This window comes from Nostoc sp. DedQUE02, from assembly GCF_034531035.1.
Lineage (GTDB): Bacteria > Cyanobacteriota > Cyanobacteriia > Cyanobacteriales > Nostocaceae > Nostoc.
Genome location: NZ_JAVRBY020000008.1, coordinates 1 through 57,671, shown reverse-complemented (window position 1 = coordinate 57,671; position 57,671 = coordinate 1). Strand labels below are relative to the sequence as shown.

45 protein-coding genes and 4 pseudogenes (1 of these 49 running past the window's edge) are annotated in these 57,671 nt (G+C 42.6%); 17 read left to right on the top strand and 32 right to left on the bottom strand.

Annotated features, from left to right (window positions below; genetic code table 11):
* The 7 genes and pseudogenes from RMX98_RS10140 to RMX98_RS10110 form a co-directional block, all read right to left on the bottom strand.
* Nucleotides 1-435: the 5' portion of a BMC domain-containing protein gene (locus RMX98_RS10140; RefSeq protein WP_322680899.1), read on the bottom strand. Its footprint begins 354 nt before the window's first position; only the first 435 of its 789 coding nucleotides appear in the window; its start codon is at nt 433-435; the stop codon falls past the left edge of the window.
* A gap of 57 nt (nt 436-492) precedes the next feature.
* The gene (locus tag RMX98_RS10135) at nt 493-1,263 is read right to left on the bottom strand and encodes a transferase (protein ID WP_322680898.1); all 771 of its coding nucleotides are present in this window, start codon (nt 1,261-1,263) and stop codon (nt 493-495) included.
* A gap of 136 nt (nt 1,264-1,399) precedes the next feature.
* Nucleotides 1,400-1,645: pseudogene (locus tag RMX98_RS10130) on the bottom strand (ribulose bisphosphate carboxylase small subunit); the annotation flags it as partial.
* A 105-nt stretch (nt 1,646-1,750) separates the two neighbouring features.
* Nucleotides 1,751-3,400 (bottom strand): annotated as a pseudogene (locus RMX98_RS10125) (ribulose bisphosphate carboxylase small subunit); the annotation flags it as partial.
* Between the two features lie 94 nt (nt 3,401-3,494).
* A complete protein-coding gene (locus tag RMX98_RS10120; protein WP_322673550.1) occupies nt 3,495-3,794 on the bottom strand; it encodes a EutN/CcmL family microcompartment protein in 300 nt (99 codons plus the stop codon).
* 6 nt (nt 3,795-3,800) lie between these two features.
* Complete coding sequence (locus RMX98_RS10115) at nt 3,801-4,145, bottom strand: carbon dioxide-concentrating mechanism protein CcmK (protein WP_010995041.1); 345 nt, start codon at nt 4,143-4,145, stop codon at nt 3,801-3,803.
* Nucleotides 4,146-4,236: 91 nt separating this feature from the next.
* Nucleotides 4,237-4,545: a carbon dioxide-concentrating mechanism protein CcmK gene (locus RMX98_RS10110; protein ID WP_012410633.1), complete on the bottom strand. Its 309-nt coding sequence runs from the start codon at nt 4,543-4,545 to the stop codon at nt 4,237-4,239.
* Between the two features lie 660 nt (nt 4,546-5,205).
* On the opposite strand from RMX98_RS10110, the gene RMX98_RS10105 reads away from it, so the two are divergent.
* From RMX98_RS10105 to RMX98_RS10090, 4 genes are all read left to right on the top strand, one after another.
* A complete protein-coding gene (locus RMX98_RS10105; RefSeq protein WP_322680896.1) occupies nt 5,206-7,062 on the top strand; it encodes an NAD(P)H-quinone oxidoreductase subunit F in 1,857 nt (618 codons plus the stop codon).
* A gap of 74 nt (nt 7,063-7,136) precedes the next feature.
* Nucleotides 7,137-8,642, top strand: coding sequence for an NADH-quinone oxidoreductase subunit M (locus RMX98_RS10100; protein WP_322680895.1), 1,506 nt, complete (start codon nt 7,137-7,139; stop codon nt 8,640-8,642).
* Between the two features lie 252 nt (nt 8,643-8,894).
* Nucleotides 8,895-10,025 (top strand): CO2 hydration protein, encoded by a 1,131-nt coding sequence (locus RMX98_RS10095; RefSeq protein ID WP_322680894.1) that lies wholly within the window; start codon nt 8,895-8,897, stop codon nt 10,023-10,025.
* A 5-nt stretch (nt 10,026-10,030) separates the two neighbouring features.
* Complete coding sequence (locus RMX98_RS10090) at nt 10,031-10,207, top strand: hypothetical protein (RefSeq protein WP_322680893.1); 177 nt, start codon at nt 10,031-10,033, stop codon at nt 10,205-10,207.
* 107 nt (nt 10,208-10,314) lie between these two features.
* Here the strand turns inward: RMX98_RS10090 and RMX98_RS10085 are convergent, their stop codons facing one another.
* Entirely contained in the window at nt 10,315-11,016 is a 702-nt protein-coding gene (locus RMX98_RS10085; protein ID WP_322680892.1) for a Uma2 family endonuclease, read from the bottom strand.
* Between the two features lie 501 nt (nt 11,017-11,517).
* Between RMX98_RS10085 and RMX98_RS10080 the strand changes: the two genes are divergently transcribed.
* Complete coding sequence (locus tag RMX98_RS10080; RefSeq protein WP_322680891.1) at nt 11,518-11,901, top strand: hypothetical protein; 384 nt, start codon at nt 11,518-11,520, stop codon at nt 11,899-11,901.
* A gap of 274 nt (nt 11,902-12,175) precedes the next feature.
* Here RMX98_RS10080 and RMX98_RS10075 read toward each other — a convergent pair whose 3' ends face one another.
* Both RMX98_RS10075 and RMX98_RS10070 read right to left on the bottom strand, forming a co-directional pair.
* Complete coding sequence (locus tag RMX98_RS10075; RefSeq protein WP_322680890.1) at nt 12,176-13,624, bottom strand: AAA-like domain-containing protein; 1,449 nt, start codon at nt 13,622-13,624, stop codon at nt 12,176-12,178.
* A 904-nt stretch (nt 13,625-14,528) separates the two neighbouring features.
* On the bottom strand, nt 14,529-14,915 hold the full coding sequence (locus RMX98_RS10070) for a hypothetical protein (RefSeq protein WP_322680889.1): 387 nt from the start codon (nt 14,913-14,915) through the stop codon (nt 14,529-14,531).
* Nucleotides 14,916-15,950: 1,035 nt separating this feature from the next.
* Between RMX98_RS10070 and RMX98_RS10065 the strand changes: the two genes are divergently transcribed.
* Nucleotides 15,951-18,707, top strand: a complete 2,757-nt coding sequence (locus tag RMX98_RS10065) for a zinc-dependent metalloprotease (protein ID WP_322680888.1) — start codon at nt 15,951-15,953, stop codon at nt 18,705-18,707.
* A gap of 11 nt (nt 18,708-18,718) precedes the next feature.
* Here the strand turns inward: RMX98_RS10065 and RMX98_RS10060 are convergent, their stop codons facing one another.
* From RMX98_RS10060 to RMX98_RS10045, 4 genes are all read right to left on the bottom strand, one after another.
* Entirely contained in the window at nt 18,719-21,025 is a 2,307-nt protein-coding gene (locus RMX98_RS10060; protein WP_322680887.1) for an FAD/NAD(P)-binding protein, read from the bottom strand.
* A gap of 140 nt (nt 21,026-21,165) precedes the next feature.
* The gene (locus tag RMX98_RS10055; RefSeq protein ID WP_322680886.1) at nt 21,166-22,050 is read right to left on the bottom strand and encodes an alpha/beta hydrolase; all 885 of its coding nucleotides are present in this window, start codon (nt 22,048-22,050) and stop codon (nt 21,166-21,168) included.
* Nucleotides 22,051-22,254: 204 nt separating this feature from the next.
* The gene (locus tag RMX98_RS10050; RefSeq protein ID WP_322680885.1) at nt 22,255-22,758 is read right to left on the bottom strand and encodes a HugZ family protein; all 504 of its coding nucleotides are present in this window, start codon (nt 22,756-22,758) and stop codon (nt 22,255-22,257) included.
* Nucleotides 22,759-22,922: 164 nt separating this feature from the next.
* The gene (locus tag RMX98_RS10045) at nt 22,923-23,579 is read right to left on the bottom strand and encodes a DUF3386 domain-containing protein (RefSeq protein WP_322680884.1); all 657 of its coding nucleotides are present in this window, start codon (nt 23,577-23,579) and stop codon (nt 22,923-22,925) included.
* A 100-nt stretch (nt 23,580-23,679) separates the two neighbouring features.
* On the opposite strand from RMX98_RS10045, the gene RMX98_RS10040 reads away from it, so the two are divergent.
* From RMX98_RS10040 to RMX98_RS10030, 3 genes and pseudogenes are all read left to right on the top strand, one after another.
* Nucleotides 23,680-24,351: a LuxR C-terminal-related transcriptional regulator gene (locus RMX98_RS10040; protein ID WP_322680883.1), complete on the top strand. Its 672-nt coding sequence runs from the start codon at nt 23,680-23,682 to the stop codon at nt 24,349-24,351.
* Between the two features lie 306 nt (nt 24,352-24,657).
* A complete protein-coding gene (locus RMX98_RS10035) occupies nt 24,658-25,338 on the top strand; it encodes a hypothetical protein (protein WP_322680882.1) in 681 nt (226 codons plus the stop codon).
* 48 nt (nt 25,339-25,386) lie between these two features.
* Nucleotides 25,387-25,509: pseudogene (locus RMX98_RS10030) on the top strand (Uma2 family endonuclease); the annotation flags it as partial.
* Nucleotides 25,510-25,855: 346 nt separating this feature from the next.
* Here the strand turns inward: RMX98_RS10030 and RMX98_RS10025 are convergent.
* Both RMX98_RS10025 and aat read right to left on the bottom strand, forming a co-directional pair.
* Nucleotides 25,856-26,074 carry a hypothetical protein gene (locus RMX98_RS10025; protein WP_322680881.1) on the bottom strand — a complete coding sequence of 73 codons (219 nt, stop codon included), beginning with the start codon at nt 26,072-26,074 and terminating at the stop codon, nt 25,856-25,858.
* A gap of 46 nt (nt 26,075-26,120) precedes the next feature.
* Complete coding sequence (aat, locus tag RMX98_RS10020; RefSeq protein ID WP_322680880.1) at nt 26,121-26,696, bottom strand: leucyl/phenylalanyl-tRNA--protein transferase; 576 nt, start codon at nt 26,694-26,696, stop codon at nt 26,121-26,123.
* Between the two features lie 102 nt (nt 26,697-26,798).
* Between aat and RMX98_RS10015 the strand changes: the two genes are divergently transcribed.
* On the top strand, nt 26,799-27,128 hold the full coding sequence (locus tag RMX98_RS10015) for a hypothetical protein (RefSeq protein ID WP_012410384.1): 330 nt from the start codon (nt 26,799-26,801) through the stop codon (nt 27,126-27,128).
* A 205-nt stretch (nt 27,129-27,333) separates the two neighbouring features.
* On the opposite strand, the gene rpsN is transcribed toward RMX98_RS10015, so the two are convergent.
* The 5 genes from rpsN to RMX98_RS09990 all read right to left on the bottom strand — a co-directional run bounded on the left by rpsN (nt 27,334) and on the right by RMX98_RS09990 (nt 31,734).
* Complete coding sequence (gene rpsN / locus RMX98_RS10010) at nt 27,334-27,636, bottom strand: 30S ribosomal protein S14 (protein WP_292724399.1); 303 nt, start codon at nt 27,634-27,636, stop codon at nt 27,334-27,336.
* Between the two features lie 77 nt (nt 27,637-27,713).
* On the bottom strand, nt 27,714-28,412 hold the full coding sequence (gene nth / locus RMX98_RS10005; protein WP_322680879.1) for an endonuclease III: 699 nt from the start codon (nt 28,410-28,412) through the stop codon (nt 27,714-27,716).
* On the bottom strand, nt 28,388-29,488 hold the full coding sequence (rseP, locus tag RMX98_RS10000; protein ID WP_322680878.1) for an RIP metalloprotease RseP: 1,101 nt from the start codon (nt 29,486-29,488) through the stop codon (nt 28,388-28,390). Before rseP ends, nth begins: the two co-directional genes overlap by 25 nt.
* A gap of 211 nt (nt 29,489-29,699) precedes the next feature.
* Complete coding sequence (serS, locus tag RMX98_RS09995; protein ID WP_322680877.1) at nt 29,700-30,980, bottom strand: serine--tRNA ligase; 1,281 nt, start codon at nt 30,978-30,980, stop codon at nt 29,700-29,702.
* Nucleotides 30,981-31,155: 175 nt separating this feature from the next.
* Nucleotides 31,156-31,734, bottom strand: coding sequence for a DUF3611 family protein (locus tag RMX98_RS09990; RefSeq protein WP_322680876.1), 579 nt, complete (start codon nt 31,732-31,734; stop codon nt 31,156-31,158).
* 1,038 nt (nt 31,735-32,772) lie between these two features.
* Between RMX98_RS09990 and RMX98_RS09985 the strand changes: the two genes are divergently transcribed.
* Nucleotides 32,773-33,120, top strand: a complete 348-nt coding sequence (locus RMX98_RS09985; protein ID WP_322680875.1) for a PadR family transcriptional regulator — start codon at nt 32,773-32,775, stop codon at nt 33,118-33,120.
* 182 nt (nt 33,121-33,302) lie between these two features.
* Entirely contained in the window at nt 33,303-33,833 is a 531-nt protein-coding gene (locus tag RMX98_RS09980) for a cofactor assembly of complex C subunit B (protein WP_322680874.1), read from the top strand.
* A gap of 451 nt (nt 33,834-34,284) precedes the next feature.
* On the opposite strand, the gene RMX98_RS09975 is transcribed toward RMX98_RS09980, so the two are convergent.
* On the bottom strand, nt 34,285-34,602 hold the full coding sequence (locus RMX98_RS09975) for a DUF3155 domain-containing protein (RefSeq protein WP_041566316.1): 318 nt from the start codon (nt 34,600-34,602) through the stop codon (nt 34,285-34,287).
* 282 nt (nt 34,603-34,884) lie between these two features.
* Between RMX98_RS09975 and RMX98_RS09970 the strand changes: the two genes are divergently transcribed.
* Entirely contained in the window at nt 34,885-36,240 is a 1,356-nt protein-coding gene (locus tag RMX98_RS09970; protein WP_322680873.1) for an ATP-binding protein, read from the top strand.
* A 25-nt stretch (nt 36,241-36,265) separates the two neighbouring features.
* On the opposite strand, the gene RMX98_RS09965 is transcribed toward RMX98_RS09970, so the two are convergent.
* The 3 genes from RMX98_RS09965 to RMX98_RS09955 all read right to left on the bottom strand — a co-directional run bounded on the left by RMX98_RS09965 (nt 36,266) and on the right by RMX98_RS09955 (nt 39,201).
* Entirely contained in the window at nt 36,266-37,153 is an 888-nt protein-coding gene (locus RMX98_RS09965; protein WP_322680872.1) for an aldo/keto reductase family oxidoreductase, read from the bottom strand.
* 251 nt (nt 37,154-37,404) lie between these two features.
* The gene (locus RMX98_RS09960; RefSeq protein WP_322680871.1) at nt 37,405-38,160 is read right to left on the bottom strand and encodes an SDR family oxidoreductase; all 756 of its coding nucleotides are present in this window, start codon (nt 38,158-38,160) and stop codon (nt 37,405-37,407) included.
* Between the two features lie 75 nt (nt 38,161-38,235).
* Entirely contained in the window at nt 38,236-39,201 is a 966-nt protein-coding gene (locus RMX98_RS09955; protein ID WP_322680870.1) for an NADP-dependent oxidoreductase, read from the bottom strand.
* Nucleotides 39,202-39,499: 298 nt separating this feature from the next.
* On the opposite strand from RMX98_RS09955, the gene RMX98_RS09950 reads away from it, so the two are divergent.
* On the top strand, nt 39,500-40,420 hold the full coding sequence (locus tag RMX98_RS09950; RefSeq protein ID WP_322670961.1) for an AraC family transcriptional regulator: 921 nt from the start codon (nt 39,500-39,502) through the stop codon (nt 40,418-40,420).
* A gap of 385 nt (nt 40,421-40,805) precedes the next feature.
* Here the strand turns inward: RMX98_RS09950 and RMX98_RS09945 are convergent, their stop codons facing one another.
* The 4 genes and pseudogenes from RMX98_RS09945 to RMX98_RS09930 all read right to left on the bottom strand — a co-directional run bounded on the left by RMX98_RS09945 (nt 40,806) and on the right by RMX98_RS09930 (nt 48,070).
* Nucleotides 40,806-42,047: an S-layer homology domain-containing protein gene (locus RMX98_RS09945; protein ID WP_322680869.1), complete on the bottom strand. Its 1,242-nt coding sequence runs from the start codon at nt 42,045-42,047 to the stop codon at nt 40,806-40,808.
* A 417-nt stretch (nt 42,048-42,464) separates the two neighbouring features.
* Nucleotides 42,465-43,094: pseudogene (locus RMX98_RS09940) on the bottom strand (S-layer homology domain-containing protein); the annotation flags it as partial.
* A gap of 1,640 nt (nt 43,095-44,734) precedes the next feature.
* The gene (locus RMX98_RS09935; RefSeq protein ID WP_322680868.1) at nt 44,735-45,448 is read right to left on the bottom strand and encodes a conjugal transfer protein TrbI; all 714 of its coding nucleotides are present in this window, start codon (nt 45,446-45,448) and stop codon (nt 44,735-44,737) included.
* A 402-nt stretch (nt 45,449-45,850) separates the two neighbouring features.
* Complete coding sequence (locus RMX98_RS09930; protein WP_322680867.1) at nt 45,851-48,070, bottom strand: NACHT domain-containing NTPase; 2,220 nt, start codon at nt 48,068-48,070, stop codon at nt 45,851-45,853.
* Nucleotides 48,071-48,232: 162 nt separating this feature from the next.
* Here RMX98_RS09930 and RMX98_RS09925 point away from each other — a divergent pair, with 162 nt between their 5' ends.
* Nucleotides 48,233-48,424 carry a hypothetical protein gene (locus RMX98_RS09925; RefSeq protein WP_322680866.1) on the top strand — a complete coding sequence of 64 codons (192 nt, stop codon included), beginning with the start codon at nt 48,233-48,235 and terminating at the stop codon, nt 48,422-48,424.
* A 355-nt stretch (nt 48,425-48,779) separates the two neighbouring features.
* The gene (locus RMX98_RS09920; protein ID WP_322680865.1) at nt 48,780-51,806 is read left to right on the top strand and encodes an SMC family ATPase; all 3,027 of its coding nucleotides are present in this window, start codon (nt 48,780-48,782) and stop codon (nt 51,804-51,806) included.
* 122 nt (nt 51,807-51,928) lie between these two features.
* On the opposite strand, the gene RMX98_RS09915 is transcribed toward RMX98_RS09920, so the two are convergent.
* The 3 genes from RMX98_RS09915 to RMX98_RS09905 form a co-directional block, all read right to left on the bottom strand.
* On the bottom strand, nt 51,929-53,398 hold the full coding sequence (locus RMX98_RS09915; protein ID WP_322680864.1) for a peptidoglycan-binding protein: 1,470 nt from the start codon (nt 53,396-53,398) through the stop codon (nt 51,929-51,931).
* A 234-nt stretch (nt 53,399-53,632) separates the two neighbouring features.
* Nucleotides 53,633-54,142: an SH3 domain-containing protein gene (locus RMX98_RS09910; protein WP_322680949.1), complete on the bottom strand. Its 510-nt coding sequence runs from the start codon at nt 54,140-54,142 to the stop codon at nt 53,633-53,635.
* A 418-nt stretch (nt 54,143-54,560) separates the two neighbouring features.
* Nucleotides 54,561-56,072, bottom strand: coding sequence for an AAA family ATPase (locus tag RMX98_RS09905; protein ID WP_322680863.1), 1,512 nt, complete (start codon nt 56,070-56,072; stop codon nt 54,561-54,563).
* A gap of 380 nt (nt 56,073-56,452) precedes the next feature.
* Between RMX98_RS09905 and RMX98_RS09900 the strand changes: the two genes are divergently transcribed.
* Entirely contained in the window at nt 56,453-57,484 is a 1,032-nt protein-coding gene (locus tag RMX98_RS09900; RefSeq protein ID WP_322680862.1) for a DUF6745 domain-containing protein, read from the top strand.
* Nucleotides 57,485-57,671: the final 187 nt, after the last annotated feature.

Here is a 57,671-nt window from a genome sequence, read left to right as displayed (position 1 = left end):
CGCTCCTACCATCGCGGGAAATCCTCGCGTTTCTACCAAACCAATTGCTTGGTTACTCAGACGGCTGGAATTGCCCTCTTGCATTAATTTAGTGAAACGAGTTGTGATGGGAAGCACTATATCTAGGTTGGGATAAGGTCGGGGAATCACCAAACTAGAAACTAACTGACCAAACTGTTCAGCCGTTTGCACACCTGATTCTACTGCCAGACGCACGTCAGCAATTCCACCCCGGACGATCGCAGTACAATGACCGCCACCAATTTTTTCATACCCAACCAGGTGAACTCCCGCCGATTTCAACATCATATCTGCTGTCCCAACGATCGCCGGAAAGCTGCGGGTAGAAACTAAACCCAAGGCAGTATCCTGAAAGGTTTCTTGACTACTCGCTCCTTGGATGGCACGAATAGGCCGTTGATTGTATGTTTCCATGATGAATTCTCCAAAATACGGAAAAAGCCGACAACTTACAATTAACACTTACTCGGACTAATCGTCATTTGGGTCGCTCAAGGATTGTCTATGAGGAAACAATGTGGTCAACAGTCTGTTTATGCTCCCTTGTCCATAAATTTGAGTCCCAAAACCGTTAGGGGATTCTGCGGCTAGCTGACTGGCGTCTAAGTTATGTTCTGTAGACGGTTGGGCGGCTTCTTCCATAGTGGAGTTAGCATCATTGGTTGGTTCCTCCACGGGAGGAGACTGATTTTCGGGAGTGGCGGGAGATTTAAAGTAAGAAATCGACTTGTTTTGTTTGAAATCTACAAAAGCCGAAGCTGAGAAATTAGTTGAGGAAACTACCTTTTTCTGATCTCCACCTGAGCCATTTACCTCTTCTTTCGGTGGTGGTGTATTTGTAGTAGATGGGTTATTTGTGGATGGTTCTAGCTGCAATGTTTGGTCAATCTGCCGACTGGTGTCTCCTAAAATTGAACCAGGCGGTACTACTTGTCCAGGTTCAACCGAATAGTTAAAAACTGTAGTCGCTGAACCAATACAAGCATTTGCTCCAATTTTGCCTTTGCCAACCATCAAAAAACCGGCTCCCAGGTTTGCACCTGCTTCTACCTCTAGAGTGCCTTCATGGACTTGGAGAATTGCTCCCATACCAATACAGACCCCTGGCCCAATGACGATCTTGCTGTTTACAGCCGCTTGGAGGATCACCCCAGGTGCTAGTACCGCGCTTGGATGAATAGTCACCTCACCACTAATATAAGTATCAAAGTTATTGCTGAGGCGCAGTAGCGGCACAGACATGGAAATTTTAACCTCAGAAGCCGGAGTAGGGAGTGGAGATGAGGGGCAGGGGGAGCAGAGGGAGCAGGGGAGGCAGGGGAAGAAGAATTATTTATTGATTAATCTACCAATGACCAATGCCCTATTCCCTACCCTATTATGGTCGCTGAATAATCGTTTCTAATACGCGACGCTTGGCTTTCGGGTCAATACCAATTAAGCGTACATATTCCCCTTCGTATTCGCCGAGGTGTGCTTCTATGGCTGCGATCGCTTCTCTTTCTGAGGAGGCTTGAATTTGACCGGTACTAGTCCAGGAACCTGTACGGAACCGTCGTTGATCTACGTGTTCAATGCTAATTTTCGAGCCGCTAGCCAATAATTGCCGGAGTTGATCTACTACTTCTGAACTCAAGCGGGTAGCTGTTGCTGTAGCTCTTGCTGTGGCAGAGGGTGCTGCATTACTAGTAAATGATTTTTGGCTGCCAGAGGAGGCTACTTGACCATTTGGACGTTGGATAATGGTCTCTAATACCCGCCGTTTGGCTTTCGGGTCGATACCGATTAAGCGTACATATTCCCCTTCGTATTCGCCGAGTTGTCCTTCTACGGCGGCGATCGCTTCTCTTTCTGAGGAGGCTTGAATTTGACCGGTACTAGTCCAGGAACCAGTTCGGAAGCGGCGCTCATCTACGTGTTCGAGGCTAATTTTCGAGCCACTAGCCAATAAATGCCGGAGTTGGTCTACTACTTCACTACTCAAGCGGTTACTGCTTGCTGTTCCCGTACTAGAGGGTGCTGCACTAGTAGTAAATGATTTCTGACTACCAGAGGAAGCTACTTGACCATTTGGACGTTGGATAATAGTCTCTAATACCCGCCGTTTTGCTTTGGTATCAATGCCGATTAAACGCACATACTCGCCTGGATGGCTTGCTATACATTCTTCCAAGGCGGAGATTACTTGATTTGTGGAACTTGCTTCAATTGGCTTGCAACTAGTCCAAGAACCTGTGCGGAAGCGACGCTCATCGACGTGTTCCATACCAATTTTGTAACCACTTGCCAATAAGTGGCGGATTTGTTCTAGAGTGTCGCCACTGACTTTGCCACTGCTAGAACCGTTACCGTTACCATTACTGCTGTAGCTGCCATTGCTATAACTACTAGTCGGAGCTTTAAAGCTAGTAGCTGGTTTGGCATCATCATTGGGACGTTGGATGATGGCTTCTAGCACACGCCGTCTATCTTTGTCAATACCAAACAGTCGGACATACTCGCCGCTATGCTCATTTACACAGCTTTCTAATGCTGCGATCGCTTCACCGATTGATCTTGGTTCAATTGGCTGACAACTAGTCCAAGAACCTGTGCGGAACCGTCTTTGGTCTACATGTTCCGTACCAATTTTATACCCTTGCTGTAATAAATACCGCAACTGATCTATTGTTTCTGCACCCAAGCTATTGCTCGCCACGTCACTACTCCTTTCCAACTCTAAAACAGTAATACCATTACCTGTATAAGATTTAGCGTTTTCATCCCGAATGGGTGCTATACATTTAGTATCCGCAGCACAGAGATAACCAGCTCGTAATGCCTGATTAATCCCAACCACATGATGAGCAAATTCCTTATCTTGATCTTGCACATCTGGCAAGCGGTCAGCTTGCTGTTGGCTGGTAATTATCGCTCCCGAAGGTACATACTTACCAGAGGGAATCTCTACGTCTTGAATTAAAGCGTGCATCATCACGATGCAACCTGCACCCACTCTGGCATTAAACACTGTCGAGCGAAAGCCAATGAAGGAGTTATCCCCTACATAGGCTGGCCCGTGAATTAGAGCCATGTGGGTAATGCAAGCGTTTTTACCAATCCATACTGAGTATTTATTTTGGTCATCACCAATTACTCGGCCTTGCTCCAACCCATGAATCACAACACCATCTTGAATATTGGTGTTTTCACCAAGATAAAAAGGTGTGCCTTCATCCGCTCTAATCGTAGTCCCCGGAGCAACGATTACATTTGCACCTATTCGTACATCCCCAATTAAATTGGAGAATGAATGTACAAAGGCAGTTTTATGGATTTTGGGTTCAGCTAAATTCCTTGACCACGGGGTTGGGGGTGCCGCCGTGCTGCGGACTGCCATCGCGAGATTCCTCCTCTATTATCATTTGTCAGTTGTCATTTGTCAGTTGTCATTTGTCGACAGCTAATGACTAATGACCAATGACTAATGACTATCAATATTGATCTTTTTTGCTGTAAATAAGGCGATCTTCAACGTAAATAGTATCTATGATCGCCACCACTGCTGCATCCAATGGGCGCTGTTCATTGCCAACAACTTGACGAGCGGCACTACCACGAGTGATGAGTACCCACTCATCTACTCCTGCTCCTACAATATCTGCTGCTACTTCATACTCTGGTAGGATATTGCCGTTTTCATCTACTAATTGTAACAACAGTAGTTTTACACCTCTAAGAGTTGGCTCTTTTTGGGTGCTAACTACTGTGCCGCGAACTTTGGCAATTTGCATTACAAATTACGGTCTTCTACCGAAAGGACGAATTGCATTCACATTTTCCCGGAATTGCTCTACATCTTCGGTATAACGAATTGGGAGGACGTATTCCAAGTTTTCATGAGGACGAGCAATGATATGAGTCGAAAGTACTTGTCCACCGTTGACTCGCTTTACAGATTCAACACCTGCGGCTACAGAAGCTTGCACTTCCGAAACGTCACCCCGAACAATTACTGTAACCCGACCACTACCGATTTTTTCATAACCGACTAAAGTGACACGAGCAGCTTTCACCATTGCATCAGCAGCTTCCACCACTGCTGGAAAGCCTAGCGTTTCAACCATTCCTACTGCAATTGACATTAGTTTTAATCCCTATTTCAAAGTTTTTAGCTTGGACAAAAGCGATGCTCTTTTCAGGCAAAGAGCGTTAATTACTTTCTTTAAACAGCTTTTAAGTACGGAATTGTTCTACCGCTTCTGTGTAACGTATCGGCAAGACGTATTCCAGGTTTTCGTGAGGACGAGCAATGATATGAGTGGATAACACTTCACCACCAAAGACTCTTTTCGCCGCTTCAACTCCTGCTGCTACAGAAGCTTGCACTTCCGATACATCTCCCCGAACAATCACGGTGACACGAGCGCTACCAATTTTCTCATAGCCTACTAAAGTGACACGGGCGGCTTTCACCATCGCATCAGCAGCTTCCACCACTGCTGGAAAGCCCTTCGTTTCAATCATCCCAACTGCAATTGGCATCGCAGAACTCCTACAAAATGAATCTAATCAGTACTGTTGCTTGAAATTTTTGACGGGGAGGGCTTTATCTTAAGAGCTAAGAAAACACTTCCAAATTAAGCATAGGAAAGCTTGGCGTCCCTGGCAATATAAATTACTATAATAGTTTATGATAAGAAAGTTTTAAAAAACTTAACAAAAATTTATCTGTGCTTCTAGGCAATTAAAGTTCACTGATTCCTAGAGCAGCCACTTATGCTTTATAATTTCTTTATTACATTGACAAAACGACATTCATAAGCAAGGCTAATCCTATCTGCCGAGGGATAAGCATAGGCTGTATCTTATACTGTATCTATCTTTCGTCAAAGATTGACCCATGTGGAAGGACTAGATGAAATATATATAATTTTTTTAAATATATCGTATAAAGTACTTTGCTCAAAGTAGAAATAAAAATGTAAAAAGGTCGGTGATGTTAAGGCAAGTAAATGCTTTTGCTTATGTAAAGTTATATTTTACTTATGTTGAATAGGGTAAAGTTAAGTAAAAATACTTTTGATAATTTAGTTGAAATAATTAGTAAAAAACATTGGGATTTTGGTAGATTAATTTTATAAAGTAAATAATTAGTTTTAAAGTTTTTTTAAAATCAAGGTTGAGTCGTCAAGGGAAATTTAAATGGATCAATTTCTATTTTCAACAAGTTGGTTTGTGCCTTTTTATAGCTTATTGGGTGCAATTTTGACCTTGCCGTGGGGAATAGGAATAATTCAGCGAACTGGGCCAAGACCTGCGGCATACTTCAATTTGTTGACGACAGTTTTAGCTTTTGCCCATAGCCTATTCCTATTTAAAAGTATCTGGGATAGAGAACCAATAAACTTACTAGTCAATTGGTTCAAAGCTGCGGATTTAGATTTGTCTGTTGCCTTAGAACTCTCGCCAGTCAGTATTGGGGCAACAGTTTTAATTACAGGGTTAAGCTTACTAGCACAAGTTTACGCTCTGGGTTACATGGAAAAGGACTGGTCGTTGGCACGTTTTTTTGCGTTGCTGGGATTTTTTGAAGCAGCGTTGAGTGGTTTAGCAATCAGTGATTCTTTGTTTCTCAGCTATGCCCTTTTGGAAGTCCTGACGCTTTCGACTTACTTGTTGGTGGGGTTCTGGTATGCTCAACCCCTAGTAGTGACGGCGGCGCGAGATGCTTTTTGGACTAAACGGGTGGGAGACTTGTTGCTGCTGATGTCTGTAGTGACACTTTCTACTTTAGCTGGGAGTTTGAACTTTTCAGATTTATATGAGTGGGCGCAAACAGCTAATTTAAGCCCAATGACCTCAACATTGCTGGGTTTGGCCTTAATTGCTGGGCCTGCTGGTAAATGCGCCCAATTTCCACTGCACCTGTGGTTAGATGAGGCAATGGAAGGGCCCAATCCCGCCTCAGTAATGCGGAACTCGCTGGTAGTAGCGGGTGGTGCGTATTTACTGTATAAATTTCAACCATTGTTAGCTCTATCACCAGTTGCCTTAAATGCCTTGGTAGTCATGGGCACTGTAACGGCGATTGGGGCGACATTAGTATCCATAGCTCAAATTGACATTAAGCGATCGCTATCTCATTCTACCAGTGCATACATGGGGTTAGTGTTTTTGGCGGTGGGGTTACAGCAAGGGGGTGTAGCCTTGATGTTGCTGTTAGCCCATGCGATCGCCAAAGCGTTATTATTTATGAGTTCTGGTTCAGTCATCTTGACTACCCAAAGCCAAGACTTAACAGAAATGGGCGGTTTGTGGTCACGGATGCCAGCCACCACCACTGCCTTTGTAGTCGGTTCAGCCGGGATGGTAACACTACTACCACTAGGAAGCTTTTGGGCAATGCTAGCATGGGCTGACGGTTTTGTGAATATTAGCCCTTGGGTAATTGGGGTTTTAATATTGGTCAATGGTTTGACAGCATTAAATTTGACGAGAGTATTTAGATTAGTCTTCTGGGGTAAACCGCAACAAAAAACTCGTCGCACGCCAGAAGTTGGTTGGCAGATGGCCTTGCCGATGGTGTTTCTGACAGTGCTGACTCTGCTTTTACCACTGATGCTACAGCAATGGTATTTACTACCCGATTGGGAAAGTATTAATTGGTATGTGGCTTTAGCGTTGTTTGGATCTACCGTGGTAGGCGTAGGTGTAGGATGTACAGTTTATCTGCACAAAGCTTGGTCAAGATCCAGAATCTTGGCGTGGAGATTTCTGCAAGACCTATTAGGTTATGATTTTTATATTGACCGAGTTTATCTTGTAACCGTGGTAAGTGTAGTGGCGCTGCTATCTAAAATTTCAGCTTGGAGCGATCGCTACTTGGTTGACGGGTTAGTAAACTTGGTTGGGTTTGCAACAATTTTTGGCGGACAAACTTTAAAATACAGCATTTCTGGGCAATCTCAGGGCTATATGTTGACCATCCTAGCAGTTGTCAGCGTGCTGGGTTTTTTCATCAGCTGGTCATTGGGTTTATTAGATAAATTGCCTTTTTAAGCGAGTTAGGAGTTAGAAATTATTATTCTTCCCCTGCCCCTGCTTCCCCTGCTTCCCTTACCTGAATTCCGTCTATGCTTAGTGTTTTGATTCTAGTGCCGTTAATCGGCGCAGCTTTAATTGGTTTCTCACCGTCTGGCATCAGTGGGAAATTCGCCCGTGGGGTGGCTTTGGTCTTTGCCAGTATCGCTTTATTGTGGACAATTGTACTAGCAATTCAGTTCCATCCAGGAGAAATTACTCAACAGTTTGCCGAATCTCTCCCTTGGGTAGATGTTTTAGGCTTGAATTATAATCTGGGAATAGATGGTTTATCTTTGCCGTTGCTGGTTTTAAATGGATTGTTAACTGCCATTGCCATCTACAGTAGCGATGAATCCCTACAGCGTCCGAAATTTTATTACTCTTTGATACTATTATTAAGCGCTGGGGTAACAGGAGCCTTTCTGGCACAGGATTTACTGCTATTTTTCCTATTTTACGAATTGGAACTGATTCCCCTATATTTGTTGATAGCTATTTGGGGTGGCGAGAAACGGGGTTATGCTGCGACCAAATTTCTCATTTATACAGCCGTTTCGGGAATCCTGATTTTAGCAAGTTTTCTCGGCATGGTTTGGCTGAGTGGTTCCTCTAGCTTTGCACTAGCAACCTTGAATACAACAACTTTACCTCTAGCAACACAGCTTTTACTGCTAGCGGGAATTTTGCTCGGTTTTGGGATTAAAATTCCCTTAGTTCCCTTCCATACTTGGTTGCCAGATGCTCACGTTGAAGCTTCTACACCCATTTCCGTGCTATTGGCTGGGGTGTTATTGAAGTTGGGAACCTACGGCTTACTGCGGTTTGGGATGAACTTGTTACCAGAAGCTTGGAATTATCTGGCTCCTTGGTTAGCAACTTGGGCAGTAGTAAGTGTATTGTATGGTTCATCCTGTGCGATCGCCCAAACCGATATGAAAAAAATGGTGGCGTACAGTTCCATTGGACACATGGGTTATGTGCTTTTAGCGGCGGCGGCGGCTACACCTTTAAGTGTGTTGGGTGCTGTAATGCAAATGATTAGCCACGGCTTGATTTCCGCAATGCTGTTTTTGCTGGTAGGGGTTGTGTATAAAAAAGCCGGAAGCCGAGATTTAGAAGTTCTTCAAGGATTGCTGAACCCAGAACGGGGTATGCCGGTCATCGGTAGCTTGATGATTGTCGGAGTCATGGCCAGTGCTGGCATACCGGGAATGCTAGGTTTTATTTCCGAATTCGTAGTTTATCGGGGAAGTTTTCCAGTTTTTCCAGTGCAAACACTGCTGTGCATGATTGGTACAGGTTTAACAGCAGTTTACTTCTTAATACTCGTCAACCGTGCCTTTTTTGGCCGCCTGTCTGCACAAGTTATCAACTTACCGCGTGTGTATTGGAGCGATCGCATCCCAGCTGCAATTTTAGCAGTGTTGATTGTGATTTTCGGCATTCAACCTGGTTGGTTAGCGCGCTGGACTGAACCCACAATTACAGCAATGGTGAATACCCAAAACGTAGTAGCAACAGTGTCTTTGGATAAAACAATGGGGACTAGGGATTAGGGACTTAGGGACTAAGGACTGGGGAAAAGTTTTCCCAATGCCCCATGCCCAATGACGGCAGTTGACGGCAGTTGTTCCACTTGGTTCGCGAGTCCGGTCTTGTTGTTTCAACAAAGAGGAACTCGCGAACCCGAAGGGGGAGACCCCTGCGTACCCGTCACTGCCTCCTCCACTTGGGGAGACCCCTGCGTACCCGTCACTGCCTCCCCAATGCCCAATGCCCCAATCCCTAAACTTTTTGGAGAAATGGTAATGGTAACTATTAAAAAGAAAGCTACTCCCAATCCCTTAGCTGAGTATATTGAACGTCTGCAAAAAGGAGAGGCATTACTCCTCGATACTCCAGAAAATGTGCTGGAAGTTGTTGGTATTCTTAAAAGCTATGGTGTAGTTTTAGATGCCTACTCAAAAAATCTTAATTATATTGCCGAGCATCAGTTTTTAATATTTTTCCCATTTTTTAAATACTTTAACGGAGAAATTTCTTTTCAAAAATTACTCCGTCACTGGTGGCATAACCGAATTAATTTTGAATATGCCGAGTATTGCATGAAAGGGATGATGTGGCACGGTGGCGGTGGACTAGATGCGTATTTAGATACAGAAGAATTTCAAGAAAGAGCGCAAGCCGTTATTGCAGCAAAATTTAAAAATAATCCCTTAATTTTGGGTATTAACCAACTGTTTCCAGATTTTTTAACAGAACAGTTGCGTGTCTCTGCTTACTACACCGGTTTAGGTCAATTCTGGCGAGTCATGGCTGATATGTTCCTCAACTTATCAGACCGCTACGACCAAGGCGAAATCAAATCGATTGCCCAAGTTGTAGACCACATTAAAACAGGGTTAGTGGCAAATGCATCAAACCCAATTACCTACGTCGTCAAAATACGAGGTAAGGTCTATGAAATCATTCCTAAAAGCGTTGGTTTGACCTTTTTAGCAGATACAGCAATACCTTATGTAGAAGCAGTATTCTTCCGGGGAACTCCTTTCCAGGGTACAGTTTCATATAACGCTCAAGGATATCAAATTCCCCCAGATCAAACCCGATTTCAATATGGCGCATTGTATGCCGATCCTTTGCCCATCGGTGGCGCGGGTATTCCTCCCACCTTGTTGATGCAGGATATGCGTCATTATCTTCCAGAATATTTGCACGAAATTTATCGTCGCAGTCTTCGGGGTGAAGATGATTTGCGAGTCCAAATTTGCATGAGTTTCCAAAAATCGATGTTTTGCGTGACGACAGCAACGATTTTGGGACTGATGCCTCATCCTTTGGATACTAAAGATCCAAATGAGCAAAAAGGTAATCAAGTTTATTTAGAGAAGTGGATGAGTCGGTTACAAACTTCGCGGTTGCTGGATGTGAATAAGTAACTGAATTGAATACAGACAAATTTCAGATGCTTCTCAATCGCTATAAAAATCTTCGTCTAATTCAGCGACTTGACCCAGTGCAAGATCATTGCCGGATTTATTACTTGATGAATGGCTATGAGTTTCCTTGTGATATGATGCGATCGCTCGAAATTTTTGATGCGAACTTATTGCGTTGCTAGTATTTATAAGTTGCTGAATCAGACAGGAGAATTTATATCAGGTTCGCTTAAACACTTATGATAGCGATGATCGAAAATTTGCGCGATCGCCCCCTTAAACCAAATACTTAAACCTCTGGCTCAACGCCGAGCGATCGCAATTGAGCAGTTAAGCGATGGGCTTTTTCGTCGCCAGTTAACAACAAATTACCTTGCAAATCCCACCAACGCAACCAGGGTAATTGCACGTTTTGATAAACTCCATGCCAAATACCTAACTCAACTCCCAAAGGAGCAATAGTATAATGTCCCCGTTCATTTGCTGTTAATAACTGATATTTTCCTCCCATTAATTCATAAACTTCTACACTGGCTTTATTCACTTCATAAATGCCATAATAAGCCGGATGAATTACTTGCTCGTAAATCCAAAATTTGCCTTGGAAAGGGGTTTTGTCTCGTTCCTCATTACCATCCCCAGAGACAAATTCCAAGGCAATCAAAGGGGCAATAAATTCTCGCCACAGTACATAAGACCTCCGCGTTTGTCCATCGAGCAAGGGCGGTACATTTGGTACATAAAACCAATCTGGTGCTTCTGCACCTTTTTCTAGTGGATCTGTCAACCGCCAGTAAATACCTAAGTCCTGACCGATACAATATTGACCATCAGGATGTAATTGTTTGAGGACGGGTGTAATTGAGTCAGTCAGTAAAATGCTTTGGGGATGCTCTTGCCAATTCTTCACGAAAGTACCATTAGACTCTGGTAGCTGCGTATGGTCGGGGAAAGGAGTCAGGGCGGCGGATGGGTCGGTTGCAGAGGTCATAATACTACCTTTGCAGGAATAAGGGTTGTTTTTTAGTTTAGCAGTGGAAAGGGAGATGAGGCGATCGCTTACTACTCGCTAAATAATGCCAGTGCTTGATTGATCGCAGACTTATTTAGTAAGAAGCAGGAATAGCGATCGCCTAGTTGTTAAAACTTTATGTATATAGTTTATTCATAAGCTTTTACCAAGCTGCAAAAGGTAATTAAGTTGCAGTGAAGCTTTCTAATTAAAGTTTTTTCAGAGCATACTTTCCTTTTTAACTGTTTTTTGATACCGATTAAAGCTGAGGTTTTATAGAACAATTTGCTCACGCTCCTTGTCTCATTAAGCCTGATTTTGTGCAGTTTTACAAAGAAGTAGCGTTAACTGTCTTCTTAACTGTCTTATCTGTCATTGCATTTTATTGACGATGGCCAGAAAATATAACCGTGGCACTAACAAACATTAGTCAATAATGCAATTATCTTAATCCTTTTTATTGTTTGGGAGGGGAAAATAGTGAGTTCATTCAATCAAAGCCAAAGCCAAAGCCATATCTTAACACAAGGTCAAGGCATTTCTCTGTCTGGCAATCCCATTCAAACTGAAAATTTTTTTATTCAAAAAACCCAACGCAACGGAGGAAAAATTCGTTTCAAAATTCGTTATTCTGCTGAAATACAGGGTTTCTGTCTGCTGGAAGTTTTTTTGATGAGAGCAGAGAATGGAACACAAATTGCTAATATGACCATCCCTAATGGTGGTTTGACAGTTAATTTTCAAGAACAAGAGCAAGAATTTAGTATTTGGGAGCCAGGAGATTATTACTTTTTGTTTAAAATGTCTTCCAATAATGGAAAGTTTTATATTGAGAATTATCAACTTTATTGGTCAGCTAGTTAATTATTTTTCGTTACAAATACCAAAATCAGCAGCTTGGAACTACACAAAATAAAAGCATAATTCGTCAGATTTAGAATTAATCTCATCTTGACTTGATTAGTCCTTCAACCCAGAGAATCTCAAAGAGCTAAATCTACGTTTTGTCTCACCTCCCCGTAGACGAAGAGGTGATTAATCGGAGTCTGTCTGACGTATTTCCCCCATTGTTCACGTAGCATCTGCGAACAGGAAAAGCAACTCGCTTGTAGGGTGTAGAGTATCTAATAGTTTTTTCTCAAGCACGTTTTTGCAATGAATCATATTCAAATTCAGTAACGCCTAGTTGTTTTTTAAAGTAGGCACGGTAGAGTTCACAACGCGGTAAGATGCGATCGCCTTCATAAGCGATCAACCCTAAACTTTCGAGCTTATGAGCGTCAATGGGATTCAAGGCAACGCTTTGCTTTGTGTTCACAACTTCAATATATGCCTTTACCAAACTAGGATTTTCTTGTAAGATTGCCCAATGTCGCCATAAGTGATAACGATAGATACCGCCGTTAGCGATCGCATCCTGTATTAGTTCTTCTAAGGTCATTCCTTGACAGCATAGATAATACAGAGCAATCCGAATCAGTGCTGGATGTCCCCCAACGAGAGACATCAATTGGGTAACTTCGTTACTAGAGTTCCAGTCTAAACCGTGGCGTTGAGCTAAATATTTTACTTGTTCTTCAATAAATTCTGGCAGATGAATTGGGAGTCCGATATTAAATGGGGAGCGGTTGATATCCAGAGACACATATACTTCTGTGGAGTAAACGACCACTAGCCTTAGTTTCTGCAAATTGCTATGTTGGCGTGCTTCTTCATACCAAGAACGCAACAAACCAAAGAACTCCTGAGCAATTTCAGGATATTCAAAAAAGCGGTCAACCTCATTTAACACTAAAACTACTGGATTTTGACTCTGCTTGAGCAAATAAGATTGCAAATATAAACTGCAACTCAACTTACAGCCTATTTCCTCATCCCATTTGTCATTTAACTTCGGGTCTATGCCTAATTCTGTTGCAATTTGCCAGCAAAGAGAACGCAAAAGCTTGTTTAAGTCTGTTAAACAACTTGAATCGATTTGGTTGCAATTGACGTTCACCGAACGATAACCTTGCATCTGGGCAAAGGCTAACAGCCGCAGCACAAGAGAAGTTTTTCCCATCTCTCTTGGGGCGCGAATCCGAATCACACAGCCTGGTTGAATCACTTCTCGATAAACAAGTTCCTCAATCGGGGGACGTTCGACATAAAAGGGGGAATCTAAAGCTACGGGGCCATCTGGGTATGACCACAGATTTTCGAGTTGGTTATGCTGCTGAGTAGCAAATAAATCTAAGGGTAAAGACGGCGATATTTTTAGTTTTTTTGTATCCAAAAAAACTAAATAATCTTGAGAGCTTTCAGTATGATTCGGTTCATTGACGATCGCATAGTCTTCCCTGTTTAATTCTAGGTTAAAGGCGCTAAAACACAATTTCAGAGTTTTTTGATCCACGCCTGTATTCAACGACCATAATCGGTTTAGAGTTTTGGTAGAAACATTCATGCGATCGCCTAAATCTTCTAAAGTAAAGCGATGTCCATTGTTTTGTACCTTTTCCATAGCCAGAATCGCCGCTTGTAAACGCTTCAACCCAGCGATCGTTAAGACAAGTCCCCGCTTTCTCGTGCTTTTAGATTGCTTCATATCGCTAATTATCTATCTGCCTTTTTTCTTTACCGTCTTAGCTGTCTCCTCATTGTTTCATGTTTTTAAACACTTATTCAACAGTTACTTAGCTGCTCTTATGATGCAACTTAATTAGTAAAAAAATATACTTAGTTATTTCGTAAGAGTTAGATGGCTGGGTATAAACAAACATAACTATATTGATTTTCATTTGTCTTCCCACTACAGAAAGCAGTTGACGCTTCTGCATCAAGTGTCTTCGACTTGCAAATAACAAATGACAAGCCTCAATAGTTAACTTTATTTGTACCGATTTACTCAGTATTACTAAAAATTATTTGTTATCTGTTGTTCATCTGGATTTTGCAGTGCATCTGATGAAATTAATTATGTTATGGGACTCATATTTGATTTTTGAAAAAAATTCGGTATATTTTAATCTTCTGAAATCCTCTTGCCTACTAAGCCAAGTGATTTCAGTAATCAAACCGGATTCTTATACGCCTCGCCCGAAATCCTTGATAGGCATAATACACATCTTGCAAAAGTTACAAATGCCAAGATGTTGGGGAAAGGTTACTGGGTTTGGGAAAATTCCATCCTTTCCCCTTTACCCCACAATGCCAAGAAGTCTAATTCATGAATTGTGTTTACAAATACAATAAGCAGTAAGGGCGCATAGTTAGCTATGCACCCTTACTAAAAACCGATATTTTAGGCAACTGAGAAATCCTACAATCTATCATCAGGAAGAGTGAGCGCGTTACCCAAGTATTAGGGACTTCCAAGAAAGAAATTAGGAGAGCAGGGGAGCACGGGAGCAAGGGAGAGTTCAATGTGCCTTGTTCAATCCCCTCTGCCCCTTTGCCCCTCTGCACAATATCCCCTCAAGCTTGTGAGAAATGCGGGTATATTAACGCATTTAGCGCCCAACTATATTTTTGCCTGCCTGGGCTGCACTTTCCCCTACGTCATTAGCAGTTTCCTGAGCGCCTTCTACATACCCCGACCCAAATTCTTTTAAGGCTTCTCCTGACTGTTGTCCAATCTTCTGAAGTCGCTCGCCAGGAGAACCTTCTGTTTCACGAGCATCTTTAAACCACTGCCCTACTGTTTTCGGTCTTTGAGCATCATTCTGCTCTACCTGTTCCTTAACTCTCTCTTTTAAGCCTTTGTCATTTTGCCCATCACTAACATTCGTCGTCAGCACTAGAAAACCAACTAAGACAACAGCCAAAAAGGATTTTACCTGAAGTCCTTTAAGTAAGGAACTGATATGACCAATCGTCCTAGAAATCAAATTTATCATGCCAATTAGCTTGTTTTTAGAGTACAAATAAACATTACCGATAAAAAAGTAATTATCCTTCTAGCAAAAGGCATATCTCAGGTATGAAAAATATTGAATGAAACTATGCCAATCATCTACAACCAAATCAACTAAATCAAACCATTAGACACAGGAGTGAAAACGAATCAAACGTAGCACTACTACGTCTCCACAAGGGTTCTGGATAACGCATATTTAATTTCATCAGATGTATATTAACTACAATATTTAATCACCCACAATATTTTTCATGTATTGCTTGCTTTTGACATCACCTAAGCGAGAGAAATTGGTGTAATTGCTTTTGCTACTATACAAAACCACAGCGAATCGCTGAAAATCGGTTTGTGGTTGGCTAGATTGCTGTATCCTATGCTAAATAAAAAATCAAGGTGATTTTTGTCAACCTGGCGAAAGAGTGAGAATTAGACAAAAAAGCTGATTTTCTATTGGACTAACGCTTTAAAGACCATTAGAAACAATTGACGATGTAAAAAACGGTTGAGATTAAGATAAATTTCCCTAATTTATCCGAAAAAAACAATTAATTGCTTAATAACAGCTTTTTTAGAAGTCTTACTCTTTGTTCATAAATAATGCTTGAGATTACTTTGGCTGTTAAATGTAGCACTAAATACATTTTTAATGCTACATTTGGTTTTTAATACAGGTAGAAGTAAAAAACATATATCTTTAGTTGTAAAAATTATCTATCTTAAGATACAAATGCTTAATGGATAATTTCTCAAGAGTTACTAATAACAATCAATAGTCACACGACTTTTAAGCTAGTTCACTGTGACAGAAGTTTGCCTACCTTTAACAAGTTGCTCAATCAGCTTGTGTAGTTAATTGAAGTGGTAGCTGAGTTTATGCTGGGCTGTACTAGAGGCATTATTTATCTGACAAAGTGAATTTATATCGTAATCCCTAAATATTTGCAGGGCTTACAGACGAAAAACTACTCGACATTTTTCCTTAACACGAGAACTGCTTCAAGTGGAAAGCCAAAGGATGAAATACTGGATAACGAAATTAGCAATCTGTATAGTATTAGTGTATGGCTTGTTGCTATCAAATGATTACGCAGGCGCAAACCAACTTTCAAATATTTCTAATATTGATGTCCAGCAATTAAATTCACGCCCAGAAGTTGAAAAATTAGCAAGTGCTGAAAATAGTCTTGCTGAGATTAGAAAGAAAAATTTTTGTCGATTTAATGGTAATTTTAATAAAATAGATAAATTAGAGGGACTCTTCACACTTTATTGCAGTGAAGATTCGGGAAAAGTTTTTTTAGAACTTCAGCCAGAGCAGCTAAATAAAGATTACCTAGCTATAGTTACATTGGAATCAGGAGTTGGAGAAAGTGGGATTTATAGTGGATTACCTCTCTCTGATTTTCTTTTCTACTTCCGACGAGTAAATAATAGATTGCATTTTGTTGTACGTAATGTTAAATTCCGTACAGGAAGTAGACCAGAACAGCGATCGCTTGCTCGTTCATTTAGCGATTCAGTTCTTTCTTCACTGCAAATAGCGACTATTGATCCAAATAGTCAAAATATTCTGATCGACCTGAATGAACTGCTAATGCAGGATTTTCCAGGATTAACTTCTCTATTGAAATACTCTTTGCAGGCTGATTATCGCTTAGATGCACGCAAGTCATATTTTGGTGATGTTAACAGCTTTCCAGAAAACGTAGAGATTGATTCGATTTACGGTTTTTCATCACTAGAAGGATCGAATTTAGTCACCGTACCCGATAGCAGGGCACTCACTCTGAAGGTACACTACAGTTTTTCTCAACTTACAGAAAACAATGGTTATATTCCCAGACTTGCCGATGACAGAGTAGGATATTTTGTTACTGCTTTCCAAGATTTTTCTAACAATAATCCTCACGAATCATTTGGACGTTACATCAATCGCTGGCATTTGGAACCATCCGATCCTAACGCTCCCTTATCTCCACCCAAAAAACCGATTGTGTATTGGATTGAAAATGCTGTACCCCTAGAGTACCGCCAAGCAATTCGTGAAGGAGTTTTGATGTGGAACAAAGCATTTGAAAAAGCCGGATTTCAAAATGCCGTTGAAGTGCAGCAAATGCCAGATGATGCTGATTGGAAACCAGCAGATGTACATTACAACACTATTCGCTGGTTCAATTCTTTGGATGCAGGTTTTGCCAGAGGGCCGATGCGCGTCAACCCATTCACCGGAGAAATATTGGATGCAGATATCATAGTGGATGCCAGCATGGTGCGTTTAATTCAGCAAGAATATCGCGCACTGATGGAGGAAAATTCATCACCGAGTACAAACTCATGTCAAGAAAAGGCAGGAGAACATAAGGATGCGAGGAAATTCGTGGATAAGGATAGATTCTTTGCGTTATCTTCCTCTGCTCTTTTCTCCTCTGAGTTCTGCTATGGTGTGGAGTCTTCAAATCAAGCAGCTATAGGGGCGCTGGCGTTGTCAATTTTGCCAAACGCTACACCCAGTAGTGAAACGATGAAGGAGTATGTGCATCAATATTTGCGTTCTCTGATTGCTCACGAAGTCGGGCATACTCTGGGTTTGCGCCACAACTTTCATGGCAGCACTATGTTAGCGCCCCAAGAATTAAATAATACTGAAATAACTCACACCAAAGGTTTAGTGGGTTCGGTGATGGACTATCTACCCGTGAATATAGCCCCACAAGGAGTACAGCAAGGTGACTATTTCCCTGGAGTTATTGGGCCTTATGATGAATGGGCTATTGAGTATGGTTATAAAAGAAACCCATCAGCAGCACTAGAGACGATTATTCCCGAATCAGAAAAAAGTTTTTTGGAGCAGATTGCCCTAGCCTCGCCTCAACCAGAATTATCTTACGCAACTGATGAAGATATTTGGGACATCAATCCTTTGGCAAATGTCTGGGACATGAGTAGTGATGTGCTACTTTATTCGCAGTGGCAAATGGATAATGCTCGTTTTATGTGGCAACGCCTTGACAAGGGCTATTTATCGAAAGGAGAAAGCTATAGTAACCTGCGCCTTAAATTCAATAGAGTACTTAAATATTATTTTCGGAATGCCACCTTGCTTTCTAAATACATTGGTGGACAATCGTTTCGCCGTCTTCATACTAGTGATGATGCTGCTTGGACATTTGTACCAGTTTCAGTTTTAAAACAACGTCAGGCGTTGACAAAGCTGCAAAAGTATGTATTTGCTGAGGATGCTTTCAGCTTTTCGCCACAATTACTCAATCAACTGGCACCGTCGCGTTGGGAACACTGGGGTAGTTCTGCACCTAATAACCGCCTTGATTATCCAATTCACGATCGCATTTTGAATTTTCAAAGTGCGATATTGCGATCGCTATTAGACAGCGATCGCTTGAATCGTTTACAAGATATAGAATTAAAAACTCTGCCTGGGGAAGCGCTTTCCATGCCAGAATTGTTCGATACCCTGCAAACAGGCATTTGGGCAGAAGTTTTCGCTCCCGGAGAACCAAAGCCAATTTCTAGCATCCGCCGTTCATTGCAACGGGAATATCTAAATATTTTGCTACAGATGATGTTGGGTACTACTAATACACCTGAAGATGGTCGGACATTGGCTTGGTATGAATTGCGCCAACTGCAAAAAGCCATTGATGTTAGACTCAAACAACTAGGTGAAAGCCTTGATATTTACACCTTAGCTCACTTAGAAGCTTCTGGCGATCGCATTACGAAAGCATTAAATGCACAGTTACTTTCTAAGTAGCCACGATCCTCCTAAATGTACATAGCAAAGTAGTCCTCATAAATTTCAGTATTAGTTGATAGGGTTTTTTCTACTTTTTCACGATCTACATCAATCACCAAACTCGTGCCATTACTGAGACTTGCTTCCGGCATGAAATCGCCACAGTATTCATTTGCAGGTACGGCTTCGTTCATCTTTTTGGGATAGCTCAAACCCAGATGGCTCATGATGGCGATAAATTGATCGCGGCTGCGATTGGCAAATCGGGGATTGAGGCGTTTTTCTTCACCAATAGTGGAAACAGTTTGCCCTTTGTAGTCATGGGCGGGATAAACCAGGGTTTCCTCTGGGAGAGTAAATAACTGTTGCGTCACTGTGTCGTACAGAGTACCCGCATCGCCCGATTGAAAGTCTGTGCGTCCACAGCCACGAATCAATAAGGCATCCCCCGTTAACAAATGGGTATTGTTGACTAAATAAGCCAAATGGCTGTCAGTGTGCCCTGGTGTTGCGATCGCCTCAATCCGCACCGCCCCCACGATTAAGGTTTCGCGATCGGCAAGGGAGTGATCCGCAGACCTAGCAGTGGCATTTTGGGGCACGATCACCTGACAACCCGTTTGCTGTCTCAGTTTGCCAGCACCAGTGATATGATCAGCATGGATGTGAGTTTCCAAACAGTAGCAAAGACTCAACCCCAATTCATCCAGCACTTGTAAATCACGGTCAACCTGCTCCAATACTGTATCTACCAGCACCGCATCTTTAGTCTGACTGTCCGCAATCAGATAGGTGTAGGTGCTAGATTCCGGGTCAAAGAATTGGCGAAACAATAGCGTTGACTGGGGTATGGCGGGTCGAAGGTCGCCGTAATTTTGTTCAGTGGCGCGAGAAATGGGCGAAACGGGGCGCACCCGCACCGGTAGCGACTGCAATACAGTTGTCGCCAATGCCTGGGCCTGCTCACGCAGTTCGGGAACCGCGATCGTTTCCCACAAATTGCCTTTGCGGGGAGTGCCCAAGGTATAGAGTAGGCTTGAACGTTTGCTCTGAGCATCTAATACAGCACCATCGGGGGTAGTATCCAAACCCAAGCCAATATCGTTAGGGCGGATCAATCCCTGGGTACGTAAATTGGCAATTAGGGGTTGGGGCGATCGCTGATAATTTGCCTGTACCCCGGTGCAATTCACCACGCGGCTAACTTGCAACACCTGATTCCTTTGCGTTTGGCGCTGGCGAACGGTCACTGCTACCGCATCAACTGCCGCCTGATAGCCTTGAATGCGCCCTGCGGTAATAGTTAGTTGCCCAGAATCCAGCATTGCCTGGACAATCTTGCCAATTTTGGGGGCAATTCGATGGCGATGTACATCCCAATAAGGGGTAACATGGCGCAAAAGCCGTTTTTGCTCCACGCGGGGCAGTTGTTGCCACAGTTGCTGGGTGATGGGACGCAGGGAATCAATCACCGATCGCCAGTTGTAGCCCTGCACTGCTGCCGTTTGCACCTCACTGCGAATGCGCCGCAGCAAGCCGCGAACTGTTTTCGGCGCGGTGTCTGGGGTCAAAAAGGCGGGGTAGGGTTTGGTCGATTGATGCGGTAGCGGAGACAAGCCCCGGCGAGATACGGCATAAATTTTGCCCCGATGGTTGCGATCGTGGAGTGATACCACCATATCCACCATCGTCAGTCCAGTGCCAATCAGCAATACAGGCGCATCAGGCTCAAGCTCTGCCAACGCCTCGGCTGACCAGGCATGACGCAGGTAGGGGGTGTCATTGTCCTCAGAGGGTTGCGATCCAGGAGGGGCGGAAGGTGCGTTTCCCAGTGCCAGCACAATTTTGTCTGCCACGAAAGTACGGCTGCTACTCAAGGAGACGATTGCACCTTTGGCTTGTGGCTCCACTGCCACCACCTCATCGATGACGCGCTCTAGCCGGACGTTACTCGATGCCGTGGCTTCAGCTTCCTCCAAAATCGACTGAATATAAAGCCCGAATATCTGACGGGGAATAAAGCTGCTGGCATTTAGGTCACTGGGCAGAAATGCCCCTAACTCACTGCGGTTATAGTTTAACCAGCGCAGCAGATGACTAGGATCGTCGGGAAAGGCACTCATCTTGCCTGCGGATACATTCAGCAAATGGCTGATGGTGTCCGTACTGTAGGCGACTCCCTTGCCAATGTCGTGACTGCGCTCAATCAGTTTAATCAATAGGGGGCGGTTGGCAGTTTTTAACAGGTGAGCCGCTACTAAAGAACCACTAAAGCCAGCACCAACAAGCGCGATCGTGGTGGTTGAAGGATGTGCTATCAGGACATTAGAATGCATCACGGTGCTAAATAGAGTGTATGGTGACTGCTTTGGCTAATTTAAATACTATATACCGATCGGTTTTTTGGTCTATAATTCCAATCGTTGTCTATTGTAACTAGATTATTTAGCTGGACTATGAAAATCTTCCCTAATTCTTAAAGATACTGCTGCAATAGACCAATAAAAACTTCTGGTATTTCTAAATGAGGTAATATTCCGGCATCTGCGATCGCACAAAAATCTGGAATTGCCCTTGGATTTAGATTTGCCAAACGTTGTCCTAATTTGATATTGGTAAATTGTGCCTTTTCTCCCCAAAAAATAACGGTGGGAACTGTTAGTTGTTGAATATATAAACTCAAGTCAAAGTAAAGATCGCCCCGCAAAAATGCCAAAGCCGCAAATTTGGCATTAGGTTGTTGTGCAGAGGTTAAATAAGCCTCCACCATCTCTTGGGATACACGTTGTGACTTAGCAAAGAGAAAACTTTGTAAAAAATTTCGGACTGCAATTTCATTTTCAGCACCAAGTATGTAAATAAAATTGTCCAACAGAGGCGCATTGATTACCGAAAGCGGAAGTCTGCGTCCAGCGCCCTGTCCAAAATCATCAAATCCAGAGGGGGAAACCAAAAATAGTGCTTTGAATAAATTGGGTTGAACAATGGCTAGGCGGATAGCAAAAGCGGCTGTAAGAGACGAGGCTACCACCGTCACAGGTTGGCGACAAGTTTGGATGACAAACTCTGCGATCGTGCTGAGATAATCCCTAATTTTATAATCCCGCACTGGATGAGCCGATTCTCCCCAGCCGATGAGATCGGGGGCTAAAATGCGGTAATTAGAGGCAAAAGCCGGGTAAACTTTAGACCATTCATAAGCAGATGCTCCACCACCAAAGTTATGCAAAAACAGTAGTGGGGGTAAATCTTCAGTATCAGCAATCGTCCAAGGTGCATTTGTTTGGGTATAGTAAACTATTGCCCCCAAGGATGTATGGATGACTTTATGTCCAAAGCCAGGAGGTTGAAACTGAAGCATAAAATTAAAAAGTTTAGTTTAAGTTTAAATAAGAGCCTGAAACTTTCTTCTCTGTAAACTCGAACAGCGTGTTGCTTGCTTCCCTCTAAGGGTATAACTTTGAATTTTGGTTAGTGTAGTGTAAAGCCTTCTCTGCGAGAGGCAACGCCTTCGGCATGGCTTCGCTTAGAGCGAGTCCGCGAGCGTCATTTTGAATTGTTAACCTTACTTTTTGTCAGCATCTCCTGTGATTTGCACAAGTTGATGGAGGTTATCACCACTGATTTGATATGCTCCTCCAAAACCAACTACAAAACGACCTTCACTTGGAGTTAGCCGAAAAATCCGAAAGTCAGACAAGCCACGCAAAACCTCAACAATTTCACCAAATCGCCCTTGAAATTGCTCAACAATTTGATTCCAATTGTCAGTTTCACGCTCGATCAAAGTTGCCATACAATCAAAACTCAAACGACGACGGGCAAAAATTAGATTACTTTTAGCTTCATCCTCGATAAACAAGACACTAACATGAGGATTAGCATAAAGATTTTTGGTATGAGTCGAAAGACCACTGACGTAAATGTAGATATTTTTAGAATCATCCATTACAAAGGGAGCATAACTAGCATTGGGTATTGCCTGTGCGCTCACGGTGCTAATGATTACACTCTCAAATGCTTCAGGGAACTTTTCGTACTCAGCTTGAATATTTTCAAGTTGACTCATAAGTAAATTACCACGCTTATTAGGAACACCTAATTAAGTATCTTAACGTGATTAAGAGATGTCTACGATGGGCTACAGCTATGGATGGAATACCCAAAAAATAAAAGCGATCGCTCCCTTTAACTAAAAGAGCGATCGCTAATTTTTGGATTACAGAATACAGCTTAAGCAGCAACAGGTTCTAACAATTTAATGTTAGAGAAGATAAATTCCTGAGTAGAAAATTCTCCTGCTGTTTCGGTGCGAATCTCCCGACGATTTAGGATGAAATAGTCACCAACTTTTTCATACTCATCAATAAATTCGCTTCTACCGCCTTTTTGTTCCCCAGTTTTGGGGTCATGGTACACAGAGTCATAGCGGTGAGACAGGTAGCCTTCTCCGGTATCGTGACTGCTGAAGGTGTCAATGGTGACGTAAGTACCGTGGATTAGACGGTGAACATGACAGACTTCATTATTGCGGACTTTGTATTTATCGCCCTCAGCCTTACCACCCATTAAAAGCTCAACCGCACCAGTTTCGTCAGTTTTACCATAACTAAAGGTATTGGCGCTGTGGGTTTCTTCAAAGCTGCGGCGGACGCGGTGAATTGCTATCTCCCAGGCTTGACCATGAATTGCTTTCTGGGCTGATTCATCATCTACATCCAAAACTTCGGCTTTCAGATTGGCACTGATGATAACTTTGCCTGTAAACACTTTATCGTCATGCTTAAAGGTAATATTTGCGGTATAACCGGGAAAATTCTTGTCCCAAGTATAGCGGTTTTCATAAGCAGCCCGGAAAAGTTCCTGAGCAGAGAGTTGTGTAACTGTCATGTGCTTCTCCTAGTCGCTACTGTAATTAGCGTTTTAGTTTCCTTGGTATTAGCATAGAAGTAATTGTTGAGGCTTGGATAGTCCCCAACTGGGTACACTTATGGCTAATTCTCTACACGCTGTATTTCATGCGATCGCTAATGTCCAGAATGAGCAAGAGTTAAGACTCGCTCTCACGGATCAAATTAGCGAGCATTTTGGCGTGCAAAATTGGGGTATTTATCTTCTAGATGAGCAGCCAACCACTGAGATTAATGTTCCAGGTATTCCGGCAGTATGCTTAGAAAGCAATCCAGTCGGGCGCTACGTGGTTGAGCGTCATGCTCCCGCCCACGAACAGTTATTATTATCGCCAGGAGACTGGAAGCATTTTTGTTCGCGTTCCGACCACGAACACGTGATGACTGGGCCAATTGTTTGCGATGGTCGTCTGGTCGGAACCCTTAACTTGGCTCGTGACAAGGGAAATCCTGCCTTTAATGGCAACGATTTAGCTGACTTGAGCGCTTTATGCATTCATTTGTCAGCAAAAATGGCAACCCTACGGACAAAACCCAAAATATCCAATTCCCTTTTAGTTAGTCCTTTAACAGCGCGTGAGTTAGAAATTGCCGATTTGGTGGCACAGGGGTTAACAAATGCGGAAATTGGAGAAAAACTTTGGATTACGCAAAATTCCGTCAAACAAGCTTTGAAGAGGATGTTTCGGAAGTTGAAGGTTTCAGCGCGTGCTGAAATGGTGGCAAAGCTACAAGACATACAAGTTTCTTGAAGGAGGCAGGGGCAGGAGGCAGAGGTGCAAAGGGGCAGAGGGGCAGAGGGGAAAACTTACTGCAACTTCTCCTGTGCTCCCTTGCTCCCCTGCTCCCATACTCCCCTGCCTTCTTTTCTAAAGACTCTAACTAGTGGTAATCTAAGATTATTGAACCCAATTAAATAAAAACTTTTGTTTTTGACAGTTTTCTTTTTTGGACAATAGTAATATTAAGTCGTGAATAAAGTCTTTGACAATTAAGACTTAGTTATGGTTTAAGTAAGTTATAGAGAACTTGGTTAGTTTTTTAACAGGAGAAGTAGGGTGCTTAACAACCTTCATCAGTTATTATCTCCCCGGAAGTGGGGAATTCCCCTCGCGGGCTTAGGCTTACTTCTCGGTTTGGGCTTTATATTCAACAAGCAAACTCAAGTAATATCATTTACAGATTCTCGATTATCATCGGCTCAAATTCACAAAACCTCCGAAAACTCTCTTTTGTCGCAGCTGAGAAAAGTTAGAGAGCAGAGAAGTCAACTTAATGCGGCTTCTGGAGGCGGAAAAACAATACCTACAATCACAGCGTTGGTTCCAGGCGATCAGGGAGCTACAAAAAGCGCAAGAGTTTTACCAAAAGCAGATTTTCCTGTAAAAGATGGGATTTACCTCTATGGTCAATCCCCAAACGCAAACCAACTTGGTCAAGGTTATATCATATTTCAAAAGCAGCAAGCCAAGGTAACGGGTGCTTTGTATATGCCGCAATCAGAGTTTAATTGTTTTCAGGGTACGATCAACCCATCAGGAGAGTTGGCAATGACGGTTAATAGTTCGTCAAATGAAGCCAACTCTAATCAATCGAATCAGGTAGCTACAAGCAATAGACTGCCCAAAATTAATGATGATGAGTCAAATTCTTATGCTTACTCACTGGCTCTGCAAGACTTTTATCGTTTAAATTCTATCACTGCTAGCGATCGCCGCACGTTGCAAATGTGCAAATAATCTCCAACATCTTGATGATGAATGATGAATTTTTAGCGTAAACCTTAAATGGTACAGATCCCTGCTAAAGCCCTGACTATAAGTGAATTCCTGGATCTGCCAGAGACAGAACCTGCTAGTGAATACATTGATGGACGTATTATCCAGAAACCGATGCCGCAAGGAGAACACAGATTCAACTTGCAATTGCAGGTAACAGATGTGCATTTACCCAGATTGTCATACGACCAAAAAAATCAGGCGTTGCATAATTGCGGGATGATTTTGCAAGTTATAAAATCTCCCCCCCTGCTCCCGAAGCACCCCCTGCCTCCCCTGCCTGCCTAAATTCATCCCTCTGTTCTGCAACGCCAAAAATCAAACCCTCATGCATCGCACAGATTTGCAATAGATCATCCAGGCTTTACAGTTATCCGAAATGCACCGACGTTATCTGAGTACCAAATAAGTGGAATTGATTCTTGAGGTATTTTGTAAAGACCACTACCATTGCTAGCTAGTTTATCAGAAGCTTTGACTAGAGCGGCAAAATACTCTTTTGAAGCATCAACTTCTGACAGTGGGTTAATAAAAAAAGAGTTGTGATCATGAAAACTCTTTCTCTTTGTCTTGGATCTGCATTTCTGAAAAATATAAAGGCAACAAAAGTAAAAACAAGCGCAACTAACGCAAGTATCCCAAAAAAACTTCCTGATTTTTCAATAATTGCAGGAATATTTTGTATAAGGCTATCCACATTACCTCTCTACAGAGATTATCGCAATATTTTTCCTACTACACATTTATACCAAGGAACAAGAACGTTCCAACGCTTGCTTAAGTAAGGCTTGATATTCTTTATCTTCAACTCGATAAGCACCAAACCTCTTCAAATGTGGATTCATCATTTGAGCATCGAAAAACACAAATTTCCTCTGGCGCAATCTTTCCACCAACTTTACCATCGCTACCTTCGAGCCTTCGGGAATGCGATAAAACATCGACTCGCCAATAAAAGCGCCGCCAATAACAATCCCTAAAATTCCCCCAGCTAGTTCGTCACCGTGCCAAGTTTCAAAACTAAAAGCATAACCACTCTGGTAAAGTAGCCAGTAAATCTTTTGCAATTCCGGTGAAATCCAAGTTGTCTCTCTGTCAGCACACCCAGCCACCACAGCTTGGAAGTCTCGATTAATCGCCACAGCAAACCGTTCTTGATTCAAAACGCGCTGCAAAGACTTGGGGTAGCGAAACCGATTATCTAAAGGAATAAAAGTCCGATCGCGACTTCCGTACCAACTCAGGCGATCGCGCTCATCAGCCATGAGAAAATAGCCTTGTGCATAGCCCTCAACAATAGCGGCGATATCATATTGCATAAATAAATATAAAAAAACACTCTTAGAAACGCAATTTGATGCTAACAGTCAACCTCAGCGTTTCTCAGCGTTTCCCTTTGCGTCCCTCTGCGTTTAAAAAAGATGACTCAACCAATTCCACCCATCACCCTACCACCGCCCGAAAACCCTCTCCTCGAAGGTGAATGGTTACGAGAACGCTTACAACGGTGGCTAGATACAGAATTTATCCCCGAAGCAGTCAACCAAAATATTGCCCAACGAGCCGCACAGATTTTTGTGCGTCAACGGATGGAAGGAGAAAATGACCTTGGTTCTCTGGTAATTGCCATTGTTACAGAGATGCAGTCCTATGATTTTTCTAATAGCTTTTATGGAGAGTTTGCGATCGCCAACGCCGTCAGCGATCTACTCTTAGAAAGTCTGGGAATTGATAAGTGTTGTGGTCAATAATATTTTGTCATTTGTCCTACCCTTCGGGAAGCCGCCCTCCGGGCGTCTATGTCATTAGTTCTTTGTTATTTACCAATGACCCTTACGGGTTGGCCAGTCACTCATGGGGGAAACCACGCCAGATGCTCCACTTGGGGAAACCCCTGCGTACCCGTCACTGGCTCCCCAAGACCGCGCTGGCTCACTAATGACTAATGACTCTTAACTACCAGCTAGACTTAACAACTCCAGGCAAAAGACCTTCATGTGCCCATTCTCGCAGCACGTTCCGAGACAACCCAAAATCGCGGTAAACACCTCTAGAACGACCAGTCAACCAGCAACGATTGCGGTGGCGGGTGGGTGCACTATTCCGGGGTAGCTGTTGAATCTTCCGGTGGATTTCCAGCTTATCCAGAGGAGATGCTGCACTTCTGAACTCTTCCAAAAGAGCTTCTCGCTTGTCAGCATACTTTTCTATCAACCTGGTGCGCTTTTTCTCGCGCTCAATCAAGCTCTTTTTTGCCATAAATTCTCTAACTTAATTTAAAGACACCGTTTTCCATTCTACAGTCTCCCCATCAATTCTGGGGTTACTTGTGTCGTTTACCCTACAACCCCTGGCTTATTAGCAGCAGGACATAAATCGGCGAGTTCACAAGCAATGCATACGGGAGAGCGGGCTTTACAAATCGCCCGACCATGATAAATCAGCCGAATTGACCAATTTTCCCAATCAGGCTGAGGCAATAAACCCATTAAATCTTGTTCAATCCGAACGGGGTCTGTATGATCAGTTAAACCCAAACGTTCGCTAAGGCGCTTAACGTGAGTATCTACCGTCACGCCAGCATTAATGCCATAGGCATGAGCCAAAACTACATTTGCTGTCTTCCGTGCCACACCTGGAAGCTTTAACAACTGTTCCATCTGGTTGGGGACAACAGAGTTAAACTCAGTGACAATCATCCGACAGGCGGCTTGAATGTTTTTGGCTTTGTTGCGATAAAATCCGGTTGAACGCACCAAACTTTCTAATTCTACCAAGTCAGCGATCGCTAAACTCTCAGCATCAGGAAACTTCCCAAATAAAGCTGGTGTTACTTTATTCACCCGCTCATCAGTACATTGAGCAGAGAGAATCGTTGCCACCAACAATTGTACTGGCGTTGAGTAATTTAAAGAGCAAGTAGCATCTGGATAAAGACGCTTCAGACGAGCTAAAATTTCTAGCGATCGCTTCCTTAAAGGTAAAAGTTTCTTTTTTGCACTCTCTATTTTCACTGGAATAATTTTTGTACCCACTCCAATTGGCTAGTTAATTGAGTAGTTTCTTTGACTATCAGAAAAATTCCTAAGCCTAAGAGTAACACCAAACCGGTTTGCATTACACCTTCTTGAATCCGGGCAGGCACAGGCTTACCGCGTAAACCTTCAATCAGCAGAAAAGCGAGTTGTCCGCCATCCAAAGCTGGTAAAGGCAAAATATTGATAATAGCCAAGTTAATGCTGATAATTGCCGCAAAAGACAACAGATTTGCGCTATTGTCCTCAGCTAATTTTGCACCGATTTTGACAATATTAACTGGCCCAGAAACTTGTCCAGCAGTTTGTTGAAAGTTGGTGATCAACTGACCAAAACCACTGAGTGTACCAACAAATAATTGTTGAAACCTGTTAGCAGCAATGCCAAAAATTTCAAAAGGACTATTAGGACGGCGATAAACTGCCGTAGCATTTGGACTAAGTGCCACACCAACTACACCTTTGCCATCAGCTCCTAATTTTGGGGTTAATTTCAGAGTTTGTTGTTGGTTGTCACGCAGAATTTTCAGTTCGATTTGCTGATTGGGATGAGTTTGAATTTCTTTTGTCAGCAAAGGAGTTGACTTATCAGAAGCTGGAAGTTCTTGACCGTTAACAGCCAGAATAATATCTCCTTCCCGAATTCCTGCCTGATAGGCAACAGATTCTTGATTAATAGGCTGTACGGCGACACCAGCTTTATAGGTTAATTCCTTGGGAATGCCGACGATACCCAATTGCAGAACCAACACTAAATAGGCAAATATTAAATTGGCGATTACTCCAGCACTGATAACGATCGCCCTGTCTAAAACTGGACGGTTACGCAGCAGATTTGGGTCATTGGGTGGAACATCGCTATCGGGGTCATCATCAGGAAAGCCCACAAAGCCGCCCAAGGGAAAAGCACGGACAGCATATTCGGTTTGTGACCCTTGGTACTTTAAAAGAACTGGGCCAAAACCCAAAGAAAAACGGTTAACGAGAATGCCTTGAGAACGTGCTGCAACAAAATGTCCCAACTCGTGTACCAAGATCAAAACAGCCAAGACTGCGATCGCTGCTAAAACTGACATAGAGTAAATTAGTGAAGATATTAAGCTATAGTTATCTCTATTCTAATTGGGCATTGGGGAGGCAGTGACGGGTACGCAGGGGTCTCCTCAAGTGGAGGAGGCAGTGCGGTCTTGGGGTCTCCCCAAGTGGAGCAACTGCCGTCAACTGCTCTCATTGGGCATGGGGCATAGCTCATTGGTAAAAGACAAATGACAAATGACCAATGACAAATTACAAAACTTCACGTCCCAAGTAAGGTTGTAACACTTCTGGTATCCTCACCGTCCCATCAGGTTGTTGATAATTCTCCAAAATTGCTGCCATCGTCCTTCCCACCGCCAAACCTGAACCATTGAGGGTATGTACGAACTGAGTTCCTTTCTTCCCCGCCTCTTTGAAGCGAATATCAGCCCGTCGCGCTTGGAAATCTATAGTATTGGAACAGCTAGAAATTTCGCGATATTTGCCAGAAGAGGGCAACCAAACCTCTAAATCATAAGTTTTGGTAGAAGCAAATCCCAAATCTCCAGTACTTAAATTTACTACTCGGTAAGGCAACTTCAACGCCTGTAAAATTGCTTCTGCATTCCCTACCAATTTCTCCAGTTCATCAAAAGAAGTGCTGGGTTCGACAAACTTCACCATTTCCACCTTGTTGAACTGATGCAGGCGAATTAATCCCCGCATATCGCGCCCATAACTACCAGCTTCGCGACGAAAACAGGGAGTAAAAGCACAGTGGTAAATAGGCAAATCTTCAGCAGCGAGAATTTCACCCCGGTAGAGATTTGTAACTGGAACTTCCGCCGTCGGAATCAGCCACAAGTCGTCATCAGCGCATTTAAAGCTTTCTTCCGCAAATTTAGGTAACTGACCGGTCGCCGTCAAAGACTCAGTATTCACTAATAGCGGTGGACTGACTTCCACATAACCAGCTTGAGTATGGAGACTCAGCATAAATTGAATTAATGCCCTCTCCAATGCCACACCAGCGCCTATCAAAGTCACAAAGCGACTTTGGGCAACTTTAACAGCTCGCTCAACATTGAGAATACCCAGCTTTTCGCCAATTTCCCAGTGAGGGAGAATATTCGGATTTTGGGGAATGTACTCATCACCCCAACGCCGCACTTCTACGTTATCTTCATCATTTTTACCAAGGGGTGTAGAGTCGCTGGGCAAATTGGGAAGTGCCAATACAAGTTGAGCAATTTTAGCTTTGAGGTCTTTTTCTTGGGGTTCCAGTTCACTCAACGTAGCTTTGACAGAGTTACCTTCATCCCGTAAAGCTTGAATTTCTGGGTCTTGAGGATTGATCCCAGATTTAATCTTCTGCCCGACAATTTTACCAATTTCGTTGCTACGAGCTTGGAGTTGACTACGCGTCCCCTCAAGTTCCCGTTGTTGCCGATCTAACAGTAATATCGGTTCAATGTCGTATTTACCACTACGACTATTCAATCGTTCTTGAACTAATTGCGGATTTTCCCGTATTTGCTTGATATCCAGCACAGATTTTTCTCAGTTTTTAGCCTATTATCTACCTGCCAACACATCAGCATATACTGATTTTGGCTTGCGACGAGCATAAAAGCAACCATAAAAATTTCCCCCTGCCAATCTTGCTAGGGCTAGAAAAATTTAAAATCCAAAATTTAAAATCCAAAATTTGGTATTACTCCCCTTTCTAAGGTCGGTTAATGCGATTGAGTAACCAAAGCGATGCAATAACCCCTGCAAAGTGTGCTGAAACAGTATTGGTGTTTGCCTGCACCACAAGCATATCTAGACCGCTAATAATTCGGGTAGGGTCAAAAAATTGGGTAGTTATCGCTTGAGGAGATATGGATCTTGCTACCAGTGTTCCAACGATCGCTTGCGCCCCCAAAAGAGTCACCAGTATTCCTCCTAAATTCACCCACAGCCCTAAGCGTAATACTTGCACAGTCTCGCTTTTCCGAGGGCGATTGCTGGGATTGGAGGATTCCAATTGTTTGCCAATTCTCGTGTAACGATAAGCTAAATAAATACCTCCACCCAAAACAACCAGTCCACAAATTGCTAAAAATACGCCAAAGCCAGTCCCAGGATTATTACTAGGACTGCCAGTTCTTTGATTAAAGATGGCGAACAACAACACAATTATGCTAGAAACAACGCCTAGTACTAGCTGAATCCAGAAGCTGATCCAACCTGTAAGGCGAAAAGTTTGGGCAATTGCCCTAAGAGTTGAGGAAGATGATGGGGCATCAGGAGTTTGTGACATAGTTCACCAATGTGCTGGGCGCTTGATTAAGGGACGCGGGGACAAGGAGATATGGAGAGTTCTTTACTTGTGTCACCGCATCTCCCCCTCTCCCCGTATTCTTTCTGGCTTTTTACTAGACTTCTTGGCATTTGTCGGGAAAAGGGTAAGGGGAAAGGGGGAAAGGTTTGTTATTTTCCCTTTCCCCTTTAACATGAGTCCATTTTCCCACCTCTTGCAAAAAGAACTTTTGCAAGAGGTCTACTGTATATGGAAAACCTCTCTAAATCTTTCTCTTAAATAAAGAAAGACTTTGAATTTTCCCCTTCCCGCGACGTGTTGGGGGTTAAGAGGTTAGGTTTCTTGGGGGCTTTTCCATATCCACATAACGTGAAAATTTAGGTCTTCTTTGATAAATTTACTATCACACCTGCCATAAGAGACAAGAGATTCTCTTGTCAAAGAAATAAGTAATCGTTACTGCTTAAGTGTTTCCACTGCCATACCAGCCTTAACCCAGACACATCCCTTAGCGTAAGCTTTTAAAATTCGCATTGGGAAAATCACTGTAAAACAAAGTGTTTATTAACTTTTACAGACAAAATAGCATTTTACCTGTAAAATTTCTTCGATGGCATTTTATTGCTTAAGCGGTTCTAACTAGTTCAGCATCACTTGACACCAAGATAGTGAGTTCGCCACTGTCTGTTCGTTCCTCACCACACCGTATCGAGCTTGGGTAGAGGTACACTAGACCTCTTGCAAAAATAGTTTTGCAAGAGGGGGGAAAGGGTAAAGGTTAAAGGAAAAGGGTAATTCTATCGCCGTTTTCCCCTTTACCCCTTACCCCACTTCTGCAAGAAGTCTACTATTTTGTACCCCTAAAACTCGCAAACTCTTCCCACAACTTTACAGGCGTGGGTGATTATTTGGTGTTTACGCAATGAATATCTAGTCTAAGTAGCTTTATATGTATTACTCACTTAGTGGTAGCACTGTATACTGGCTATAAGGATTGTAGACCTTACTTTAAAGCATTTTTTTAGCCATTCACTAACCATGAAACTTGAGGATATATATCAATTTTTTGAGAATCCTCCGCCAACTTACCTTTGTCAGGAACTAGCAGTTTGTTACATACTGTCTGTTTTATTACAAGGTGAATCCTACGGAACCGAGTTGATCGAGCAATTAGAAACTGAATATCCCATCTATCGGCTTTCAGATACCGTACTTTACAGTGCAATCAAATTTTTGGAAGACCAAGGGGCAATCACTGGATATTGGAAGAAACTCGAAGGACGGGGACGCCCCAGGCGGATGTACCAAGTTTTTCCCGAATGGCAAGTTCAAGCTCAGGATTTAGCTTTTCTTTGGCAAAACTACATTAACGGGAGGAGAAGGTAATACCATTTTAGATTTTAAACTTCGTCGTGAGCGCTTAGTCGAGCGATTTTGGACTTTGGATTGTGGAAGAGTCCCTAATAATCGCTTTTTGGCGCTCCATTTGTCGCAATCATTGTTCAAATTGGTATAACGAATAATTGATAATGAATAAGTCTCCTCCAGTCAAACACTAACAATTAGTTATGGATACTGCTATTCTGCCATCTACGTTCCTGCTAACCTTGTTGTTATCGGTTGGGCTGTTTTTCTTTATTCGTGCCTCGACTAAAGACCGCACAGAAATAGTGCAACTGGTATCTGAGCAAGACGAAGCTGCTTTAATGTCTCAATTAAAAGAGTATTTTCGATCGCGGTCTTACCGAGTGGCAGGGGTAGACCGAGAACAAAACCAGGTGATTTTTGAAGGTAATGTTCGCCCCAGCTGGTTCTTAGCTATATTTCTAACTTTACTGGCAGCTAGTGGGATTATTTGTCTATCTTTGGTTGTATCCCTGCTTTTTCCTAGCCTCAGTACCTTTGTTCTCGCGCTGGTATTGCTGTCGCCTTTAAGTGGTCTATTTTATTGGAAAAAATCTGGAAGACTTGAGAAGGTATCGCTCAAAGTAGAAACAACTCAGAGCGAACAAACCTCCTCAAGTAACATAACCGTAGTTGCCCATCGAGATGAACTCAGCGAGTTGCAGAGGACTCTACAGCTTAAGCCTGGGAAATAATTGTTGCTTTTTGTGACCATCTCTTAACTATGATATGCAGACTTCTGACCAGACCTACTCTTTAGGTAATGGAAAGTAGGAAGGAGGAAATCAAGACCCCTGCTTTGTCACTTTTCCCCATGACTTGTGTCGTGGGGAAAAAATTTAAATTCATTAACTTAAATTCATTGACAGAGCAAGCTTTAACCATCTACGGCATAAGAGCGCAACTTCACTCTTCTTTTTAGACGCGCTTGGCTCTATACCCACTCCCTTCTGCATCATCAAAATAGTATCAACCCATGCAATCTAGCGTGGTTTGAGACAGGTTTTTTTTCCAACTACCTGGACTAGATTTACTGGCAAATCAGGTACAAACTAAAAAAAAATTAAATTTTGCATAAACTTAGCAATTTTGCCAGTTAATGTAGTCAGGAGCCACATTCAATGCCTAAGATGACCATTTATCGGTTCACCTACTAGCTAAAGCAAGAGGTTCCTGACCTGGCGAAGGTTCTAACACCCTCAAGCTAGGAAACAAGAAATGGTTTTCCTCTACGTATTGAGCACCAAACAGTCCCTTTTCTGCCCAGAAATAACGATCTGTAGTGTGTTCATTTCGCTTTACGAGTAGCAATGCAGGTGGCAAAATCCCTTCAGCTTGAATGAATCTTCTCGCTGCTGTCACAGGCTTTTCTTCGCCACTTTCGATGCTATATTGAGGCACATGTTCCAAAATACGCCGTCCTTCCTGACGACGACGACTCTTCCTTTTGCGTCTCCTTGCCAATATACTGTCCTCCTCTTTCAAGCTATAGATTGTAGTGATAGCTACAAAATCCGTCGTCATTATATAGGTTCTAGTTCAAAATATCAATAGTTTTTAACCTTTTAATATAAGAAAGTTAATATCTAATATAGACAAAACAAAATTACCTAAGAATATAATCCCCTAGTAGAAACCATCTCTAAGAAAATTTTAGTTAAGCTTTATTAAATGAGTGAGGTAAAAATTAAGTATCCTCTCTTACATCATGCCTCAAAATCTATAATCTTGAGCAATAGCTAAAAAATGTTAATGTCTGCCAGTTCCGATTTTCTTGCTCTGTGTCGAGAGCAAATAGCGCTACTAACCCAAGGGCTGGGAGCAACTTTAAGTATTGTGTACCTAACACAAGAATTGATAGAAACTCCTTCCGGTGATGCAAAACTTATTCCTGTGGTGATTTACCCAGAAACAGCATTACTACCGCCAGGAGAGGAGAATGCTGAGGGGACAGCATACAAGCAACTTCAAGTTGGAAATGCGTTGAGATTACCCAATCATCAGAGAAGGTTATTGACAGCAGGTTCAGAATCTCCCAGCTCGTCACGGAAGTCGGAGACACCAGATTCGTCTCAACCCGATCTAAAAAATGAATACCTACTTAGTGGCAACCAAATTGTTTTACCTCTGGTTTATGAGGGTGTGATGATGGGGTTATTAGTGACAGGTAGGCAAGACCGGGCATGGAACGAACACGAGCAAAGTCAGATTCAACGGATAGCTCAAACATTAGCGATCGCTTGTATTTTAGATCAGCGCCGAGCATGGTTTGAGGAGCAGTTGCGCGAGCAACAAATTCTCCAAGAAAAACAGCAAGATTTGCTAGATAACCTGTTGCATCAGTTTCGTAACCCATTAACAGCTTTACGGACTTTTGGCAAATTGTTATTGAAACGACTACGACCAGCAGATGCTAACCGGGATGTGGCAAATAGTATTGTCAGAGAAAGCGATCGCCTTAAAGAATTACTGCAACAATTTGAACAAGTAATTGACTTGACAGAGGCAGATTTAGCACCACTACATCTACCGGAAGATGGAGTATTTGTAGAAGCAACTATTCAAAAATCCGCTAAACCGCCGCTATTATTACCAGGAACGGGAGATAAAGCAGTTGACTGCTCCCTAGCAGATATATTAGAACCATTATTAATATCAGCCAAAGCGATCGCCCAAGAGCGAAAGCTAAAACTAATAACTGAAATTCAAGAGAATTCATCTCTAGTACGTGCCAATGTCAAAGCATTACGAGAAGTGTTAACTAATATTATTGATAATGCTTTGAAATATACTCCCATTGGTGGTAAAATTTTGATTCAGGCAGGGCAAAAAAAAGCTCATTTTCAGGGAATAGTTATTAGTGATAACGGGCCCGGTATTCCACCCCAGGATTTAGAACATCTTGGAGAACGGCATTATCGCGGTGTACAAGCGCAAACAGAAATTCCCGGTACAGGTTTGGGGTTAGCGATCGCTAAACAACTAATAGAGCAAATGCAGGGCGAAATTGAGGTTTTCAGCCCTGCAATCAACTCTAAATTCACTTCACCCAATGCGCCAGGAACTACATTTATTATTTGGTTGCCGGAAGTTGAGAATTAGTTTTTAGCCTTGGACAATAATGTTTTCACTGAACCGCAGTTGTAGCGATCGCGTCGAGATGTGCGATCGTTTGCGGTGAAAGTTGCAGGTCTGCCGCTTTGGTGTTTTCGTGCAGATGACTAATGGATGACGTTCCAGGAATTAACAGGATGTTCGGCGATCTCTGAAGCAGCCATGCCAAGGCGACCTGCATCGGTGTGGCTCCAAGTGATGCTGCGACAGCATCGAGGGCTGACGATTGCAACGGATTGAACCCACCCAGCGGGAAGAACGGCACATAAGCAATTCCCTGCTTCGCGAGGTCGTCAATGAAAGCGTCATCTTCCCGGTGCGCTACGTTGTACTGATTCTGCACGCAGACGATTTCTGCGATCGTTTGCGCCTCTGCCAACTGCGTAGGTGTGACATTGCTCAAACCGAGGTGACGAATTAATCCCTGCTCCTTAAGTTCGGCTAAGGTCGTTAGCGGCTCTGCAAGAGAACCCTCTGATGGGCCGTGAACGTCACCCATCAAGCGGAGATTGACAACATCGATCGCATCGAGTCCGAGGTTACGCAGGTTGTCGTGAATCGCTTCGGTTAGTTCCTGCGGCGACATCGCGGGAACCCACGAGCCATCTTCAGGACGACGCGCTCCAACCTTGGTGACGATCGCTAAATCTTCTGGGTAGGGATGCAGTGCTTGTCTGATAATTTGATTCGTGATGTGAGGGCCGTAGAAGTCGCTGGTGTCGATATGATTAATGCCAAGGGCGATCGCTTCGCGCAAAACAGCAACGGCTGCATCCACATCTCGCGGCGCACCCATTACATTCGGGCCCGCGAGTTGCATGGCACCATAACCTATGCGCTTCACTGTGATTGAAGTGTTCGGCAGCGTAAAATTGCCACCAAGGTTCGTTTGCTCAGACATATTGCTACTTTCTCCAAGAATTTTTTAGTGATTTAACGAAAGCAATTTTGTACAGTCCATTTCTCATTGATGTCGCAGCGTGCGATCGCAGCCCTCTTTTGGCGATCGATAGATTCTTAACGCTTGTCATTAGACCTCTTGCAAAAGTAATTTTTGCAAGAGGTGGGAAAAGGGGAAAGGTTAAAGGGAAAAGGTTTTTATTTTCCTTTACCCTTTCCCCCTTACCCTTTTCCCTACAAATGCCAAGAAGTCTATTGTTCGTTGCGGCTTGCGAATATTTGCTCATACTCACCGTTCCTTTCAGCAAATCGTAGTGCTTTGACACGATTAACAAGGATTTCGCCGTGGGGCGGGTTGGGAGTGCTGAGAATCTGCATCACTTCAGCAATAAAGTCAGCCAGTGGCATTGCAGCAGGATCGGTCGCCTGACTAGCCCCGCCAAGTTCCGTCTGTACATAGGGTGGGGCAAGTTCAAGAACCTCCACGAAGGTTTCTTTAAGCTGAACGCGGAGCGACTGCAACCAAGAATGCAGAAAAGCCTTGCTCGCGCAATAAGTCGGATATGGACTGATGGGAACGAAAGCCAAGCCAGAGGTGGTGGTGATAATCGTTGAATGCGGTTGCTGTTTGAGAGTCGGGAGGAGCGCCGCCGTGAGGTGAAGTACACCGACAACATTAGTCTGAATCATAGACTGGATCGCAAAGAAATCGATCGGATCTGAGGTGAGGTCTTCCGTCTTAGCAATTCCGGCATTGTTGATCAGAACATTGAGTTTAGGGAACTGCTCTCGAACGCGGGACGCAAAGGCTTCGATGTCCGCCGGATCTTGAACGTCAAGTTGAATCCCGTGCATACCGGAGTGAGCGGCGGTGATTTCGTCGAGAAGATGTTGACGGCGACCTGCGACGATCACTTGATTACCGCGTTGATAGAAAGCCTCGGCAAGCCCACGACCGATGCCGCTTGTGCCGCCAGTAATGAGGATGGTGTTGTCCGTGAGATTCATAAGTATTTTTCCTGCAAAGATGTCAAAATTTGTTGAGAGTAAAGTTGTTGTCAAAGCTGAAAATTCAATCAGCGCTTATTCGCCGCTCACGCGCAACACGATTTTGCCCAAATAGTGCTGTTTCATCGCATCCTGCGCCTGTGCCGCCTCTGACAGCGCAAATGTCTGCGCGATGTGAACTTGAAACTCACCGATACCGATCAATCGGTTAAGTTCGTCTAACAACATCGGGTCGGCGAAGCCATTTGCCTTCTTGAGTTCCACACCGTCGGGCGCTTTGGGTTCGGGCATCACGCCGTTAGGAAAGGAGACGATCCCACCCTGGCGCACCAAACTCAGCGTAGATTGAACTGTGTCGCCGCCCACCAACACCAGCGCCGCATCGAAACCATCGGGGGCAAAAGCGCGGGCGCGTTGGGCAACGTCGTCGGCGCGTCCATCTACCGCTTCGTCGGCACCCAATTGCTTACACAGTTCTACGCCGTCTGCACCAGATGCGATCGCGAAAACGAGTGCCCCCATACGTTTAGCCAGTTGCAGCGCCACGTGACCGACACCGCCGCTCGCGCCCCACAGCATTAATTTGGTTTCGCTGCCTATCCCCAGTGCCAGCAAATTGTTTAGCGCTGTGATACCAGCAATGGGTAGCCCGCCTGCCATCAGCATATCGAGACCATCGGGTATCGACGCGACCGTTTTTTCAGATACGACGACGTATTGGGCATAGCTACCGCCCTTGTCATTCATGAAGCTCTGGGCGTAAACGCGATCGCCAACAGCAAAACGCTCAACGCCGTCGCCAATGGCAACAATCGTGCCTGCACATTCGCCGCCCAGCACGCGCGGAAAATGGACTTCGTTATACACCAGATCGCCTTCACGCTCCATTGCGTCCCAGATGCCAACTCCGGCAATCTCGATGCGAATCAAAACTTCGCCTGCATCTACCATAGGCACGGGTAAGGTGTGCAAAGTCAGCTTGTCAGCATGACCGAACTCGTCCACAGCCATTGCTTTCATTTGTTGCGGAGTATTTTGCATAAATAGGTTCTCCTGCTTATTGCTTCAGTTGTTATTGAGGAGTTCAAAGGCGTAAAACTGCTTTCAAAGTTTGTTTGGACGGATTGCCATTTCCTCCAAGAAGTTTTTAATTTCAGGAAAGAAATGCGGCATCGTTCTTCGGACTCTTTAAGGTCTTGCTTGAGATGCTTTCATCCTACGAATTCGATTCAGAGTTTCCAATGCCTAAAACTCTTCGATCCTTGCCTAATTCTCCAGCATGGATTGCTTGAAGACATTCTATAATCGTGTAGGGCATTGAATGAGTCGAGGCTTTACCATGACTTTCGTTATCCCCAATTCTGAGGTAGTTGCAGATCGCTGCGAAGCGCTGGCGGCATTAGTGGAGCGGCACACCGAACCCAATAACAACCTTGTTTATCCAACTGCGATCGCACCATTGAGCTTTTCGCGATCGAATGCGTCATCTGCGATCATTTACCAGGATTATGAACCGCGTCTGGCCATTCTCGTTCAAGGCAAGAAAAACATAGTGCTGGGAGAGGAAACGTATCCCTATGAGATTGGGCAATGTCTTGTTGTCTCAGTCGATCTCCCCATCGGCGGGTGTATTGTTGAGGCGACAAGCGATCGGCCGTATTTGGGATTAAAGCTGACCCTAGACCCAATGCAACTTTGTGAAATGGCTGCTCAAATGAATTTTAGTTCAGCGAAGAAAGAGAACTCTGTCCGAGGCTTATTTGTGAGCAACGCCGATCCCACGTTGCTTGACTGTGCCCTTCGCCTCACTAAGCTCTTAGATACGCCACAGGATATTCCTATGCTGGCACCGATGATGATTCGGGAACTCTACTACCGTCTGCTGATCGGGGAACAAAGTGAAGCCGTGCGTCAAATTGCTACATCTGGCAGCAGTATGCAGCGAATTGCCGAAGCGATTAAACGGATTAAGTCTAAGTTTACTCAGCCGATGCGAGTCGAGGATTTAGCAAAGCAGGTAAGAATGTCTACTTCGTCGTTTCATCAGCACTTCAAGCAAGTGACTTCAATGAGTCCGCTTCAATATCAAAAGCAGTTAAGACTGTTGGAAGCTCGTCGCCTGATGCTGACGGAAGATTGTGATGCAACCTCTGCTGCCTATCAGGTCGGGTACGAAAGTCCCTCACAGTTCAGCCGGGAATATTCCCGCCTGTTCGGTGCGCCACCGATGCGAGACATCGAACGGTTACGAACGGCTTGACCGAATAATTACTAATTCGTAACTCGTAATTCGTAATTCGTAATTCGTAATTAATGGTACAAGCTTACGCTAATAAAAAACGGCGTAAAAAATTTGCTTAGAGATGATTTATAAAGTAAAGCTTAAATTGTAGGGTGCGTTATAGCAACGCTTAACGCACCGACAGATATGATGCGTTACGGCTAATGCTGATTTTTTGAAACTCCCAAATCCTTACATAGCCGTAACACATCCTACTTAATATTTACTTTATAAATAGGCTCTTAACTTAAATTTAGTTTCAGCAAGTTTCTCAAAGGTTTTAGTTTGATAAAAAACTAGCGTAAATACTAAATATATTAGTATTTACGCTATTCTTACAATTCAGCTTTATATGTACTAATGACTATCTTAATGAAACCAACAAGTTTTGATTGATGGTCATTTGTAAATCGGTATTTGGGTCAATGGCGATTAAGTCAACACTATTCTTCCCGAAGAACAGACCAACCAACGCACCGATACCAGCACCACCCAAGACTTCTTCTGTGGCAATGGCGCGATCGCCTGTGACCGCAGATACCGCAGTTGCCGCACCTGCGCCCAATACAGTATCCTTGATAATTGAACCAACACTAGTACCCTTCTTGACGGTTTCAGTTTTGGTAATCACGTCAGAACTAGCATTAAGCTGATACTCTTGACCGTTGGTCAAAACTAGTTTCTCAGCAACGAATTGAGAACCGCCTGTAGCAGGTTTGAGTTGACCAACAACTTGACTACCAGCAGGAATCACTACAGCTCCGTCTTGCGTCACCACATTTTGGGATACTGTCAATGTCAAGGGCGATGTTTCATCCTTTGTAACGAGAATTTTTTCTGCCTTGTCATACTTCACAGGAATAGTAGTCCCTTGGGCAATTGTCACTGATGTAGGTGTTGGGGTAGTAGACCCGACAGCCACTACATAAGGTGAGTTAATTGCTGAGGCTTGATTAGAACTAACCAATGCTTGGTAGATAAAAGCTGCTACCTGAGCGCGAGTGGCGGTTGCAGTTGGATTCAGGAAGTTCACATTCGGATAGTTCACCACAATTTTCCTTTCAGTTGCTGCGGCGATCGGGCTACGGGCATAGCTAGCGATGTTAGAGGCATCGTTGAAGTATTGCAGAGTGCTTTCGGTATTACCGCTAGGAGTATATTCCAAACCGTTAGCGAGGGAAACTAAAACCTGTTCGCGGGGAATAGCTTGATTAGGTTCAAAGCGATTACCGGGATAACCAGATAAGAAACCAATGGTATAAGCTTGTTGAATCGCGCTGGATGCCCAATAGTTACTAGGTACATCAGCAAAATTGATTGCTGGCCGTTGCTGTGCTTTTTGGAAAGCTTTGTTAACCATCGCGGCAAATTGAGCGCGTGTCACCGGTTCTTCAGGGCGGAAACTACCATCAGGAAATCCGGCAATTACACCTCGCTGTGACAATTGTTGAATAAATTGTGCTGCCCAATAGTTAGATGAAACATCAGAAAAAGTCGTTTGAGCTAAAGATGGTGAAGCTGTAATGAAAGGCGCTACAGTACCGACTGTGACGCTCAAAGCTATGAGTGCAGCTGTTCTAGATTGCCAACGATTTAAGTTAAACATTATTTTTTTGCTCCAGTTTTATTATTTTTTTTACTGTTAATTAGTTAGACATTTACTAAAGTACAAGGTTCCTAATTTTTCTGCTTTTTTTCAAAACCATTACTTTAGTCATATAGTCATAATTCAAAAAATCTATGCCAAACGAACTAGCTAATAGAAGTAATATCATCACACTATTCTCTATTAGCAGATTTCCAAAAATATAGATACGGAGTGAGACGATCTAGAGAAAGAATAGTTGCTGTTAAGTAGAAAATTTTATGGTTAAAAGTAAAGGCGATCGCACACTCTAGTTAAAGTAGCGATCGCCTATTAAATAACTATCTAAATCAACAGATTCTAATTGTAACTGATACAGGTGTTGAACTAGTAGACCCGACAAACATTGTATATGACGAGTTAATTGCTAGGTTTTAACACTACATAGGGTGAGTTAATTGCTGAGGCTTGATTAGAACTAACTAATGCTTGGTAGATAAAAGCTGCTACCTGGGCGCGAGTAGCGGTTGCTGTTGGATTCAGTAACTTGACGTTCGGATAGTTCACCACAATTTGCTTTTGGGCTGCTGCGGCAATCGGGCTACGGGCATAGTTAGCGATGTTAGAGGCATCGTTGAAGTATTGCAGAGTGCTTTCGGTATTGCCACTAGGACTATATTTCAAACCATTAGCGAGGGCAACCAAAACCTGCTCGCGGGGGATAGCTTGATTAGGCTCAAAGCGATCGCCAGGATAACCAGCTAAGAAACCAATAGTATAAGCTTGCCCAATCGCACTATATGCCCAATAGTTGCTAGGTACATCAATAAAATTAATTGCCTGCCGTTGCTGGGCTTTTGGGAAAGCTTTGTCGATCATCGCGGCAAATTGAGCGCGTGTCACCGGTTCTTCTGGGCGGAAGCTACCATCGGGAAATCCGGCAATTACACCTTGCTGAGACAATTGTTGAATAAATTGTGCTGCCCAATAATTAGATGAAACATCAGAAAAAGCAATTTGAGTCGAAGATAGCGAGGAGCATCCCACTACGATCTGTTTGCCTTGCAAAGGATAATTCACTGGATCGCAAACAAAACCTGCCGAATTAGCCTGTATAACAGTCCGCATTGGCGAATTTTGTTTCTCTAGTGATTTCCAATCGTCAGAGATTTTTTCGAGAGTGGGATGCTTACTTAAAAACTGTGAGTCTGCAACAATATCGTGAGGCCCCTTGACACTTATCTTAGAACTATTTAGATAAATATTGTAATCATAAACAACGTTTTCATTTTTAGTGTTGTTATTAATATTTTTTCCAGGAAACGCATAGAGAATGTTCCTAAGAATTCTGACATCAGACGACGTATGAGCAAATATTTGCCCCCCATTAAGTTCTGGACTCTGATTATTCAAAAAAGCTGTATTATTTACAATATCAACATGGTCGCTAAAAAATGCATGAATACCCGAACCACCATTATTAAATGCAAGATTGTTTTTAACTAAAGTACGTCCTTTATATGCACCCAATTTTGAGTTGTCTTGATTTTTTGTACTATCGATAATAATGCCATTCCCGTCTGTGATCTTTCCGACTGCAATCCAAGGGATGTACATGCGATTGTTGTAGGTCTTGTTGTTGGTAACAAACATCTTGTATCCCTGGTTGTTGTCAGAATTCCAATTACTCAACATTGAAATCCCACTAGAACCATAAACACCATACCAGGCATTATTAAATACCACATTATTATCTATTGTCACATAGTCCGATTCAATCGCTGAAATACCTGCTCCTCCACAGTCATGTACTTTGTTGTTCAAAATACGGATGTGATGAACATGACCATTCGTTCGACCATCAACGTTGATACAGTTTCCATTAGTCAGTGGATTTACCTTATTAGTCTTCTGACTCATCGCATAATCAAGGGTTATGTTGGCATTGTTTCCTATAATCTCCAGCCCGTTGATCTCGATATATGAAGCCTTATTTGAAATCGTGATCCCATTCCATGTATTGTGCTGAATTTTTGGGAAATGCCCAGGATATGCTTTATACCTAATCCACGCATTTGCAGTTCCAGAACGTTTAATATCTACTACACTCCCAGCTTTGCCTGTATTTGTGTATACTCCATTCATTATCAATACTGTGTCGCCAGGGTTCGTAAGGTTTGCTGCCTTTTGAATTGTTTTAAAGGCAGATGAAGTAGAAAGTCCGCTATTATTGTCGTTTCCACTACCACTGACATAGTATGTTTTTGGTGTAGAATTCGCGCTGATTAGCTCACGGCTAGATAGACTCACTTCATTGTTAGTGGATACCTGACTGGCATTTTCAACTGAAGATACCTTTATATTGTCTCCCGGAACCAAAAGACTTAATACTACAGGAATTGCAAGATATGTGCTTAAATTTAAACCTTCAATTACCATGAGAAAAAGCTCCTTGATCGCTACTACTTAATAAAAGTATCAGGATATTCCATAATTTTGAATACTCTTTTAGATACAGAATACAATAGAGCTAATTTTTAAATAAGTATTACAATAAATATCGATATCGATTAAGACGATGCAGAGGTGAAATAGTTGCGGTGCAAGAGAATTTTTGAGGGTTAAAAATAAAGGCGATCGCCCACTCTAGTTAAAGTGGCGATCGCATATCAGGGAGGATTAAATTCACAACTTGAATGAAGTTAAATCTAGTAGCGGGGTTGTGCTACTAAATTCAAGTTAGAATTCAGTGTGAGTCTCAAATCCTGTGCAGGTCTGAGGACAAAAGCATCTCTTTCTTTGTTCCGCAAAAGCACACTCGCACCCGCACCCGCAGCCGCGCCGATAACAGGTTTTAAATCGTCAATTCTGCGATTACCAGTAATTAGTGAACCTAAAACACCAGCACCCCCACCAATAGCTGCGTCAGTTAAAACCTGACTGGTGTTGGGCCCCTGTTTAACTCTTTGAGTTGTAGTGTATGTCCGAGAACTTGCATTAATTGACTGACGTTGACCATTAGAAAATTCTAATTCTTGAGCGACAAACCTTACGCCTTTTCCTTGGTTATCATCTCTATCTCTGGAATAACCATCTAAATCAACAGGTTCTAGCCGTCCATTTATTTTAGTACCAGCAGGAATTAAGACATTTCTATTTCTATCGATAATGTCATTGGCAATTCTCAAGGTTAGAGATTTACTTTCTCCAGGAGCAATAGTAATTGTCTCTTTATCGTAGGTGACAGGAAGGTTAACTCCAGAAGGAATGGTAACGTTTCCGTATTGACTAGTTCTGTTTTGATCAATTCTGTATTGAGCATTAGCTGGAGCCAAGCTCAATAGGGGACTAATGACGGTTGTAGTAACCGCCATTGCCATCAGTGCAGCAGTACCAGATTTCCATTGATGTATGCGAGTCATAAGAGGGTTGTCCTTTGTGTATGTGATGTATTTAATGACGAGGATTTACTGAGTTTGTTTCTGACTGTTTTTAAACCTGTCTATCGGCGTATACAAGTACTTATTATTGATGGGAAGTTTTTGCGATCGCACAGACGTAAACCGTCATAGACATCGCTTCTCAGAATTTGTATCCTGCTAATGTGCGTTACTAAAATTAAAGATGAAAGGTTTACACGACGTAAATGAGTATCATTTTGTTCCAAAATGCTGTTTTATTACTCATGTCCACATATCTAAGCCATTGAATAGAGGCGAATGGGTTGACTGTGAACTCTTACTTCCATTCTAGATTTATTTGCGAATATTTGTGAAATATTTTCTGTTTTTTAACGAATAATTCACTATCTATTATATGGGTATTTATGATTGCTGTTGGCGCTGTTTAATCTCTGCGATCGGTAATAGCAAAGTATCTTCTATTTGCTGTCGTACTTCTCGGCTGATATAACAATCGCTATTTAGGCAATCTCCCATTAATTGATTAATATCGTAGTACTGTGTCAGCAATTCTTTCTGGTTTTTACTAAATTTCCAATCGTGACCTAAATTGCGATATTTAATCATCCATTTTCTTAATTTTTCTTTACTATTTCTACTTTTATCTTTTGTTATTTCTAAGAGTTCTTTCTGTAATATGGCTAGTTCGGAATATAGTTTTGGGAAATATTCAAAGAAGTTAATATTGTCAAATAATAAATTTTTATTCAGGTGTAGTGCTAAAAAAAGATCGCGATCAAAACAGAGAGGACAGTTAGAGGCAGAATAACCAACAGAAATAATAGTATTATCCAGGCTACAGGCTAGGTCAAGACTAATCTCAGGCATCAGACCAAGACCAAGTTCTAAGTAAAAAGCTCTAACTGCTGTTAGTTTGTAATTAGTATCAACATATAGAGATTTATTCTGTACCCACATTAAAAAATCCTGTAACTTTTCATCAGTAGTTATAAGGGCATCAATTTTCTCTTTCATCAACAGCAATAACCGATCTGCACTTGGAGCCATCCCAACCGCCAGCAAAAAGACTTCCTGCCAGCGTTTCTCAGTAATATGGCTAACAAGATTTTGCAGCGCTTCCTCTGATGACTGTCTCACAACCACAAATTCTCTCGCTGTGAAATACTCATGAAATGTCAGGTGAGAAAATGAGTAAATCCTTTTCGCTCTTGCGACAACTAGCCCATGATGATGCTCAATTGAACGCAAAACTTGCTCACTGTCAAGTTGCAATGCTTCTTCGTCAGTATTAGCACCAGGTAAATTACGGATGTATTCTGTAATGTATTGCTCTGCTATTTTTTGTTTGAAGAAATATTCACTCCCCTCAAAAGTAGTCAATGCAATTTTGCTGAGTAAATCTTCTTTGCGTTGGACTGATAGCTTTTTGTAAATCTGATCGCGTTGAATTCCCCGCTTGGCATCCCATTTTTTCAATAACGCATCCAGTCCTTCTTTATATAACTCAGAACGATTTGCAGGGAAATCTCCTGACTCTTCAAAGGCTAAACAAAGCAACGTCAGCAGCAGAGGACTTGCAGCAAGTTGTTTGATTCGGCTATTCTCTTCGAGACGTTTGATAAATGTCTTTGATTTTACAGCTTTCTTCTTAAACCAGTTATTGGCAAAGTTGGAAATTTGGTCATCGTCAAAATCAGCAACTTCTACCTCTGTGAACTTCTCAAAAATATACTCTCGTGCTGCAATTCGGCAGGTCATCACAAACTGATTTTTTGAGTAACGATCGGAAAACTCACGAATTTCTTTTAATACACGGTTACTATCTTCTTCTCTAACCTCATCCAACCCATCGAGTAAAATTAATGCCTTGCCATAGGTTAGTACTTCTCGAATAGAAGATATAGGATTTATCGTCTCTTCAGTGATGTATTGCAATAATCCAGGTTTGTTTGCAGCTTCTGCAAAGTTTTTGAGCGTGATAAAAATTGGCACACGTTCAGCCTGAAACTCACCTCCAAGACACTGAATTGCTAAATACTTTAAAAACGTAGTTTTCCCTGCACCTGGCTTTCCCAAAATCATCAGCTTGGAGTATTTTTCAACCGCTTCCAGTCCTGGCAATCGTTTTTCAGTAATTCTGTTGAGTCCAAAGAGGTCAAAATCCTGGCTTTTACACTGTTGTAATAATTCATCAATGCCTAACCGCCGCTGTCCAGTGATTTTATCCAAAATATTAACGCTGGTATAGATGTCATTCAACCCAATAGGCTGAGTCATATCTAGCACCCGCATTGTACCGCAACGTTCTTCAATGAGGGGTTTTATCTTTTCGCGCACCTTTTGCACGATCGCATCAATATCAATATCAATGCTGTTATCTTGATTTACCTCTGATTCACTGGCTGGTTCAGTAACTATTTCTTCCCACTCTAGGTCTAGCCTGTCGCAAATCTGGACAAAGAGATTGCGGTCAACAGGTTTACCTGTAAAGAATTTTCCGATCGGCTGGCGAGTTACTTCTAACTCATCAGCTAATGCTTTTTGAGTTAAGGAATAACGAATTAAAGCTCTTTTTGCTTTTTGGATACCTTCTGGAGAACAGGAAAGCGATCGCCCGGACATAAGCTAACCATTACACTTTTGCTGATTCTAACTACCAATTTGGCAATTCATCCTTATCGCATACACAAGTCACTCATATCTCAAACCTGTATTTAAGCCTAGAACAAACACTCACCTGTCAAAGTATGGATGTAGTTATTCAAACAATTTGCGAGGGAGTCTATGTTATCCAAGAAATTTCCTTCAAGAGATGAAGTGCTGGCTGTTGTAACACTGATTATGGTGATTGGTTCTCTCATTATTGCGGTTATCGACGACAAGAGTCGCCCTCAATTTCTAGATTTAACAAAATTTGCTGTCGGTACATATATTGGATTGTTGATACCTCGGTCTAAGTTAAGCGATCGCAATTAGCCTATGACAAATTCTCTCTTGGCGACTATCGCAATCCTAAATAATTCGTAAGAGATAAGATCCCCGAATTCTTTGAGAAGTCAGGGATCTGTAACTTTCTATTCTCACAAATCAAATAAGAATGTTTTCTTCTCAGTCAACAGAAAAAAATAACGAAAAGCCTCCAGAAAAGTTTCATTTTTCTTTGAAGACAGCAAAACTTTTTCATGGGACAAGAAAAATTCACTCAGATGATTGTAAATTTTTGTAAAGTTGATGTCTTCAAGACTAGAAACCTGATATCTAGATAGCTAAACTAACAAACAGTGCATCTGTACTGTTAATAATTAAAAGTAGATGTGGCGCTATAGCCTGAATGATCCCAGTACAACTTATCCTCAAAAACTTCCTTAGTTACCGTGATGCAACTTTAGATTTTGGCGGTTTGCATACGGCTTGTATTTCGGGTTCCAATGGTGCGGGTAAATCTTCTCTTTTAGAAGCAATCACTTGGGCAATTTGGGGTGAAAGCCGCGCCACTGCTGAAGATGATGTCATTTATTCTGGTGCGAAAGAAGTTCGGGTTGATTTTACTTTCAAAAGTAACCAGCAAAAATATCGGGTGATTCGTACCCGAATTCGGGGAGGTACTAGTGTCCTCGAATTTCAAATAGAAATACCATCTGGGTTTCGCTCACTCACTTGCAAAGGGGTAAGAGCAACCCAAGATTTGATTTTAGAACACATCAAGCTCGATTACGATACCTTTATTAATTCTGCTTACTTACGTCAAGGTCGCGCAGATGAATTCATGCTCAAGCGTCCCACAGAACGCAAAGAAATTTTAGCGGAGTTATTGAAACTCAATCAGTACGATGATTTGGAAGAACGGGCAAAGGAATCTTCTCGTCAGTTTAAAGCCCAGGCAGTAGAGTTAGAGCGTTCTTTGGAGTCGATAAAAATTCAGCTGCAACAACGCCAGATTACCCAAGCGCAAAGAGTGGAGTTAGAAGCCGAACTCAACCAACTGCAACAGGTGCAAGCTTTTGATAATATTCAATTACAAAGTTTGCAAGTTGTCCAGCACCAGCGCCAAAATTGGGAACAACAACTTAATTTTATAAAGCAGCAATACCAAAATCTTACCCAAGATTGCGATCGCCTCCAGCAAGAACAATCAGCTATTGGCTCTCAGCTATCAGATTTAGAAAAAATATTACACCAAGAAGCTGAAATTAAAGCTGGATACGCCCAATATCAAAGTCTCCAATCTCAAGAAGAAGCTTTTGCTGTCAAATTTGAAGAACATACCCGCGCCCAACAAAATCGCCAACAAAAGCAACAACAGCTTACCAAAGAAATTCACGAAATCGAACGGCAACTGCAACAAGCCCAAGCGCAGCTAGAAGCTTTGCAGCAACAAGAGCGAGATATTCAACAAACTTTAACTAAATCAGGTGAAGTCGAAGCCGCTTTATCACAACTAGCCGCAGCCCGCCACCATGTTACTCGTTTAGATGAATTGCAAATGCAAGTTACTCCTTTGTTGCAACAAAGAGCAACTTTACAAAGTCAACTCGATCGCACTCATGCTGGTTTAGTAGCGCGACTCGAACAACTCCAAAGCACTGAGAACCAATTGCAACGCCAGCACAGCCGCCAACCGCAACTGCAACAAGCGGTGATGGATGTGGCAATTCAGATTGAAGAACTGGAGAAAAAGCGAGTTTATCTGCAACGAGTCCAAGAAAAAGGGCAAGAAAGGCGGCATTTTATCGAACGTTTGCAAGCTCACCAACGGGATTATGAAAAACTGCTGGGAGAATTAGAGCAGAAATTGCAAATGCTGCAAAATCCTGAAGCACTTTGTCCATTATGCGAGCGTCCTTTAGACGAACATCACTGGAGTCGAGTAGTGGAAAAAACCCAAAATGAGTTAGAGGATACTCAAGGACAGTTTTGGGTAGTGCGAGAACAATTGGCTGTGTCTGACAAAGAAATTCAGACACTCAGACAAGAATATCGCGATATATCCCAACAGTTGACGGGCTATGATGGTTTACGCGAACAGCGAGGACAGTTAGCAGCACAGTTAGAAGCGACAACTGATGTACAACAACAGTTACAACAAATTGCTGCTGAAAAACAGCATTTAGAGCGATCGCTCCAAGCTGGTGATTACGCTCCCGATAAACAAGCCGAACTCCGCCAGCTAGACCAATATCTGCAACAAGTTAATTATAATGAACAAGATCATGCCCTCGCCCGGAGTGAAGTTGAGCGGTGGCGATGGGCAGAAATTAAACAAGGGCAAATTAAAGATGCAACTAAGCGACAAGCGCAACTATTAGCCCGAAAACCAGAATTACAATCCCAAATTGCCCAATTACAAGTTAAAATCCAGCAGGATCGGATTGATTCTGAATGTGCTAAACAAATTGCGGCTCTTGAGCGTCACATTACTGAAATTGGCTACAGTTCCGAGCAGCACAACAATCTGCGTATGGCTGCAAAGAAAGCTCAATCTTGGCATTTGCGGTATCAACATCTGCTATCAGCCCAGCAACAGTATCCGCAACTCCAGACGAGATTGCAAGAGTTAGAGGAGTCTAGAAGCGCCAGAGTAACGGAGCGCCAAAAACTCGGCGGCCAAATCGAAAGTATTATCCAGCAACTACAAGCAACAGCTAATCCATCTGCCCAAATTCAAGCTTTAGAACAGCAGCTAGCAATTCGCAGACGGCAACTCGACGAGCAAATAGCTAAGTTGGGGCGTTTAGAACAGCTGGCGCATCAACTGGAAATGCTGCAAATTCAATATGAAGAACAGCAGCAGCAATTACAATCTTGCAAGCGGGAATATCGGGTTTATCAGGAATTAGCGCAAGCTTTTGGTAAAAATGGTATCCAAGCATTGATGATTGAGAACGTGTTGCCGCAACTGGAAGCCGAGACAAATCAACTACTTTCGCGGTTGAGTGGCAATCAGTTTCATGTACAATTTATTACTCAAAAAGCTGGACGCAGTGCTAAATCAACCAAGAAAAATGCCAAGCTAATAGACACCTTAGATATTTTAATCGCCGATTCTAGAGGAACGCGAGCTTATGAAACTTACTCAGGTGGAGAAGCTTTTAGAATTAACTTTGCCATCCGTTTAGCTTTGGCAAAACTATTAGCCCAACGGGCGGGGGCGGCGTTGCAATTGTTGATTGTGGATGAAGGTTTTGGTACACAAGATGCCGAAGGATGCGATCGCTTGATTGCCGCGATTAATGCGATCGCCTCTGATTTCGCCTGTATCCTCACTGTTACCCACATGCCCCACCTCAAAGAAGCCTTCCAAGCTAGGATTGAAGTGAATAAAACTCAAGAAGGTTCGCAGTTGAGCTTGTCAATTTAACAGGAAGAATTCAGGAGTCAGGAGCCAGAATTCAGAATGAATTCTTTGTGACTGGCGGATAAATGGGCTGAATTCCCTCCTAATTGATTCAGAATTCTGAATTCTGAATTCTGTATTCTTCTTCAATTGTATTTTACCCGTGCATCCAGACCTAACGAGCGGAGCTTTTTCGTTAGTGTTTCTGCTTGGGCGCGATCGCTAAATGCTCCAGCATTCACATAATCCCCTAGATTGGATTGCTCCGCTATGGCATTTGGTATATATTGTTGCACTTTGCTCAGAGTATCATTATTGGAAATTGGAATTATCACTCTGTAAGGATTATTCGCAACTAAGGTGTTGCCATTGGTAACAGGTGTTACATTGTCATTAGCAGGAGGTAATACATAACGACTACTCTGAGGCGCTACATAGTCATTAGTATTAGTGAATACATAACCATTCGTCTCAGTATAATTTCCTCCAGTCGAGCTATTCAACCCTAATGCTTCCCAAGTTTGCCAATCTACATTTCCAGTCGAATTAAGTCGAGAAGATTGCTGGAATGCGATCACAGATTGTCTGGTGTAATCGTTGAAAAAGCCATCAGGATTGGTATTAGAAAAACCCAACTGCGCTAAACGTTCTTGAACTAATCTGACATTCTCTCCCTGATCGCCTACAGTTAGATAATTTCTACCTGGTTGTTGAGTAGTAGATCCACCAGTCGAGGCTCTACGCACTGAGTCTAAAACTTGGGCATTAGCAATGCCATCAACAGGTAAGCCATTATTTCGCTGAAATGCAATTACAGCTTCTCTAGTCATTGGGCCAATATTCCCAGTGGCATCAGCATTTAAATAACCTAGCTGCCGCAAACGCACTTGAAGTTCTCTTACTTGTTGAGTAGAGAGATTCGACCTAGCTGGAGTACGAGAGGAACCCATTAGTGCGTTCCAAGTTTGTTGATTCACAATCCCGTTAGCAGTTATGCGATAACTTCGCTGGAATGCAATTACAGCATCTTTAGTAATTCGTCCAAAATTCCCAGTGGGATTAGCATTAAAGTAGCCTAACTGCCGTAAACGCTGTTGCAACCTAGTCACGGCTGCACCAGTTTTGCCTTGAGAGAGAGTAGGGTATTGACCAACTGCCAATGCCTGCGGCGGGTTGAGCCTACGCGATGTACCGATATTCCGACTAGAAGTTCTACCCTGACATGCTCGTTGCAAGGCTCTTTGAGTACCAATACCCACAACTCCATCAGCAGTTATTCTATTGGCTTGCTGGAATTTAATGACAGCATTTTGAGTCAAGCTAGCAAACTTGCCACTTACCGGACCGTTAAAGTAGCCTAACTTTTTTAAACACCTCTGGCTACTGCTAACTCCAGGGCCATTACTTCCGATTTTCTGAAGTGCTAAAGCTTGCCCAGCAATACTCAGAAGCCCCGTAATTAGAGCCACAGACAAAAGACGCATTGCAGCATCAGTCGATAACTTTTTCCAATTTAAAAATTTAAAATTAACTACGATAGGAACAACCTTGATGCTTTCGGATGCCTCGTAGACTGAGGCAAGCTTGATTAAATGGCTAGCTACCCCTGTTTTCACTTGCTTTTTTAAAGTTAATGACTATAAAAAAGTATACCACTTAGCTATATGTAAGAATTACTTTTCGTATGATTCTTTACAAGTAAGTGTCCTGGGGATGAGGGAGACAAGGGGACAAATCAATTCAAAATTCAAAATTCAAAATTCAAAATTCAAACATTTTTGAACTTCTGCCTCCAGCATAGTTGCCTTCTGCCTCCTCTTTCCCAATGCCCCATGCCCAATGCCCAATGCCTATTGTTCATTAACTTTTTCAGTATTACCTGCTTTCACCCAACCTTCTTGTTCGCTACCTTCCAAACGGATCTTTTGCCAGGAATTGTCGTCGTTTTCTTCCAAAACAATAATTTTTTGATTAAAAGCAACTCCACCAATCTTTTCAGCTTCTTGATTGGGTTGCGATCGCAAACTCAAGCCTTCAGCCCAACTAACACGCCCTCGGTAAGCTCCCGGTGGTAATGGTTTTGGTGATGGGGTAGCCTTTGGCGATTCTGTGGGAGTAGAGGTTGGGCTTGGAGACGATTGAGTAGATGTCCCTGGTGTAAGAGTGGGCTTACTTTCTCCAGGCTCAGTTTTTTTAGGAGCTTGGGCTTTCACCGAAGGACTATCATTGGAAAAAATGGGTTTGGCAGGGGCTATGCCAGTACGATTCATAAAATAGAGTGCAATTGCGGCGCCGCCACCTATTAGCACAGCGATCGCTAAGAAGAACCCTAGTATAAATTTTGTTAAACCAGACAACATAATTAAAACCTGATTATCAAGAGTCAAGGATGAAGGTGAGCCAGTCATCTGCGTATTTTCCTCTCATTGAGGAGAGCGGTATTAAACTGGCTCTCAAGGGTTACGAGTAGAGAAGTAAGTAATAACTAACCACAGTCATTACACCTTACCCCCAACCCCTCCCCGCGCTTCGGGAGGGGAGACAAAGCGTAGCTTTGGCAGGGTGGGGTTCTTCGGGTTTAATAAGCAATCAAGCGGACATGATATAACCCATCAGTATAAGAATCAATAGTCCATAATAATTCATCATTAACTATTGACTTTTGACTAACTGATTATTGTAGCTATGCTGAATAGACATCTGGTGAAATTAAATATGCGTTATCTAGAACCCTTGTAAAAACTATAGGAGTACTACGTCTCTACATTTATTTTGGCTTCACGTAGTGCGCCGGAGGCGTTCGCTCAAAGGATTGTGTTTCGATGCTAAACGCGCTCTCCCAGCAGCAGCCCATTCTTGGAGTTGCTGAATTTGCTCTACAGCAGTTCGCGCCAAAGGTATGATCTGACTGGCTGCTTCTAAAATGTCGTCGGTAGAAAAGTCGCGGTTTTGGCTAAATCCAATATGCATCGCTTCAATTAAAGTTTGCTCAATCTCGGCCCCAGAAAAATCGGGCGTTTCGTATGCTAATCTTTCGATGTCATAACTTTTTAAGTTATGGGGGCGCAATCGGGATAAATGAACATCATAAATTGCCTTTCTCTCTTCTTGGGTGGGCAATCCCACAAAGAAAATTTCATCAAATCGCCCCTTACGTAGCATTTCCGGCGGTAAAGCTTGGATGTCGTTGGCGGTAGCGACGACAAACACAGGTGAGCTTTTTTCGGCTAGCCAGTTAATAAAAGTGCCAAACACACGGCTGGCTGTTCCGGCATCTCCTTTGCTACCAAGTCCAGCAAAGGCTTTATCTATTTCATCAATCCACAAAATACAGGGAGCGAGTGCTTCAGCTACTTGAATCATTTGCCGAGTCCGAGATTCTGATTCACCCACCAAACCACCAAATAACCTGCCAACATCCAAACGTAACAAGGGTAAATGCCAATGATGAGCGATCGCTTTTGCTGTTAACGATTTACCAGTTCCCTGAATACCCACCAACATTAAACCACGGGGGTGCGGTAATCCGTACTGTCGCGCTCGATCTGTAAATGAACCTCCCCGCCGAATCAACCAATCTTTCAAGTTATCCAGTCCGCCAATATCAGAAATTTGCTCAGTGGCGGGGTAGAAGTCCAGGATTTGGGTTTGGCGGATAGTTTGGCGCTTTTCTTCCAAAACTAGCTCCATGTCTTCTGGTCGCAATTCTCCGTGGGTTGCGATCGCTTTTGCCAAAACCCGGCGAATCCGTTCCATTGAAAGTCCTTGACAAGAGCGCACCAAATCATCTAAAACTTTGCCAGAAAGGGAGTTACCAGTACTTTGTAGTAAGCGTTCCACCTCAGTTTTAATTTCTGGAGCGGCGGGTAAGGGAAACTCGACGACTGTCAACACTTCCGTTAAATCGTCAGGAATGGCGATGCGTGGCGAGAGTAGGACAATATTTTTTGGTTGCGATTTCAGGAGTCTGGACAAGTTGCGGAGTTTGCGAGCGATCGCCACATCATCTAAAAAGCGATGATAATCTCGGAGAATCATTACCGCAGGTGCAGAAGCTGGTAATTTTTCGATAAATTCTAAAGCTTGTAGGGGGTTACGTCGCCCAAACCCAACATCATTGGGGTTTCCTTGGTAGCCATCGACAAAATCCCAAGTATATACTGGGCGATTACCCTGGTTGGCTGCTTCTTCCCGGATAGCTGCTTCTACCCGCTCCTCTTCATAAGTGGGAATATAAATCAAAGGGTAGCGGGCCCGTAGCAGCAGTTTAAACTCTTCACGGAAGTTCATATTTGGCTATCATTATTAGTTCTTCTCTCATTGTTCAGGTTTGTATCACCTCTAACAACTAAAAAACCAACATTGACCAATCTATAGCGGTTACAAGTGCGATCGCTCTATGTGAGATATTCCTCAAGGGTGAGCGATCGCTCCATTGCGGTAAGCAGCATCTAAATTATTAGGTAACTCAGATAATTTAATTTTGGCACTTAATGTATTTACTCTTAACAGCACTTTTTCAAATTTTATTCAGCTATTATTTTTAATAAGGAGGAGAAAAATTTTAAAAACTTAACATTCACTTAACTTTAGTATAAATATAAATAAACTTTCTAACTACTATTATGTCTAATAATAAAATTGAAAGAATAACTTCATAACAAGAAGCTTTGATATCATTTTATCGAGAAAAATGGAGTAATATTGTAATTTCAAATAACATATTAGACCGTTATCAAGCACAGGAAGCAGTTAAGACTGCTTATGAATTAACAGGAAGAAGTAAACCAAAAATTATCTTTTCAGATAGCACTAATTCCGCATTAAAAATATTTTTTAAATGGTTATATGCACCTTATCTACTTGGTTATTTTGGGGCAAAAGATCAGAAAAAACTTAGTGAAAACTTAGGAGAACCGATTGCAAAACAACTACCAAAACAACTAATGGCAGAATTAAACAAACGCTTTACTAATCAAATTGGATACGAAATTGATAAACATCTTGATATCCAGATGTTATCAGGTGTTCCATCTGTACAGAATTTACCACATCCTAATATTAATCTATATATTGATATAATTTATAATTGTATTAATCCTAAAACATGGGAACATGTTGCAAGTAAATATGATTTTCTAATTTCGGAATTAAATTGTATTTACTCGCCTAAAGCTTGGGAAACATTTCAAAATCTTATCAAATATTGTGGCTGGATTTTTCCCTTTGAAAAGTTGTGTTTGATATGCGATTACCCTCTAGAGTTTCTTTATGACAGCGCTTATCGCCTCCATGCGGAGGGAGAACCAACTATAAAAATAGCAAATGGATGTGATGTTTATGCCTATCACGGTGTTATTTTACCCGCAAAATATGGTAGAGTGCGCCCGCAAGATTGGCAAGTTTCATGGTTTTTAGAAGAACAAAACGTGGAATTGCGTCGAGTGTTAATTCAAGAAATTGGCTATGAACGTATTGCTGAGGAGTTACAAGCTACAATTATAGACTCATACCAAGAATACACTTTATTAAAAGTAAGTGATGGTGAAAACAAAGAGCCAATTTATCTTTTGAAAATGACTTGTCCCAGCACTGATAGAATTCATGTATTGCGCGTACCACCTAATATTCAATCTGCACGTCAAGCGATTACTTGGGTAAATTGGGGTATTGACCCAGAAGATTTTGCTATACAAACCTAAATAAGTGGCTCGTATTAGAACTATTTAATAAAATAGACATCTCCAGAAATTAAATATGCGTTACCCAGAACCCTTGTAGAGACGTAGCAATGCTACGTCAAAACACTTCTTCAGGACTTACGCAACTGGCACAGCGTGATCGCTATTTTATAGTATTTATGTACTATATAAAGTGGCTGACCCATAG

What these genes read in the sequence shown, in the direction of transcription:
- RMX98_RS09930 (WP_322680867.1), bottom strand. Translation starts at nt 48,070, where the DNA reads ATGTCCGGGCGATCGCTTTCCTGTTCTCCAGAAGGTATCCAAAAAGCA.
- RMX98_RS09990 (WP_322680876.1), bottom strand. Translation starts at nt 31,734, where the DNA reads ATGTCACAAACTCCTGATGCCCCATCATCTTCCTCAACTCTTAGGGCA.
- RMX98_RS09925 (WP_322680866.1), top strand. Translation starts at nt 48,233, where the DNA reads ATGTTATCCAAGAAATTTCCTTCAAGAGATGAAGTGCTGGCTGTTGTA.
- RMX98_RS09905 (WP_322680863.1), bottom strand. Translation starts at nt 56,072, where the DNA reads ATGAACTTCCGTGAAGAGTTTAAACTGCTGCTACGGGCCCGCTACCCT.
- RMX98_RS10070 (WP_322680889.1), bottom strand. Translation starts at nt 14,915, where the DNA reads ATGATAAATTTGATTTCTAGGACGATTGGTCATATCAGTTCCTTACTT.
- RMX98_RS09935 (WP_322680868.1), bottom strand. Translation starts at nt 45,448, where the DNA reads ATGACTCGCATACATCAATGGAAATCTGGTACTGCTGCACTGATGGCA.
- RMX98_RS10055 (WP_322680886.1), bottom strand. Translation starts at nt 22,050, where the DNA reads ATGCTTCAGTTTCAACCTCCTGGCTTTGGACATAAAGTCATCCATACA.
- RMX98_RS10060 (WP_322680887.1), bottom strand. Translation starts at nt 21,025, where the DNA reads ATGCATTCTAATGTCCTGATAGCACATCCTTCAACCACCACGATCGCG.
- RMX98_RS10110 (WP_012410633.1), bottom strand. Translation starts at nt 4,545, where the DNA reads ATGCCAATTGCAGTTGGGATGATTGAAACGAAGGGCTTTCCAGCAGTG.
- RMX98_RS10085 (WP_322680892.1), bottom strand. Translation starts at nt 11,016, where the DNA reads ATGACCTCTGCAACCGACCCATCCGCCGCCCTGACTCCTTTCCCCGAC.
- RMX98_RS10095 (WP_322680894.1), top strand. Translation starts at nt 8,895, where the DNA reads ATGGTAACTATTAAAAAGAAAGCTACTCCCAATCCCTTAGCTGAGTAT.
- RMX98_RS10115 (WP_010995041.1), bottom strand. Translation starts at nt 4,145, where the DNA reads ATGTCAATTGCAGTAGGAATGGTTGAAACGCTAGGCTTTCCAGCAGTG.
- rpsN (WP_292724399.1), bottom strand. Translation starts at nt 27,636, where the DNA reads ATGGCAAAAAAGAGCTTGATTGAGCGCGAGAAAAAGCGCACCAGGTTG.
- RMX98_RS10100 (WP_322680895.1), top strand. Translation starts at nt 7,137, where the DNA reads ATGCTTAGTGTTTTGATTCTAGTGCCGTTAATCGGCGCAGCTTTAATT.
- RMX98_RS09985 (WP_322680875.1), top strand. Translation starts at nt 32,773, where the DNA reads ATGAAACTTGAGGATATATATCAATTTTTTGAGAATCCTCCGCCAACT.
- RMX98_RS09970 (WP_322680873.1), top strand. Translation starts at nt 34,885, where the DNA reads ATGTTAATGTCTGCCAGTTCCGATTTTCTTGCTCTGTGTCGAGAGCAA.
- RMX98_RS09910 (WP_322680949.1), bottom strand. Translation starts at nt 54,142, where the DNA reads ATGTTGTCTGGTTTAACAAAATTTATACTAGGGTTCTTCTTAGCGATC.
- RMX98_RS10040 (WP_322680883.1), top strand. Translation starts at nt 23,680, where the DNA reads ATGGCTAATTCTCTACACGCTGTATTTCATGCGATCGCTAATGTCCAG.
- RMX98_RS10050 (WP_322680885.1), bottom strand. Translation starts at nt 22,758, where the DNA reads ATGAGTCAACTTGAAAATATTCAAGCTGAGTACGAAAAGTTCCCTGAA.
- RMX98_RS09920 (WP_322680865.1), top strand. Translation starts at nt 48,780, where the DNA reads ATGATCCCAGTACAACTTATCCTCAAAAACTTCCTTAGTTACCGTGAT.
- RMX98_RS10105 (WP_322680896.1), top strand. Translation starts at nt 5,206, where the DNA reads ATGGATCAATTTCTATTTTCAACAAGTTGGTTTGTGCCTTTTTATAGC.
- RMX98_RS10065 (WP_322680888.1), top strand. Translation starts at nt 15,951, where the DNA reads ATGAAATACTGGATAACGAAATTAGCAATCTGTATAGTATTAGTGTAT.
- RMX98_RS09955 (WP_322680870.1), bottom strand. Translation starts at nt 39,201, where the DNA reads ATGCAAAATACTCCGCAACAAATGAAAGCAATGGCTGTGGACGAGTTC.
- RMX98_RS09950 (WP_322670961.1), top strand. Translation starts at nt 39,500, where the DNA reads ATGACTTTCGTTATCCCCAATTCTGAGGTAGTTGCAGATCGCTGCGAA.
- RMX98_RS10045 (WP_322680884.1), bottom strand. Translation starts at nt 23,579, where the DNA reads ATGACAGTTACACAACTCTCTGCTCAGGAACTTTTCCGGGCTGCTTAT.
- RMX98_RS10075 (WP_322680890.1), bottom strand. Translation starts at nt 13,624, where the DNA reads ATGAAGCAATCTAAAAGCACGAGAAAGCGGGGACTTGTCTTAACGATC.
- RMX98_RS09960 (WP_322680871.1), bottom strand. Translation starts at nt 38,160, where the DNA reads ATGAATCTCACGGACAACACCATCCTCATTACTGGCGGCACAAGCGGC.
- RMX98_RS09980 (WP_322680874.1), top strand. Translation starts at nt 33,303, where the DNA reads ATGGATACTGCTATTCTGCCATCTACGTTCCTGCTAACCTTGTTGTTA.
- RMX98_RS09945 (WP_322680869.1), bottom strand. Translation starts at nt 42,047, where the DNA reads ATGTTTAACTTAAATCGTTGGCAATCTAGAACAGCTGCACTCATAGCT.
- rseP (WP_322680878.1), bottom strand. Translation starts at nt 29,488, where the DNA reads ATGTCAGTTTTAGCAGCGATCGCAGTCTTGGCTGTTTTGATCTTGGTA.
- aat (WP_322680880.1), bottom strand. Translation starts at nt 26,696, where the DNA reads ATGCAATATGATATCGCCGCTATTGTTGAGGGCTATGCACAAGGCTAT.
- RMX98_RS10135 (WP_322680898.1), bottom strand. Translation starts at nt 1,263, where the DNA reads ATGTCTGTGCCGCTACTGCGCCTCAGCAATAACTTTGATACTTATATT.
- RMX98_RS10120 (WP_322673550.1), bottom strand. Translation starts at nt 3,794, where the DNA reads ATGCAAATTGCCAAAGTTCGCGGCACAGTAGTTAGCACCCAAAAAGAG.
- RMX98_RS10015 (WP_012410384.1), top strand. Translation starts at nt 26,799, where the DNA reads ATGACTCAACCAATTCCACCCATCACCCTACCACCGCCCGAAAACCCT.
- RMX98_RS09965 (WP_322680872.1), bottom strand. Translation starts at nt 37,153, where the DNA reads ATGTCTGAGCAAACGAACCTTGGTGGCAATTTTACGCTGCCGAACACT.